General features: G+C 40.1%; 52 protein-coding genes and 2 riboswitches (1 of these 54 running past the window's edge). Of the genes, 37 read left to right on the forward strand and 15 right to left on the reverse strand.

Going from position 1 to position 57,671, the window contains the following annotated elements; genetic code table 11:
• Nucleotides 1-573, forward strand: a 573-nt coding sequence (locus AC1TPB_RS21160) for a GMP synthase (glutamine-hydrolyzing) (RefSeq protein WP_482078326.1), incomplete at its 5' end; no start/stop codon positions are given.
• A 618-nt stretch (nucleotides 574-1,191) separates the two neighbouring features.
• Here AC1TPB_RS21160 and AC1TPB_RS21165 read toward each other — a convergent pair.
• Nucleotides 1,192-1,956, reverse strand: a complete 765-nt coding sequence (locus AC1TPB_RS21165) for a CPBP family intramembrane glutamic endopeptidase (protein ID WP_482078327.1) — start codon at nucleotides 1,954-1,956, stop codon at nucleotides 1,192-1,194.
• Nucleotide 1,957: 1 nt separating this feature from the next.
• Nucleotides 1,958-2,482 (reverse strand): helix-turn-helix transcriptional regulator, encoded by a 525-nt coding sequence (locus AC1TPB_RS21170; RefSeq protein ID WP_482078328.1) that lies wholly within the window; start codon nucleotides 2,480-2,482, stop codon nucleotides 1,958-1,960.
• Between the two features lie 831 nt (nucleotides 2,483-3,313).
• On the opposite strand from AC1TPB_RS21170, the gene AC1TPB_RS21175 reads away from it, so the two are divergent.
• From AC1TPB_RS21175 to AC1TPB_RS21215, 9 genes are all read left to right on the forward strand, one after another.
• Nucleotides 3,314-3,823, forward strand: a complete 510-nt coding sequence (locus AC1TPB_RS21175; protein WP_482078329.1) for a phage tail protein — start codon at nucleotides 3,314-3,316, stop codon at nucleotides 3,821-3,823.
• 57 nt (nucleotides 3,824-3,880) lie between these two features.
• Nucleotides 3,881-4,384, forward strand: coding sequence for a phage tail protein (locus AC1TPB_RS21180; RefSeq protein ID WP_482078330.1), 504 nt, complete (start codon nucleotides 3,881-3,883; stop codon nucleotides 4,382-4,384).
• A gap of 11 nt (nucleotides 4,385-4,395) precedes the next feature.
• Nucleotides 4,396-4,920, forward strand: coding sequence for a phage tail protein (locus AC1TPB_RS21185; protein WP_482078331.1), 525 nt, complete (start codon nucleotides 4,396-4,398; stop codon nucleotides 4,918-4,920).
• Nucleotides 4,921-5,005: 85 nt separating this feature from the next.
• Nucleotides 5,006-11,863, forward strand: coding sequence for a putative Ig domain-containing protein (locus AC1TPB_RS21190; RefSeq protein WP_482078332.1), 6,858 nt, complete (start codon nucleotides 5,006-5,008; stop codon nucleotides 11,861-11,863).
• 178 nt (nucleotides 11,864-12,041) lie between these two features.
• On the forward strand, nucleotides 12,042-12,305 hold the full coding sequence (locus AC1TPB_RS21195; RefSeq protein WP_482078333.1) for a hypothetical protein: 264 nt from the start codon (nucleotides 12,042-12,044) through the stop codon (nucleotides 12,303-12,305).
• Between the two features lie 138 nt (nucleotides 12,306-12,443).
• Nucleotides 12,444-12,782, forward strand: a complete 339-nt coding sequence (locus AC1TPB_RS21200) for a hypothetical protein (RefSeq protein WP_482078334.1) — start codon at nucleotides 12,444-12,446, stop codon at nucleotides 12,780-12,782.
• Between the two features lie 212 nt (nucleotides 12,783-12,994).
• Nucleotides 12,995-13,936, forward strand: coding sequence for a hypothetical protein (locus AC1TPB_RS21205; RefSeq protein ID WP_482078335.1), 942 nt, complete (start codon nucleotides 12,995-12,997; stop codon nucleotides 13,934-13,936).
• Between the two features lie 78 nt (nucleotides 13,937-14,014).
• Entirely contained in the window at nucleotides 14,015-14,641 is a 627-nt protein-coding gene (locus AC1TPB_RS21210; protein WP_482078336.1) for a TetR/AcrR family transcriptional regulator, read from the forward strand.
• Nucleotides 14,642-14,656: 15 nt separating this feature from the next.
• On the forward strand, nucleotides 14,657-15,127 hold the full coding sequence (locus tag AC1TPB_RS21215; RefSeq protein ID WP_482078337.1) for a DUF4188 domain-containing protein: 471 nt from the start codon (nucleotides 14,657-14,659) through the stop codon (nucleotides 15,125-15,127).
• Nucleotides 15,128-15,131: 4 nt separating this feature from the next.
• On the opposite strand, the gene AC1TPB_RS21220 is transcribed toward AC1TPB_RS21215, so the two are convergent.
• Entirely contained in the window at nucleotides 15,132-15,824 is a 693-nt protein-coding gene (locus AC1TPB_RS21220; protein WP_482078338.1) for a DUF421 domain-containing protein, read from the reverse strand.
• A gap of 93 nt (nucleotides 15,825-15,917) precedes the next feature.
• Here AC1TPB_RS21220 and AC1TPB_RS21225 point away from each other — a divergent pair, with 93 nt between their 5' ends.
• From AC1TPB_RS21225 to AC1TPB_RS21245, 5 genes are all read left to right on the forward strand, one after another.
• A complete protein-coding gene (locus tag AC1TPB_RS21225) occupies nucleotides 15,918-16,256 on the forward strand; it encodes a DUF4363 family protein (protein ID WP_482078339.1) in 339 nt (112 codons plus the stop codon).
• 858 nt (nucleotides 16,257-17,114) lie between these two features.
• Entirely contained in the window at nucleotides 17,115-17,504 is a 390-nt protein-coding gene (locus tag AC1TPB_RS21230; RefSeq protein WP_482078340.1) for a GntR family transcriptional regulator, read from the forward strand.
• A 107-nt stretch (nucleotides 17,505-17,611) separates the two neighbouring features.
• Nucleotides 17,612-18,715, forward strand: coding sequence for a DUF1648 domain-containing protein (locus AC1TPB_RS21235; protein ID WP_482078341.1), 1,104 nt, complete (start codon nucleotides 17,612-17,614; stop codon nucleotides 18,713-18,715).
• A 285-nt stretch (nucleotides 18,716-19,000) separates the two neighbouring features.
• A complete protein-coding gene (locus AC1TPB_RS21240) occupies nucleotides 19,001-20,650 on the forward strand; it encodes an alpha/beta hydrolase family protein (protein ID WP_482078342.1) in 1,650 nt (549 codons plus the stop codon).
• A gap of 124 nt (nucleotides 20,651-20,774) precedes the next feature.
• Nucleotides 20,775-20,875, forward strand: a riboswitch (purine riboswitch).
• A 114-nt stretch (nucleotides 20,876-20,989) separates the two neighbouring features.
• Complete coding sequence (locus AC1TPB_RS21245) at nucleotides 20,990-22,369, forward strand: NCS2 family permease (RefSeq protein WP_482078343.1); 1,380 nt, start codon at nucleotides 20,990-20,992, stop codon at nucleotides 22,367-22,369.
• A 74-nt stretch (nucleotides 22,370-22,443) separates the two neighbouring features.
• Here the strand turns inward: AC1TPB_RS21245 and AC1TPB_RS21250 are convergent, their stop codons facing one another.
• Complete coding sequence (locus tag AC1TPB_RS21250; RefSeq protein ID WP_482078380.1) at nucleotides 22,444-22,773, reverse strand: VOC family protein; 330 nt, start codon at nucleotides 22,771-22,773, stop codon at nucleotides 22,444-22,446.
• 731 nt (nucleotides 22,774-23,504) lie between these two features.
• Here AC1TPB_RS21250 and AC1TPB_RS21255 point away from each other — a divergent pair.
• Nucleotides 23,505-24,263: a LamB/YcsF family protein gene (locus tag AC1TPB_RS21255; protein ID WP_482078344.1), complete on the forward strand. Its 759-nt coding sequence runs from the start codon at nucleotides 23,505-23,507 to the stop codon at nucleotides 24,261-24,263.
• Between the two features lie 197 nt (nucleotides 24,264-24,460).
• On the opposite strand, the gene AC1TPB_RS21260 is transcribed toward AC1TPB_RS21255, so the two are convergent.
• Nucleotides 24,461-24,628, reverse strand: a complete 168-nt coding sequence (locus AC1TPB_RS21260) for a hypothetical protein (RefSeq protein ID WP_482078345.1) — start codon at nucleotides 24,626-24,628, stop codon at nucleotides 24,461-24,463.
• Between the two features lie 201 nt (nucleotides 24,629-24,829).
• Between AC1TPB_RS21260 and pxpB the strand changes: the two genes are divergently transcribed.
• A complete protein-coding gene (gene pxpB / locus AC1TPB_RS21265; protein ID WP_482078346.1) occupies nucleotides 24,830-25,558 on the forward strand; it encodes a 5-oxoprolinase subunit PxpB in 729 nt (242 codons plus the stop codon).
• Nucleotides 25,559-25,566: 8 nt separating this feature from the next.
• Here the strand turns inward: pxpB and AC1TPB_RS21270 are convergent, their stop codons facing one another.
• Nucleotides 25,567-25,740 (reverse strand): hypothetical protein, encoded by a 174-nt coding sequence (locus AC1TPB_RS21270; protein ID WP_482078347.1) that lies wholly within the window; start codon nucleotides 25,738-25,740, stop codon nucleotides 25,567-25,569.
• A 27-nt stretch (nucleotides 25,741-25,767) separates the two neighbouring features.
• Here AC1TPB_RS21270 and AC1TPB_RS21275 point away from each other — a divergent pair, with 27 nt between their 5' ends.
• Complete coding sequence (locus AC1TPB_RS21275) at nucleotides 25,768-26,760, forward strand: 5-oxoprolinase subunit C family protein (protein ID WP_482078348.1); 993 nt, start codon at nucleotides 25,768-25,770, stop codon at nucleotides 26,758-26,760.
• Nucleotides 26,761-26,777: 17 nt separating this feature from the next.
• On the opposite strand, the gene AC1TPB_RS21280 is transcribed toward AC1TPB_RS21275, so the two are convergent.
• Nucleotides 26,778-27,854: a phosphodiester glycosidase family protein gene (locus tag AC1TPB_RS21280; RefSeq protein ID WP_482078349.1), complete on the reverse strand. Its 1,077-nt coding sequence runs from the start codon at nucleotides 27,852-27,854 to the stop codon at nucleotides 26,778-26,780.
• Nucleotides 27,854-28,285 carry a hypothetical protein gene (locus tag AC1TPB_RS21285; RefSeq protein ID WP_482062146.1) on the reverse strand — a complete coding sequence of 144 codons (432 nt, stop codon included), beginning with the start codon at nucleotides 28,283-28,285 and terminating at the stop codon, nucleotides 27,854-27,856. Before AC1TPB_RS21285 ends, AC1TPB_RS21280 begins: the two co-directional genes overlap by 1 nt.
• 133 nt (nucleotides 28,286-28,418) lie before the next feature.
• Here AC1TPB_RS21285 and msrA point away from each other — a divergent pair, with 133 nt between their 5' ends.
• Nucleotides 28,419-29,366 (forward strand): peptide-methionine (S)-S-oxide reductase MsrA, encoded by a 948-nt coding sequence (gene msrA / locus AC1TPB_RS21290; protein ID WP_482078350.1) that lies wholly within the window; start codon nucleotides 28,419-28,421, stop codon nucleotides 29,364-29,366.
• A gap of 45 nt (nucleotides 29,367-29,411) precedes the next feature.
• The gene (locus AC1TPB_RS21295; RefSeq protein WP_482078351.1) at nucleotides 29,412-30,008 is read left to right on the forward strand and encodes a nitroreductase family protein; all 597 of its coding nucleotides are present in this window, start codon (nucleotides 29,412-29,414) and stop codon (nucleotides 30,006-30,008) included.
• Nucleotides 30,009-30,204: 196 nt separating this feature from the next.
• Here AC1TPB_RS21295 and AC1TPB_RS21300 read toward each other — a convergent pair whose 3' ends face one another.
• Complete coding sequence (locus AC1TPB_RS21300) at nucleotides 30,205-31,491, reverse strand: glycoside hydrolase family 18 protein (RefSeq protein ID WP_482078352.1); 1,287 nt, start codon at nucleotides 31,489-31,491, stop codon at nucleotides 30,205-30,207.
• Nucleotides 31,492-32,717: 1,226 nt separating this feature from the next.
• A riboswitch (purine riboswitch) is annotated at nucleotides 32,718-32,818 on the forward strand.
• A gap of 333 nt (nucleotides 32,819-33,151) precedes the next feature.
• Here AC1TPB_RS21300 and purE point away from each other — a divergent pair.
• From purE to purF, 8 genes are all read left to right on the forward strand, one after another.
• The gene (purE, locus tag AC1TPB_RS21305) at nucleotides 33,152-33,637 is read left to right on the forward strand and encodes a 5-(carboxyamino)imidazole ribonucleotide mutase (protein WP_482062150.1); all 486 of its coding nucleotides are present in this window, start codon (nucleotides 33,152-33,154) and stop codon (nucleotides 33,635-33,637) included.
• Nucleotides 33,634-34,830 carry a 5-(carboxyamino)imidazole ribonucleotide synthase gene (purK, locus tag AC1TPB_RS21310; protein WP_482078353.1) on the forward strand — a complete coding sequence of 399 codons (1,197 nt, stop codon included), beginning with the start codon at nucleotides 33,634-33,636 and terminating at the stop codon, nucleotides 34,828-34,830. The genes purE and purK overlap by 4 nt, the downstream gene beginning before the upstream one ends.
• A 27-nt stretch (nucleotides 34,831-34,857) precedes the next feature.
• Entirely contained in the window at nucleotides 34,858-36,159 is a 1,302-nt protein-coding gene (purB, locus tag AC1TPB_RS21315; protein ID WP_482078354.1) for an adenylosuccinate lyase, read from the forward strand.
• Between the two features lie 317 nt (nucleotides 36,160-36,476).
• Nucleotides 36,477-37,376, forward strand: a complete 900-nt coding sequence (locus AC1TPB_RS21320) for a phosphoribosylaminoimidazolesuccinocarboxamide synthase (protein WP_482078355.1) — start codon at nucleotides 36,477-36,479, stop codon at nucleotides 37,374-37,376.
• A 97-nt stretch (nucleotides 37,377-37,473) separates the two neighbouring features.
• Complete coding sequence (gene purS, locus AC1TPB_RS21325) at nucleotides 37,474-37,719, forward strand: phosphoribosylformylglycinamidine synthase subunit PurS (RefSeq protein WP_482062487.1); 246 nt, start codon at nucleotides 37,474-37,476, stop codon at nucleotides 37,717-37,719.
• A 4-nt stretch (nucleotides 37,720-37,723) separates the two neighbouring features.
• Nucleotides 37,724-38,419 (forward strand): phosphoribosylformylglycinamidine synthase subunit PurQ, encoded by a 696-nt coding sequence (gene purQ, locus AC1TPB_RS21330; protein ID WP_482078356.1) that lies wholly within the window; start codon nucleotides 37,724-37,726, stop codon nucleotides 38,417-38,419.
• Nucleotides 38,397-40,640 (forward strand): phosphoribosylformylglycinamidine synthase subunit PurL, encoded by a 2,244-nt coding sequence (gene purL / locus AC1TPB_RS21335; RefSeq protein ID WP_482078357.1) that lies wholly within the window; start codon nucleotides 38,397-38,399, stop codon nucleotides 40,638-40,640. The genes purQ and purL overlap by 23 nt, the downstream gene beginning before the upstream one ends.
• A complete protein-coding gene (gene purF / locus AC1TPB_RS21340) occupies nucleotides 40,625-42,106 on the forward strand; it encodes an amidophosphoribosyltransferase (RefSeq protein ID WP_482078358.1) in 1,482 nt (493 codons plus the stop codon). The genes purL and purF overlap by 16 nt, the downstream gene beginning before the upstream one ends.
• A 38-nt stretch (nucleotides 42,107-42,144) precedes the next feature.
• On the opposite strand, the gene AC1TPB_RS21345 is transcribed toward purF, so the two are convergent.
• The gene (locus tag AC1TPB_RS21345; RefSeq protein ID WP_482078359.1) at nucleotides 42,145-42,288 is read right to left on the reverse strand and encodes a hypothetical protein; all 144 of its coding nucleotides are present in this window, start codon (nucleotides 42,286-42,288) and stop codon (nucleotides 42,145-42,147) included.
• 346 nt (nucleotides 42,289-42,634) lie between these two features.
• Here AC1TPB_RS21345 and purM point away from each other — a divergent pair, with 346 nt between their 5' ends.
• The 4 genes from purM (at nucleotide 42,635) to purD (ending at nucleotide 47,847) form a co-directional block, all read left to right on the forward strand.
• Nucleotides 42,635-43,678, forward strand: a complete 1,044-nt coding sequence (gene purM, locus AC1TPB_RS21350) for a phosphoribosylformylglycinamidine cyclo-ligase (protein WP_482078360.1) — start codon at nucleotides 42,635-42,637, stop codon at nucleotides 43,676-43,678.
• Nucleotides 43,678-44,289, forward strand: a complete 612-nt coding sequence (gene purN, locus AC1TPB_RS21355) for a phosphoribosylglycinamide formyltransferase (RefSeq protein WP_482078361.1) — start codon at nucleotides 43,678-43,680, stop codon at nucleotides 44,287-44,289. The genes purM and purN overlap by 1 nt, the downstream gene beginning before the upstream one ends.
• Nucleotides 44,290-45,006: 717 nt before the next feature.
• Nucleotides 45,007-46,554, forward strand: a complete 1,548-nt coding sequence (gene purH / locus AC1TPB_RS21360; protein ID WP_482078362.1) for a bifunctional phosphoribosylaminoimidazolecarboxamide formyltransferase/IMP cyclohydrolase — start codon at nucleotides 45,007-45,009, stop codon at nucleotides 46,552-46,554.
• A 27-nt stretch (nucleotides 46,555-46,581) separates the two neighbouring features.
• Nucleotides 46,582-47,847: a phosphoribosylamine--glycine ligase gene (purD, locus tag AC1TPB_RS21365; protein ID WP_482078363.1), complete on the forward strand. Its 1,266-nt coding sequence runs from the start codon at nucleotides 46,582-46,584 to the stop codon at nucleotides 47,845-47,847.
• Nucleotides 47,848-47,894: 47 nt separating this feature from the next.
• On the opposite strand, the gene AC1TPB_RS21370 is transcribed toward purD, so the two are convergent.
• Nucleotides 47,895-48,020, reverse strand: coding sequence for a hypothetical protein (locus AC1TPB_RS21370; RefSeq protein WP_482078364.1), 126 nt, complete (start codon nucleotides 48,018-48,020; stop codon nucleotides 47,895-47,897).
• Nucleotides 48,021-48,296: 276 nt separating this feature from the next.
• On the opposite strand from AC1TPB_RS21370, the gene AC1TPB_RS21375 reads away from it, so the two are divergent.
• Together AC1TPB_RS21375 and AC1TPB_RS21380 are read left to right on the forward strand one after the other, a co-directional pair.
• On the forward strand, nucleotides 48,297-49,127 hold the full coding sequence (locus AC1TPB_RS21375; RefSeq protein WP_482078365.1) for a polysaccharide deacetylase family protein: 831 nt from the start codon (nucleotides 48,297-48,299) through the stop codon (nucleotides 49,125-49,127).
• A 235-nt stretch (nucleotides 49,128-49,362) separates the two neighbouring features.
• Nucleotides 49,363-50,190: an alpha/beta hydrolase gene (locus AC1TPB_RS21380; protein WP_482078366.1), complete on the forward strand. Its 828-nt coding sequence runs from the start codon at nucleotides 49,363-49,365 to the stop codon at nucleotides 50,188-50,190.
• A gap of 9 nt (nucleotides 50,191-50,199) precedes the next feature.
• On the opposite strand, the gene AC1TPB_RS21385 is transcribed toward AC1TPB_RS21380, so the two are convergent.
• From AC1TPB_RS21385 to AC1TPB_RS21395, 3 genes are read right to left on the reverse strand one after another with little or no spacing between them, the layout of a single operon-like run.
• Entirely contained in the window at nucleotides 50,200-51,366 is a 1,167-nt protein-coding gene (locus tag AC1TPB_RS21385; RefSeq protein WP_482078367.1) for a Ger(x)C family spore germination protein, read from the reverse strand.
• 2 nt (nucleotides 51,367-51,368) lie between these two features.
• A complete protein-coding gene (locus AC1TPB_RS21390) occupies nucleotides 51,369-52,898 on the reverse strand; it encodes a spore germination protein (RefSeq protein WP_482078368.1) in 1,530 nt (509 codons plus the stop codon).
• Nucleotides 52,879-53,988: a GerAB/ArcD/ProY family transporter gene (locus tag AC1TPB_RS21395; protein ID WP_482078369.1), complete on the reverse strand. Its 1,110-nt coding sequence runs from the start codon at nucleotides 53,986-53,988 to the stop codon at nucleotides 52,879-52,881. Before AC1TPB_RS21395 ends, AC1TPB_RS21390 begins: the two co-directional genes overlap by 20 nt.
• 228 nt (nucleotides 53,989-54,216) lie before the next feature.
• Between AC1TPB_RS21395 and AC1TPB_RS21400 the strand changes: the two genes are divergently transcribed.
• The 3 genes from AC1TPB_RS21400 (at nucleotide 54,217) to AC1TPB_RS21410 (ending at nucleotide 57,089) form a co-directional block, all read left to right on the forward strand.
• On the forward strand, nucleotides 54,217-55,278 hold the full coding sequence (locus AC1TPB_RS21400) for a DUF3048 domain-containing protein (protein WP_482078370.1): 1,062 nt from the start codon (nucleotides 54,217-54,219) through the stop codon (nucleotides 55,276-55,278).
• 165 nt (nucleotides 55,279-55,443) lie between these two features.
• Nucleotides 55,444-56,061 (forward strand): DUF47 domain-containing protein, encoded by a 618-nt coding sequence (locus tag AC1TPB_RS21405; RefSeq protein WP_482078371.1) that lies wholly within the window; start codon nucleotides 55,444-55,446, stop codon nucleotides 56,059-56,061.
• Between the two features lie 23 nt (nucleotides 56,062-56,084).
• Nucleotides 56,085-57,089 carry an inorganic phosphate transporter gene (locus tag AC1TPB_RS21410; RefSeq protein ID WP_482078372.1) on the forward strand — a complete coding sequence of 335 codons (1,005 nt, stop codon included), beginning with the start codon at nucleotides 56,085-56,087 and terminating at the stop codon, nucleotides 57,087-57,089.
• A 223-nt stretch (nucleotides 57,090-57,312) separates the two neighbouring features.
• Here the strand turns inward: AC1TPB_RS21410 and AC1TPB_RS21415 are convergent, their stop codons facing one another.
• Nucleotides 57,313-57,671, reverse strand: the 3' portion of a protein-coding gene (locus AC1TPB_RS21415; protein ID WP_482062170.1) for a hypothetical protein. The gene runs 232 nt beyond the window's last position; 359 of the gene's 591 nt are visible here — the last part of the coding sequence; the start codon falls outside the window, past its right edge; the stop codon is at nucleotides 57,313-57,315.

The raw sequence follows: 57,671 nt of genomic DNA on the forward strand, positions 1-57,671 counted from the left end.
GCACAAGGTACGCTTTACACAGATATCGTAGAAAGTGGTACTGCAACTGCACAAACAATCAAATCTCACCATAACGTTGGTGGTCTTCCTGATGATATTAAATTTGAGCTAGTTGAACCATTAAGCGCATTATTCAAGGACGAAGTACGTAAAGTCGGCGAAGAATGCGGATTGCCTGCGGAAATCGTATGGCGTCAACCTTTCCCAGGTCCAGGTCTTGCGATTCGTGTACTTGGCGAAGTAACAGAGGACAAGCTGAAAATCGTTCGTGAATCTGATGCGATTCTTCGTGACGAAATTGCCAAAGCAGGACTTGACCGCGAAATTTGGCAATACTTCACTGCGCTACCTAACATGAAATCAGTAGGTGTAATGGGCGACGCTCGTACGTACTCTTACACAGTTGGTATCCGTGCAGTAACATCTATCGATGGTATGACAGCAGACTGGGCACGTATCCCTTGGGATATCTTAGAGAAGATCTCTGTTCGTATCGTTAATGAAGTAGATAACGTTAACCGTATTATATATGACATTACTTCAAAACCGCCTTCCACGATTGAGTGGGAATAAATAGCGTGGAATTAAATTGAAAAAACTCTCTATTATTTGTGTTAATTAACCAAATGAAAGAGAGTTTTTTATAACTAAAATTATTTAGTTAAATAATAAAGGCTCAAAACCAAAACCAGCGCTTGACGAAATATGAATAGACATACGGATGGTAATCAAGAGGGAATGAAGCACAAACGAGCGGACTCACAGGACGCTAATTAGCTAAAAACCAACACTTTAGGATGTAAGAGGACTCACAGGACCCTATTGTTCGTTTAATACTGAACATTTACTAGCAAACGAGTGATTAAGGTCCTGTGAGTCCGCGTAAACTCGAAATGAGCGGAGAACGCAGAAATAAGGTCCTGTGAGTCCACTATGGGTTTGGGATATACTAGGCTGAGCAGCGAACGCCTCAGTAGCCCGATCCAGCGCACATTAAGGCTAATTTGGGCTTTGTTATATACACGAGTACCAAGGGGCCAGAGAAAGCTATCTAAAAAAAATCAATCATGCCCATAACGTACCTGATGTCCGCTTACGTATACAAATTTAAACAGTCAAGCACTTATTATGAGGTTGAGCCATAATAAAGTATCGATAAAAGTATGATGTCACTTGTACCGATGCTTTCTTTCAATAGCTATTTTCTATATTGGCATCATTAGGAAAGGATGAATTATTTTTAGTTGAAATAAATAGCCAAAGTAATTGCAAGAGGAGTATAGCGAGAACAAGGTAAGTATATAGATTAGTGCTCGATGTATTACCAGTGAAATTAAGGAAATTATGTAATCCATGGAACAGGATAGTTAGCATAATGGAGCCATTTCTGACGACCAGAATAGCCAACACAAAACCTAGAATAAACGCATATCCGATTTGTAATATTGTATCTTCTAAGGATTGACCACTAAGAGCCTGTAAAGCATGGGTGATTCCAAATAAAACACTGGAGCCAACTATAGCAAGAGTTTTTCCTCTTGGCATGAGAATCCGTAACATGATTCCACGAAATAAAGTTTCCTCTACAAAGCCAACCAAAAAAATCTGAGATAGTAACATGTAAGCGAAGAAGGAGAACGGTGCCGATTGAAATCCGTTATTACCGATTATCAATACAATTAAGATAAGAAGTAAAGGAATGTACTCAATCCATTGTCGTTTTGATAGTTTGGAGAGGCTATTGAAATAATATCGGTTCCATTGTTTTTTAATTGTAAGGTAAATGAATAAAAATAAAGCAATTGGAATGAAGCCGAAAAAAGGAGCGAGCGGATGGGTTAGTTCAGCTATTGATACATAGGCGCTACCTCCAGCTACAAAAATAATGAGCATAAGCTCGATCAAAACAATGGTTAATAAAGGCTTTTTGACGCTAAAGCTGTTAGAGTAATTCATTTTAAAGCTCCTCTTTTTCAATTATTTTTTTTAACCATTCATTTTCCATATTGTAAAAATGCAAGCCATAGTGCATGACAGAAACACGATTATAATATTGGCTTTTATCTTCTAGCTGTTCAAGTTCCTTAGATACAATGGTCTGCACTGCCTCTATTTGTGCAATATGTTGTGCGACATTTTGTTGATAGGCTAATAAATTTGTTTTTCTTGTTGGTTCATCGAGATAGTCATAAAAAAATATTTTTATTAGATATTCCCGTTTGTTGGAACGCAGGGGCTCACGAAGCCATTGCATAAAATGGACTTGGCCAAGCTCAGTAATACTGTAAATCTTTTTGTTTTTGCTGTCATTGGTTTCCTCCTCGGTAACGAAGGTGCTATTTACAAGACGCTTTAGAGCCGGATACAGACTACCATAACTCATTTTGTAAAAGATACCTACCGTTTGCTCGGTTATTTTTTTAATGTCGTAGCCACTCATCTTCCCCTGTAAAAGCATACCTAGTGTGACAAATTCAATCATATAATTCCCTTTCTCAATATATCAACTCGATATATCAATTTGATATATTTAATGTATAGTCATTAGAATTTTTTGTCAATCTTTTTTTGTTAGTAAGGTGAAGCTACTATCGCGAGGAGCCAGGCAACAGCCAAGTAGCAAAATTAATTAATAATATGATTCATTGAAATGTAATAATTGCAGAATTTCTCCTAGCTTTTTTGCGAATTGACAAGAAAGTGCTACTAGTAATTGGAATGGAGAAACTTCTATGAACGTCAATTGTGGATTTTGTTAACTTTAAGTTAATAGGGAATTTGAGATTGTAATGCTTAATAAGTTATGTTTATAATAGAAATAAATGGATAAATTCAAGGGAGATGTAACTAACATACTGTATATACCGATATGGTTACTAGATTGGTGTCAGAGAGTTAACGTAGCATCTTGAAAGATTATCCCACTCCATGAGTAATTGAAGTTCAATATTCATACGTAAGTCAGATACGTTAAGATGGATACCTACCAAATGACCTCCCAAGTATGTTGATTTTTCCTCCCTATTCATAGCTTACGAATTTAACCAACTATACGACTTCATTTCTACCTAACATAGCTAGCACTGCGTGCTCATAGCTTTTTTTATGAATAAGATTCAAAAAAGTCTTTAATAATTCAGTATGTTCCTTCAGGATTGACGTTGTCTTAGTGAATATAATTAGGGGACAGGTTTTGTAATTCACTGAGTAAATTAGTTAGTAGTACTTGTAATTACGTCAAGAGTCAACATGTCTTTAATACAATTTATTTTACAATTCTAAAAGTGAATTTTATAAGAAAAGGGGAAATTTGATGAGTGATCAATATGTAGGAGAAATTCGGATGTTTTCAGGTAATTATGCACCACAAGGCTGGCATTTTTGTGATGGAACGTTGCTCAGCATCAGTGAGAATGAAGTATTGTATGTACTAATAGGAACAACGTATGGTGGTGATGGGGCTAGCACATTTGGGCTTCCAGATATGAGAGGGCGTATTCCAATACATACCTCATCAAGTAATCCGCTTGGACAAATGGCAGGTACTGAACAAGTAACATTGCTACAGTCAAACTTGCCTGCGCATACGCACACTGCCAATGCGAACAACGTTGCTGCGGATTCAACAAGCAATTCACCCGCAGGACAATTCTGGGGAGTTAGTACAGGGATAACGAATTATCAGACTACAGCACCTAACGTTACGATGTCACCAGCAGCAGTTTCGAGCGTTGGAGGCAATCAGCCGCACGATAATATCATGCCAAGTAAAGTCATTAGTTTTATTATTGCGCTAGAAGGTATCTTCCCTTCACAAGGGTAAGGGAAGTTCAGCATTTCATATCGTGATGAAGAATGTTTCTATAGAGGAGGGTTTTATATGGCAGAACCGTTTGTTGGAGAAATAAGAACGTTTGCTTTTGGTATTGTTCCACAAGGCTGGGCATTATGCAATGGTCAGTTATTGCAAATTAATAGCAATCAAGTGTTGTATGCTATTTTAGGTAACAGATATGGTGGAGATGGCAGTGTAAACTTTGCCTTGCCTAATTTACAGGGACGTACTCCTATTCACATGTCAAACTCTTATCCAATTGCGGCAGCTGGGGGAGAAGCAGCTCATACATTGACGATTAATGAAATGCCTCAGCATACACATCAGGCTCTAGGGAGCTCAGAAAATGCAGATAATTCTAAACCAGATGGTAATACATGGGCAGTTACAGCTACGACACGTCCAATATATGCAGCTAACGCTAATACTACGTTGAATGTATCAGCAATTGGAACAACAGGGGCGAGTCAAGCTCACAATAATATGCAGCCTTACACAACTGTTTCATTTTGTATTGCGCTGCAAGGCATTTATCCGTCAAGAAATTAGGAGGTGTAGTCATGGATCCATATATAGGAGAAATAAGATTGTTTTCTGGAAATTACGCACCAGTTGGTTGGGAGTTATGTAATGGACAGATTATGAATATTCAACAAAGCTCAGCTTTATACAGCATTATCGGGAATAGCTATGGTGGAGATGGAATGACAACATTCGCTTTACCTGATTTACAAGGAATGGCGCCAATGGGGCAGGGAGTTGGGCCAGGGCTTACACCTAGGAATATAGCTGCTTCGGTAGGCTCCAGCACCCAGACACTGACAATTGACCAAATTCCAAATCATACGCATGTGCCGAATGGGTCTAGCGCAACTGCAGCATCTCAAAGCGATCCTAGTAATAAAGTTTGGGGAAGTGAGAGTGATACAACTGCAAATAAGCCCTATGCAGCCACTCCTAATGTTTCGATGAATGCACATACTCTCAATCCTTTTGGAGGAAATGCTGCTCATAACAATATGCAACCATATACGACACTGAGCTTTATTATTGCATTGCAAGGTGTATATCCGCCGAAGCAGTAATTTTTGGAAACTGCCTTAAGGTATGATCTTTAAGGCAGTTTTCGTGCTGTATTTTAATTATAGTAGTTGGGGGTGTCGTTAAGTTATGCAGAAGAAAGTTAGTATTAATATTTTTTTGACGTTTGTTCTCATTATTTCTTTATTTCCAGTATTTCCACCACGTATAGCTGCTGCTCTTGAAGTGAAAATTCCGATAGATGGAAGAAATACTCTTGATGGAACATTATTGCAACACGGCTATATTGCAGGAGATACTATTAATAACTACTCAGAATCTACTTTTAAGTTTAGTGATATTGATAGCTCTCGTTCAATAGACTCTGCATTTTTAACTTTTGATGGAGACGAAGCAGAATGGGATATAAATATTACAGATTTAAAAATTGCTGTTGCTGTTGATAGTTGGCCTCAGACAGATACACAAATGCCAGCATTAGTAATTCCGGAAAAGTCGATCTATTCTATAAAGCCTAATATATTCTCTAGTGAGCCGGTGAGCAATCCGGAAAATGGATCGCTTTCTTACCGAGTAAATGTAAGCAGCTTAGTAACTTCTAGCAATGTTGGTGCGGATGGCACTATTTCGTTATTAATATCTACGACTTCACAATTAGATGCATACATTAATGATCCAAGACTTGAAATTAATTATGCTGCTTCTCCAGTGAATACAGCGCCTGTTTTGAGTGGAATTGGCAATAAGTCGGTAAACAAAAAAAACTTGCTAACTTTTACAGCAACAGCATCAGATGCGGAGGGAGATACATTAACGTACAGTTTGGGTAACGCTCCGACAGGAGCAAGTATTAACTCTACGACGGGTGTATTCAGATGGACGCCAACGGAAGAGCAGGGACCAGATAGCTTTATAATTAAAGTAATCGTAAGTGATGGAGCATTAACAGATGAAGAGGAAATCATAGTTACGGTCAATGAGGTAAATGAGGCACCAGTACTTGCTGCAATAGGAAACAAAACGGTAGATGAAGAAACACTACTTACCTTTACAGCAACAGCAACAGATGCAGATCTGCCAGCGAATACGTTGACGTACAGCCTAGTAGGAGCGCCGTCAGGAGCGAGCATTAATCCAATAACAGGTGTGTTTACATGGACACCAACGGAAGCGCAGGGTCCAGGAAGCTATCCGTTTACGGTCCGCGTAAGTGATGGAATACTAATTGACAGCGAGCAAATTACCATTACGGTTAACGAGACTAATGCAGCCCCAATACTTGGTGCCATCGGTAATAAGACGGTGAACGAAGGAAGTGAGCTAGCCTTTACGGCAAAAGCGACAGATGCAGATTCGGCTATCTTGACGTACAGCTTAGTTGACGCTCCGACAGGAGCAAGCATCAATGCTACGACGGGAGTATTCAAATGGATACCAAGTGAAGCACAAGGTCCGGGTACGTATCTGTTTGTAGTGCGAGTAAGCGACGGAACGATGACGGATGATGAAACTATTACGGTTACAGTGAATGAAGTGAACGTTGCACCAGTGTTAGTTCCAATAGGAAATAAGACGGTTAATGAAGGAAGTCAGTTAACGTTTACGGCAGTGGGAACAGATGCAGATTTGCCAGCGAATACGTTGACGTATAGCTTAGTTGGTGCACTGACAGGAGCCAGCATCAACGCTACGACAGGTGTGTTCACGTGGACCCCAACGGAAGCGCAGGGTCCCGGAAGCTATACGATCAACGTTCGTGTGAGCGATGGGGCACTAACTGATGAAGAACAAATCACGGTTACAGTAAATGAAGTGAACGTAGCACCAATACTTGCTGCGATTGGAGACAAAACGGTAGATGAAGAAACGCTGCTCATGTTTACTGCGGTGGGAACAGATACAGATTTTCCAGCGAATACACTAACGTACAGCCTAGTAGGAGCACCGACAGGTGCGAGCATTCATCCAGAAACAGGTGTGTTTACATGGACACCAACGGAAGCGCAGGGTCCAGGAAGCTATCCGTTTACGGTCCGCGTAAGTGATGGAATACTAATTGACAGCGAGCAAATTACCATTACGGTTAACGAGACTAATGCAGCCCCAATACTTGGTGCCATCGGTAATAAGACGGTGAACGAAGGAAGTGAGCTAGCCTTTACGGCAAAAGCGACAGATGCAGATTCGGCTATCTTGACGTACAGCTTAGTTGACGCTCCGACAGGAGCAAGCATCAATGCTACGACGGGTGTATTCACATGGATACCAAGTGAAGCGCAAGGTCCGTCTAGCTATACGTTTACGGTTCACGTAAGTGATGGAACTTTAACAGATGAAGAAGAAATTACGATTACGGTGAATGAAGTGAATATAGCACCAGTGTTAGTTCCAATAGGCAACAAGTCGGTTAATGAAGACAGTCCGTTAACGTTTACAGCAACGGCAACAGATACAGACCTGCCAGCGAATACGCTGACGTATAGCCTGGTTGATGCGCCAACAGGAGCAGGCATCAACGCTACGACAGGTGTGTTCACATGGACCCCAACGGAAGCGCAAGGTCCCGGAAGCTTTGTACTTAAAGTTGTCGTAAGTGATGGCGCGCTAAGTGATGAAGAGGAAATCACGGTTACGGTCAACGAGGTCAACACTGCACCCGTACTTGCAGCGATTGGAGACAAAACGGTAGATGAAGAAACGCTGCTTACGTTTACAGCAACGGCAACGGATGTTGACATGCCAGCGAATACGCTGACGTATAGCCTACAAGGAGCGCCGCCAGGTGCAAGCATTAACCCAACGACAGGTGTGTTTACATGGACACCAACGGAAGCGCAAGGTCCCGGAAACTATACGTTTACGATTTCCGTAACTGATGGAGCATTAACAGATGAAGAGGAAATTACGGTTAGGGTCAATGAAGTGAACGCAGCGCCAGTGCTTGCAGCAATTGGCGACAAGACGATAGATGAAGGAAGTCAGCTAACCTTTACGGCAACAGCTACAGACCCGGACTCGGTTATCTTGACGTACAGCTTAATAGACACACCGACGGGAGCAAGTATAAACTCAGCGACTGGAGTATTCACATGGACGCCATCGGAAGCCCAAGGCCCGTCTAGCTATACGTTTACGGTTCACGTAAGTGATGGAGTATTAACTGATGAAGAAGAAATTACGGTTACGGTGAATGAAGTGAATGTAGCGCCAGTGCTTGCAGCAGTTGGCGACAAAGCGGTAGATGAAGGAAGCGAATTAACGTTTACAGCGTCTGCAACAGATACAGACCTGCCAGCAAATACGCTGACGTATAGCCTAGTTGATGCGCCAACAGGAGCAGGCATCAACGCTACGACAGGGGTGTTTACATGGACACCAACGGAAGCGCAGGGTCCCGGAAGCTTCACATTTAAAGTTATTGTAAGTGATGGGGCATTAACTGATGAAGAGGAAATTACAGTTACGGTCAACGAGGTGAACGTGGCACCCGTACTTGCAACGATTGGAGACAAAACGGTAGATGAAGAAACGCTACTCACGTTTACGGCAGTAGGAACTGATACAGATCTGCCAGCAAATATACTGACGTACAGTTTAGTTGATGCACCGACAGGGGCAAGCATCAACGCTACAACAGGTGTGTTCACATGGACACCAACGGAAGCGCAAGGTCCCGGAAACTATACGTTTACGATTTCCGTAACTGATGGAGCATTAACAGATGAAGAGGAAATTACGGTTACGGTCAATGAAGTGAACGTAGCGCCAGTGCTTGCAACAATTGGCGACAAGACGATAGATGAAGGAAGTCAACTAACCTTTACGGCAACAGCTACAGACCCGGACTCGACTATCTTGACTTATAGCATAATAGACGCACCGATGGGAGCAAGTATCAACGTTACGACAGGGGCATTCACATGGACGCCAACGGAAGTACAAGGTCCGTCTAGCTATACGTTTACAGTACGTGTAAGTGATGGAGTATTAACTGATGAAGAAGAAATCACGGTTACGGTTAACGAAGTGAATGTAGCGCCAGTGCTTGCAACAATCAGCGACAAAGCGGTAGACGAAGGAAGCGAATTAACGTTTACAGCATCTGCAACAGATGCAGATCTGCCAGCGAATACGCTGACGTATAGCCTAGCTGATGCGCCAATAGGAGCAAGTATTAACGCTACGACGGGTGTATTCACATGGACGCCAACGGAAGCGCAGGGTCCAGATAGCTTTACAATTAAAGTAGTCGTAAGTGATGGAGCATTAACAGATGAAGAGGAAATCACGGTTACGGTTCACGAAGTGAACACTGCACCAGTACTAGCTGCAATTGGAGACATAACGGTAGATGAAGAAACGCTACTTACGTTTACAGCAACGGCAACAGATACAGACCTGCCAGCGAATACGCTGGCGTATAGCTTAGTTGATGCACCGACAGGAGCAAGCATCAACGCTACAACAGGTGTGTTCACATGGACACCAACGGAAGCGCAAGGCCCCGGAAACTATACGTTTACGATTTCCGTAACTGATGGAGCATTAACAGATGAAGAGGAAATTACGGTTACGGTCAATGAAGTGAACGCAGCGCCAGTGCTTGCAGTAATTGGCGACAAGACGATAGATGAAGGAAGTCAGCTAACCTTTACGGCAACAGCTACAGACCCGGACTCGGCAATATTGACTTATAGCTTAATAGACGCACCGATGGGAGCAAGTATCACCGTTACGACAGGGGGATTCACATGGACGCCAACGGAAGCCCAAGGCCCGTCTAGCTATACGTTTACAGTTCGTGTAAGTGATGGAGCATTAACAGATGAAGAAGAAATTACAGTTACGATTAACGAAGTGAATGTAGCGCCAGTGCTTGCAACAATCAGCGACAAAGCGGTAGACGAAGGAAGCGAATTAACGTTTACAGCGTCTGCAACAGATGCAGATCTGCCAGCGAATACGCTGACGTATAGCCTAGTTGATGCGCCAATAGGAGCAGGCATTAACGCTACAACAGGTGTATTTACATGGACGCCAACGGAAGCACAAGGTCCCGGTAGTTTTACACTTAAAGTTGTCGTAAGTGATGGCGCGCTAAGTGATGAAGAGGAAATCACGGTTACGGTCAACGAAGTGAACACTGCACCAGTACTAGCTGCAATTGGAGACAAAACGGTAGATGAAGAAACGCTGCTTACGTTTACAGCAACGGCAACGGATGTTGACCTGCCAGCGAACACGTTGACGTATAGCCTAGTTGATGCACCAACAGGAGCAAGCATTAACCCAACAACAGCTGTGTTTACATGGACACCAACGGAAGCGGAAGGTCCCGGAAGCTATACCTTTGAAGTCGTTGTTAGCGATGGAGTGCTTAGTGACAGCGAGGAAATTACGGTTACGATTAATGAAGTGAATGTGGCACCTGTACTGCAAGCGATAGGGAACAAGAGTGTGAATAAAGGAAGTCAATTAAGATTTACCACGATTGCAACGGATGAGGATGACCCAGCCAACACTTTAATCTACAGCTTAGTTGATGCACCAGAAGGTGCTGTAATAGATAGTCAAACAGGTGAATTTACTTGGAAACCATCAGCAAATCAAGGTTCGAAAGATTATACGTTCACGGTAAAAGTGAGTGATGGTCTTTTGACGGACGAGGAAACGATTACAGTTACGGTAAAAGCAGTGTTTAATAATGTCGACATACCTGAGCCTTCAGGAAATGCAGTTCATGTATTAGTTAACGGAAAGGTTGTGGACGCAGGTACTGCAACGATTTCTGAAATAAACGGACAAAAAGTGGTTACAGTTGCAGTAGATGAACAAAAGCTGATGCAACGGTTCGAAGACGAAGGTGAGCAAGCAGTCATTACAATTCCTATTACTGCAGATAGTAATGTCGTTATTGCTGAAATTAATGGGCGTATCATTAAAAAATGGGAAGAGCAGCAAGCGATTATAGTTCTACAAACGAACAATGCTTCATACACGATACCAGCAGAACAAATCGATATAACAGCAATTTCTTCTCAGCTTGGAGCAAATGTGGCGTTAGAGGATGTGAAAATAAAAATCGAAATTGCTGAGCCGCTCAAGAACATATTGCAAATTGTCGAAGCTGCAGTTAATCGAGAAGGGTTAACCCAAGTAGCTCCGACACTTAACTTCAAGGTTAGTGTGGAGTATGACGGGCGTACAGTAGAGATATTGCGATTCAACGCCTATGTTAAGAGTACGATAGCTATTCCAGAAGGAACCGATCCGAACCAAATAACAACGGGTGTAGTTGTCGAACTAGATGGCTCAGTTAGACATGTACCGACTCAAATTACTAAAGTTGGTGACAGATATTATGCTGTCATTTACAGCTTGACCAATAGTACTTACTCTGTTGTCTGGAATCCGCTACAATTTATTGATGTAGAGAATCACTGGGCAAAAGCGGCAGTCAATAATATGGGATCTAGGATGGTCGTCAACGGAATAGGAAATGGGATGTATTATCCTGATCAGAATGTTACTCGAGCTGAGTTCGCAGCGATTATTGTTCGGGGGCTAGGAATGAGTTTGTCGCAAGAAAATAGTTTATTCACAGACATAGGTACAACAGCTTGGTACCGCAGTGCAGTTCAGACTGCATATGAATATGGTCTAATTAATGGATTTGAAGATGGAACTTTCCGTCCGAATGATACAATTACACGTGAGCAAGCTATGTTGATTATATCTAAAGCGATGATAATTACAGGGCTAAAGGAAAGTGCAACAAATCAATCCCAAATTGATGTAATTCGTACATTTTCTGATGCAAGCACTGTATCTGATTGGGCGCTTGATGGCGTTGCAGACAGCGTAATCACAGGTATTATTTCAGGCAGAAATAATAACTTGCTAGCACCTAAAGCTAACATTACTAGAGCAGAAGTAGCAATAATTATACAAAGACTACTGCAAACTTCCAATCTGATTAACAAGTAAGGTCTGTATAGCAAGAGATTTCGTGCGTCAATTGAGGTCATAGTTGCCATTCCCCTGCAACTATTGGACGTGAAAATAAGCTCTCCTTTATTTGTGTTATTAACACGGTAAAGGGGAGTTTTTTATGAATGATTACGTAAAGGAGTATCAGCGTGAGATTAACGACATCTAAGAAAATGTGGCTAGGATTTTCAGCAGTATTAGTATTATTTTATTATTTACTTTAACTGATAATTATAAAAAAAATATCGATGTTGATATGAAGAAAGTTGATCTAGCAGAGAATATTCAAGGAGTACAAAAGGAGATCGCAACTGCTGTATTAGAGTTTGTTATGTATGGGAAAGATGATGCAATCGATGAACTTGATGCAGTAGAAGGGTCAGGTTATGCTAGAGCATTAATTGAAATGACAACAGACGAAGAATCATTAAAATTATAAAAGACCTTCAATCAGAGACTCTCTTATTATTTGATTCAAATGATACAATTATATCCTTAATCGGAATGGATTTATCCAAACCTGCCGGAAGATCTATGTTTTCTGTAAGAAGATGGCGGAGACTATCATTACTCGATTGTGTATGAACATTTGTATGCTATCGAAGTAACAGAGGGAGAAGCAATCGAACTGATGAATCGAATTACGGGGCTTTTCTTGGAATTAGAGGCTCATCGTGATCTTGATCGCCTGCTAGATGATGCGATTAAGCATCAAACCGATAAGTTGTATATAAGTGGACATTGGTTGACAGAACTGCCTGAGAGAGCTATCTATTCAATGTGCGAGTTCAGATCGCCCGACTCCCGGATTTCGGGTCAAGCCAAAGGAAGAGATCAGCCTAAATCGTATTCCACCAGAGATTGGAGATCTGGAGCAACTGGAGCAGCTTACGATTCAATACTCCTCGATCGATGAACTACCGCTCGAACTAGAAAAGCTAAGGCATTTGCGAATCTTGAACTTAGAAATGTGTATGATGAATCAGAGACCTGATTTTCTTAATAGTATGAAGCAACTTGAATACATCAATGTTTCGCAGAATTCTTTATTGAATACGATTGAAATTGAATGGTAGATTAAAAGAACGGTGATCCAATCCGAAATTGATCTTAGAAGGAGGCGTTAAAATGTCTGAGTTAGATTTTGAGCAGTTTACGGTATTAAAAGAGCGTATGCATGAGTTGTCCAAAGTTGAACGGAATAGGGAAGATTTACTAAAGTGTATGAGAGAGCAGGAAGCACTCGTTGTAAAGCTAGAAGTTAAACTGCAACTGGAGCAGGAGGATGTTGAGAAGCTGACGAGTATGTCGCTAATTAATTTGTTCCATACGATTTTGCGAAGCAAGGAAGAGCAGCTTGAACTGGAACGTCAGCAGGAACTGATAGCAACACTTAAGCTTCAGGAAGCAAAGCAAAGTCTCAAAGAACTTAAGGAGGATTTACTTGAGGTTGGTCATCAACTTGCAGAGCTTTCCACAGCTCACTTTGATTATAATCAGCTCATGTTGAAGAAGGAAGTGGAGCTCCGTAATTCACCGGATATAGCTCATGAACTGGAAGAGATGGAAGCCGAAATTTCAGAAAAAAGCTGGTTAGTTAAGGAGATTGGAGAAGCACTATCAGCAGGGAGAGGTGTCATTTCCTCGTTAACTTATGCCTCGGAGCAACTGGGAAAAGCGGAAAATTGGGGAAATTGGGATATGTGGGCAAACGGAGGGTTGATCAGTACTCATATTAAGCACGGACATATCGATGATGCGAGAACCTCTATCCATAATGCCAATCGCCAGCTACGACATTTTCATAAAGAACTTGCAGATTTGCATAGGTCGACGGACATCCAGATCGATATAAGTGGAACACTCAAAATGGCCGACTATTGGTTCGATGGTTTAATTACTGACTGGCTCGTACAAGGTCGAATTAAAGCTGCTCAAGATCAAGTATTAGAAGCAATTCATAACGTAAGAATGGTAGTGAACACACTTGATGTGGACCATCGCGCTGCTGAGCAGGAGTTATCTAATTCAAAAGCAGAGCGCATTACTTGGATTGAGGAAACTCAATAATAAAAAACTATTGATTTAAAAGTTAACTCGTGTTAATTTATTTACAGGAGTTAACTTTTAAGGGAGTGCATTTTACATATGGATATTTCACTAAGAGAGATCAAAAAAGCACGCAATAAAATCGCTTTATATCATGCAACGATGTCACTTATAGGCGACAGAATGCTTAGTGAAGTGATGTTGGATGATATATGTCTTAAAGCTGAAGTATCTAGGGTTACATTTTTTAAATATTTTAGTAGAAAAGATGACATTCTAATTTATTTTATGCGAATATGGTTAACGGAACGAATTATCGAGATCGAGACAAATCATAAGCGAGGGTTTTCTTCTATTCGTCACATACTAACTACTGTTGTTGACCAATACAATGAAAGAGCAGGAATAATGGCGAGTCTAATATCATTTTTAGCTGAAATGAAAATGCACCCAACGTTGCTTGAATTAAGTGATGCTGAGATTAAGCTACTTTTTCCAGATCATATTGAAATAGGCAGGCTGGAGCCCAGTATGTATGATTTGTTTCATAAATCGATGACCGAAGCGAGTGAAGAAGGAAAGTTAAAGGAAGATATATCTGTGGACTCTGCAGTAAAAGTATTATTTACAATTTTTTATGGTGCATATTTAACTTCACAGTTGTATGGATCTTCAAATGTATTGGATTTTTATGAGACGAATCTTATATTACTTGAGAAACATTAAAGGAGAAATGTAACTATGGCTCAATTTATACCAGGAAGATATACTGCTGAAATGGACGGCCCGTTCGTTGTATTCGTTATCGGAATGCGAATTAATAAATTACTTTCTATACACAAGTGGCTTCCAGTCATTAAATCGATGAGTTCGATGCTACAAGAAGTATATCGTAATAAAGAACTTGGTTTCTTAGATGCTAGTTATCATTTTTCATGGCGTGGTATAACTTTAATTCAATATTGGAGATCATTTGAGCAATTAGAAAAGTTTTCGAGAACATCCCAAAGTCATTTAGATATTTGGTCAAAATACAAAAAGCATATTGTAACAAGTGGTGTAGTAGGTATTTATCATGAAACTTACATTATAGATAATCATAAATACGAATGTGTCTACAACAACATGCCGGCTTATGGATTAGGCAAAGCCGGACAACTTATTCCTATTCAAGGCAAGCATGAAACCGCGAAACAAAGACTTGATCATTAGTTTGCTATTCACTCTTATCCTCATACAAATCCACATACACCTTTTTATTGCCATCTACTTGAGCGATGAATACATCCTTTTCGGTAGAAGCACCTTTTTGCGTAACTTCATGTATTAGCCATTTTTTGGAATATCCTAGTCTTGCCAAATTTTCATGTAATATATGACCGTCCATAATTAATAAAGTCGGAGCATTTTCATGTTTTAGCTTTATTCCGAGAAAATTAGGAGTAATTGGCTCCATATCTGCTTTTTTCATCACACTTAGCTCGCCATTTGCTTCAAATACAGCCATTTGAACATCATCTAGCTTGAAAACATCCTTCTCTCGTAATAGCATCATTAACTCATCAATCGCCATTTGATTTTTCTTCATCGTATCTTCTAATACTTCCCCATCTTTAATAATGATCGAGGGTTTACCATCGGTTAACTGTAGAAAACCTCTTGATTTTAGTCCGATAAGACTTAAAATTATCGGGAATAATCCCCATATCGCGAGTGAAACAAGACCGTTCGAGATTTTAATATTTTGATCGACAGACATTGTTGAGGCGATTGAACCAATCGTTATCCCTACAACATAATCGAAGAAAGTAAGCTGAGAAAGCTGCTTCTTTCCCATAATACGTGCCAAAAAGAGTAAGACGAGAAAAGCAGCAATAGAACGAATTAATATTAATACATACTCTGGCACAGATATTCCCCCAATATAAAAGTCTGAATAAGTATTCCTTATTATTGGGTAATCTAAATAATAATATGCAACGAAAAAGGGGGATAAGCTGAGATGGTTCAAAGAGCTTTGCTCTGTATGATGCTTCTGCTCGTAATTTCAGGATGTTCTGCTCAAAACGGTAAAAATGAATTCAAAGAGAATATTAGTCGACTTGAACAATCAATTAGCGATAACGAGACTGAATCTGTAAAGCTACAAGTAGAAGCCTTGTTAAAGGTGTATAAACATAATGAATGGAAATTACAATTGCTAGGTGATGAAGGGGAGTATGAAAGACTTCACGAAAGCATCCAACGAATTATTGTTGCAATCGAGGAAGAGGATTTTACAGAAGCGAGGCTAGAACTAAGTACGACGAAGACAATATTAGCAGATATATATTCATTGTGAAATTACCAATATAAGTTATTTTTATGTGAATTATCATTATTAACTAGTACTTTATGAGAATGAGTAGTATTATATACCTATGATAATGTTTAACGTGAAACTAAAGTCTCATAAAAGAGGTGAAGTGATCAAATGCCTTACTATTATTTCAAAGAAATATGGACACCACTTAAACTGATTGGAATTAATTTTTTTAAGGATGAAGAAAATCAGGTTTGGGTTAAACGATGGAAAAGTAAAAGAAGGAAGCTGAATATAAAAAACGTTAAGCAAAGGAGCGTTGGCTAGTAGCTGACGTATTATTATGTGCTGTTGATTAGCCATTCAATGAGATCGATCATTGGATGGTTTTTTTTGTGCGCTTGTGTGAGAAGAGAGCGATAGGGTGCCAATCGTATAGATGATTAAAGAGTGTTGACTAGATGTTCTATCTGTTATATATTAAGTATAACAGATAGAACAGTTCTTGCTTAGTCATTTATATTGTATAGATCCATTAATTCACGTATTGAAGTTAAGCATACGTTGCTTTCGAGGCAGCTGTTCTATGGTTGGAAAATGTCTATGGGGGCAGCAAAAAGTTCGGTATATGCTTCCGAAGTGACTTTTTGTTGACTTAGAAGTCAATCAGGGAGCAACAAAAAGTTTTGGTATATGCTTCCGAAGTGACTTTTTGTTAACTTAGAAGTCAATCAGGGAGCAACAAAAAGTTTTGGTATATGCTTCCGAAGTGACTTTTTGTTGACTTAGAAGTCAATCAGGGAGCAACAAAAAGTTTTGGTATATGCTTCCGAAGTGACTTTTTGTTGACTTAGAAGTCAATCAGGGAGCAACAAAAAGTTTTAGGAGGTGATGAACTTGCTGTTAGCCATTGATTTGCAATCTGATACACCTATCTACACGCAGATTGCACAGCAAATTATTGAAGGGATAGCGAAAGGTGAACTTATTCCAGGGGAAGGCTTACCGTCGGTACGCGCTTTAGCTGTAGATTTGGGTGTGAATTTGCATACCGTTAACAAAGCTTATCATCTATTGAAACAAGATGGTTATGTACAAATTAATCGCAAGCAAGGTGTCATCATTGAGCCTGACGCTATGCCAATCGCTGATGAACAGTTCAAGAAAAATTTGCTAGAGCGATTGCGACCTCTTATTGCGGAGGCAATAGCTAGAGGAATGGAAATGAATCAGTTTGAAGAGCTTATAGGTACATCATTCAATGAGTTACTGCCTAATCGTAGCTAACTATTGAAAAGTTGAAGTAGATGCTTTCGCTGTACTTTTCATACGAAAAGTTGAAGTAGATGCTTCCGATGTACTTTTCTTACGAAAAGTTGAAGGAGATGAATGGAATGGAATTTTGGATATTAATCGCGTTATTCATACCGATCATTGCAATCATGGCAATTACCCCGCTAATTACAAGGAAGGTTGAGGCATTTGGTGTAACTGTACCAGAAGGCGTCAAGCAGGAGCCATTCGTCAAAAAGCAAATCAAAAGATACATTATATTATGTACAGCTCTTGGCTTAGTTCTAATGGTCATATTATTAATGCTATTACAAAGTAATCAAGAAGAATCTTTTTACGCTATAGTTTATTCTTGCTTAATATTTGCTTATATCATAGGCAGCTTTATTATCTATTATGTTAGCCATTTGCAAATCAAAAAGTGGAAGCAAACGCAAAGCTGGTACGATGAACAACTTACTTCACAAAGGATTGTCGTGCAAACAGGTTTTTATAATAAGAGTATGACGATTTCGTTAGCTTGGTATATACCGCATTTACTACTTGTGGTAGGTACTGTAATTTACAGTTTGCTCAATTATGAAAAGTTTCCCGCAATCATTCCTATGCAATATAATTTAGCTGGGGAAGTGACTAGAAGTGTCGAGAAGAGTTTATCATCGGTACTTGGACTATCTGGGGTCGCTCTAACGATGATTGTTGTATTTATTTTCTCTCATATTTCAATTTCCAAAGCAAAGCAAATTGTAGAAAGTAAAGATCCAGAAGGATCGGTTGAGCGGAATCGTATCTTCCGCTATTCTTGGTCGATCTTTATGGCGATAACTGGATTTCTAATCGTATTCATTATGTGCTTAGGTCAACTATCATCCTTACTCGAAATTTCGAACGACATGTACATGCTAGTCGTATTTCCGGTAATTGGAGTAATTATTGTTGGATCAATTGTATTAAGTATAAAAACAGGTCAAGGTGGCTCGCGCATTAAGCTTAATGGCTCGAATGCTCAAAGTAAGGTAGCGGTTGCGGATCAAGATCAATTCTGGAAAGCAGGAGTGTTCTATTGGAATCGTAATGATCCTGCGATCTTTGTGGAAAAACGATTTGGTGTTGGCTGGACAATGAATTTTGCTAGGCCGCTAAGCTGGCTGCTAATTATCGGTATTATAGCTATTGTAGTAATACCTTCAATTTTTCTATCGTAGTATTCAATGAACAGATAAAGGAATATGATGGAAAATGTGGAATTACTTTTATTATAAGCGGTAGTGCGAAGCTTAACTATTTATTACTACTAAGGTCATTCACCAACTTAATAAAGAAAAAGTGTCACTACAGCCGATCCATTTGGGCTACTAGGTTTCACTTATATTGGAATCTAAGTAGTAACAACTATTTAATATCAAGCGTATGCTTTCGAGGTGAACTTATTTTGTTAAAGAGAAGTGAAATCGAGGAAGCAACAAAAAAATTTTTAGGAGGATATACGAATGAAACCATTTAATTATTTAATGAAATCTGTCTTTTTCCTTGCCCTTATTTTCTTTGTTTTCTTATCGCCTATCAGTCAACTGAGCGTGTCAGCAGCGAATCCAGATTGGGTACCTGTACGAGTAGCAGCTGAGTCGATTGGAGCTAGAGTGGATTGGAATCAAGCTGAACAATTGGTTACGATCAAACGAGGTAATCTCACGGCAATTATTCCGGTCGGGAAAGAACAAGCGTTGATCAACGATAAAGAACTGAACATGGAATTTTCAGCTATGATGAAAGATCATAGCACTTATATTTCCTTAAACGATTTCAATGCTATATTTGGCATCGATGCGAACTGGGATAAAGTACAACAAACAGTCAGCTTTGCTGCAACAGATTTAGAAGGACATTCAAGCTTGTTTGTAAACAAACTATTTTCTGGAAATGTAGCGAGTATGCCTGCCATGATGAATGAAGCATTAAGACCGAATCTTCCTGAACAAGCTCTTGCAATCATTGGACAACAGTATTCTGCTGTTTATGGTAAGCCGCTGATGCAGCAGTCTCTAACGATAGAGAACAACGGCGTACATACAAATGTAATTATGGTTTATGAAACCAATGTATTGCCTTTGAAGATTACATTAAGATTTGATGCTAATCGATTAATTGATGATCTGTACATGGAACAAGTGGCTATTGCTGATACTTATCAGAAACCAGCTTATGATATTGGAAATTATTCAGAAATAGATGTAGTAATCGGGGAAGGTATGTTTGCAGTACCGGGAACATTAACTATTCCTGAAGGAGAAGGACCATTTTCTGCCGTTGTTCTTGTTCATGGTTCTGGTCCACATGATCGCGATTCTACGATTGGCGCAGTTAAAATATTTAAAGATATTTCAGTCGGCCTAGCTGCTCAAAATATAGCTACATTGCGCTATGAAAAAGTAACGAAGGAGCATAATGTAAAAGTAGCTTCTTTACCAAAATTTACTTTGAACAATGAATCTGTCGATGATTCTATTTTGGCAGTCAAATTGTTAAAGGGCAGAAGTGAGATTGATCCTACTCATATTTATATTGTTGGTCATAGTCAAGGTGGTTACGTCGTTCCAAAGATTTTCGAGAATGATAAGGATAACGATATCGCAGGGGCTATATTGCTTTCAGCGCCAAGTGGTAATTTGGCAGATGTACTGAAAGAACAGCAGGTGGATGCTCTAGATCGGTTGAAAAAATTAGGATACTCTTCTGAAATTATTGCTAGCCAAGAACAGACAGCTGCATTTATTAGTCAGACAGTAGATTTAATCAAAGATCCGACGTATTCGACAGAAAAATTACCGGAGTCATTCCCAATCCCTCCTGCTTATTGGTGGTATGAGCAAAGAGATTACTTACCAGCTCAGATGGCAAAACTACAAAATGAACGAATGCTTATCATCCAAGGAGAGAATGATTGGCAAGTAAGTATGAATCAATTCAATGGTTGGAAGAAAGAATTGGAAAGTCGAACCAATATATCATATATTTCCTATCCGAATATTAATCATGTTCTAACTGAATATGAAGAACTATCGATTGGTTCAGAGTATTATCTGCCTTCCAATGTTAGTGGGAAATTAATTGCTGACATGGCGAAATGGATTAAGCAATAATGCGGAAAACACGAACAACAGCTCTTAATTGTAGAGAAAAACGAATGTTTGTAACTTTTTATCGGAAAACATTCGTAAAATGATTGACAACAATGTATCTACCTCGATAAAATTAAAGACGGAATACAACAAAAGCATATACTTTCGTATAATCTCAAGAATTGGCTTGAGAGTCTCTACTAGATCACCGTAAATGATCAGGCTACGAGGGGTGAAAGAAAGCCACTAGGCCAGTGGTATATTTCTTTCCTTTTTGCAGAGCCTAGAGAGATGCGAGTTACGCATTTTCTTTGGGCTTTTTTGCTTGTTCCATCACAATTTTGGGAGGTTATATTCAAAATGGAGCGTTTCTTTCGATTAAAGGAACTAGGAACAAATGTAAGAACTGAAATTATGGCAGGTCTAACAACATTCATGACAATGGCATACATTCTAGCGGTTAACCCAATGATTCTTGGTAGCGCTGGTATGGACATGAACGGAGTATTTCTAGCTACTGCTTTGTCAGCAGGTATTTTTACAATTGCAATGGGGATCTTCGTTAACTTCCCAGTAGCACTTGCTCCAGGTATGGGATTGAACGCTTATTTCGCATCAGTAATTCTTGCTTCAGCGGCCACAGATACGCCGATTACTCCAGCAATGGGCTTAACGGCAGTATTTATCTCAGGGATTATCTTCATCATCTTAACAATTACGCAAATTCGTCAAATGTTAATTGATGCAGTACCGGATAGCCTGAAGCATGCGATTACAGTTGGTATTGGTCTATTCATTACGGTTATCGGTATGAAGGGTAGCGGCTTGATGACCATCAATGTGGAAAGCTTTGAAAATATTACAAAAGGTGTATTTACACCAGTTACGAGTAATGAGACAGTTATCGGTCTAGGTAGCTTCTCCAATGAAACAATGGTCTTTACGATCATTGCATTACTACTTACAGGAATTATGATGGTACTTAAAGTTCCAGGTGCGATTCTGTGGGGGATGTTAGCAACAACACTTCTTGCTATTGTAACGGGGAATGTTGATGCTGGTGCTTCATTATCAGGTGCTCAATGGATGCCAGACTTCAGCACAATGCACTTTGCAGACTTTAACTTCGCTGGTGTCATCGAGGTTGGTCTAGTTACAGTAATTCTTACTTTCACATTCGTAGAAATGTTCGATACATTCGGCACATTAGTTGGTACAGCTACTCGTGCTGGTTTTATGAAAGATAAAGTAAAAGGTAAAAAAATAGTAGGTAAAGCAATGTTTGTTGACGCAATTGGCGTAAGTGGTGGTGCTGTGCTTGGTACAAGTACAGTAACAGCTTTTGTTGAGAGCTCATCTGGTATTGCACAAGGTGGCCGTACTGGTCTAACAGCCGTTACGACAGGTATTTGTTTCTTGCTTTCAATCTTTATCGCACCGCTAGTTATGTTAGTGCCAGGCTCTGCAACTTCTGCAGCACTAATTATTGTTGGTGTACTTATGATGCAATCGGTGAAAGAAATTGACTTCTCTGATATGGTGTATGCAATTCCTGCATTCTTCATTATCGCATTCATGCCTTTCTCTTACAGCATCGCTAACGGTATCTCTTTCGGTATCGTGTTCTATGTTGTACTAGCTACTGTTGCTAACCTAGCGAAAAAAGGTCAGTATAAAGTTCATTGGCTAATGTGGGTACTAGCGGTATTAATTATCTATCGTTATGTGTTTATGGGGTAGCTAATAAATTAGAAAATAACAAAAAGAAGCAGTGCTTGGCCGGCGCTGCTTCTTTTTGTTTTAAATGTATATAGTTAATTGGATTCTTCGATCTGACTGAATTGCCAATGAATGCCGAATTGATCAGTAATCATACCATAGCATTTACTCCAAAACGTTTCTTGTAGCTCCATCGCAATAGTACCACCTACTTTTAATTGTTCGTAAGCGGATTCTAATTCGTTGCGATCCGTGCTTACAAGGGCAAGCGTAACATTGTTTCCAGCGGTAAAGGGCATACTTGGGAAGACATCGGAGAACATCACATTACTTCCGCTAATTTGCAATCTGGCGTGCATAATTAGATTTTTTGTATCCTCGCGCTGTGCTTCTCCTGGAGCTTCTGGAATATCGCCAAAAGTCATATTAACGCTACATTTGGCTTTGTTACGCCGCAAGAGCGGAATGAAGTGCAAGAAGGATCTTCATAGCGTGCTAATGGTGATCAAGTAGGATTGAAGAACAAACGAGCGGGCACACAGGACGCTAATTAGCTAAAAACCACCACTATAGGATGTAAGAGGACTCACAGGACCCTATTGATAGTATTTCACTGAATATTCACTAGCAAACGAGTGAATAAGATCCTGTGAGTCCGCGAAAACTCGAAATGAGCGGAAAACGCAGAAATAAGATCCTGTGAGTCCGCTAGTATTGCCAATGGGTTTGGGTTGTGCTGAGCTCGGCAATGTGCTGAATGGAGTTTAGCGCAAATTGCTGAGCTCAGCAACGAATGCCGCAGTTGCTCCATCTGACGCACATTAAGGCTACTTTTGGCTTTGTTATATGAACGAGTGCCAAGGGGCCAAAAGCTTACTGAAAAATGATCAATTATGCCTATAACGTACCTGATGTACGCTTAAGCATACAAAATTTAACAGTCAAGCACTTATTATGAGGTTGATCCATTATTTTTCGTGAAATTTCATTAATTAAAGCATTACTTGCGCAGTTGGTAACATTATAGTGAACTAATGGGTGGAAATCTGCTAGAATTAGTTGAAAAGGTACAATCTACATAGCTATGACAAATAAGTTTATTGAGATGTAAAAACATACGACGTGGAAAATTACTATAGTAAGGTTAGGTGAAATAATGTACAAGGTAGATTTAAATTGTGATATGGGTGAAAACTTTGGTATATATAATTTAGGACAAGATGAAGAATTAATGAAGTATATTACGTCAACAAATATTGCATGTGGCTATCATGCTGGAGATCCAATGACAATGCGCAAGACGGTAAAGCTAGCGCTTCAATATGGTGTGGCTATCGGGGCTCATCCAGGGTTACCAGATATGGCAGGGTTCGGAAGACGTGTAATGGATATTAGTGCAGAAGAAATATATGGATTAGTACTGTATCAGATCGGGGCTTTGCAGGCATTTGCTAAGGCCGAAGGAACATCGATTACTCATGTGAAGCCTCATGGGGCATTATATCAAATGGCGAATCGAAGTACGGATATCGCGGAAGCTATTGCCGAGGCAGTATATCGTATAGGCGATGATGTATATTTGGTTGGTCAATCCAACAGCAAACTAGTTAAAGCAGGTGCAAGAGCTGGCCTTCGTACGTTGCATGAAGTATTTGCTGATCGTAATTATGAGAAAGACGGTTCGTTGACGCCAAGATCGCATGAACAAGCGCTAATTGTTCAATCCAAATACTCAACAGAGCGTGTCATTCGTATGGTGCGAGAGCATAAGGTTGATAGTAGAACAGGTGAAGAAATGAATATGCGTGCAGATACAATCTGTGTACATGGGGATTCACCCGATGCTTTAGAGCATGTGATTCAGTTGTCGCAGGCATTGTCAGAAGCAGGCATTGAAGTCATCCATCCTGTTTAGAGGAAGCTCTAAACGTCCGACTGTGATAACGAAGTGATGCTAACGTAGCATATTCGACATCGAATATGAAACGAACTTGGAAAGTACGGTTCGCATGTACCAATTACGTACATTTGCGCTTCCGCCTTTCTCAAGTAGCGTCTCATCTTCTCGGTTCTGACAGCCGAACGTTTAGAGCCTTTATTGGAAGAGGAAGCTCAAAACGTCCGACTGTGATAACGAAGTGATGCTAACGTAACATAGTCGGCATCGAATATGAAGTGAACTTGGAAAGTATAGCATAAGCTTCCGATGTATGTTTCTTGCAGAAACATTGTAGGTCCACATGTACCAACTACGTACACTTGCGCTTCCGCCTTTCTCAAGTAGCACTCCATCTTCTCGATTCTGAAAGCCCGCTTTTTGAACCTTTATTTGAAGCTTCGGTCATTGACCGCTTGTGTACTCGTACCGTACACGTTACTGGGTATTGTTTCATTGTAATAGGTTAGATTAAACAGCGGACTTCGATAACGATGTTGCGCCAACAATTTCTAAAACATCGTTAGGATGAAAGGGGCTTATGTATGGAATATTCATTATTGCCGTTAGGTGAGAAGGCTGTCATTATTCGACTTGGGCATGAAATTAATGAACAAACGCATCATAAGGTAATGAGTTTATTGCAAGTTTTGGAGCTTGAACCAATGCATGGTGTTATTGAATACGTACCTGCTTACTGTTCGATTACAGTTCATTATAATCCTTTGCTAATGAAAGCAGCTAGCTTGCTCAAGCAATCTGCCTCTCAGATGCTACAAATGCAATTACAACAACGAATCGAACAATATGAGCAGAAAGTTGTTGAAGCTACTCATGCGGAGCATCGCGTTATTGAAATCCCTGTTTGCTATGGTGGTTTCTATGGTCCTGATCTAGCTGAAGTGGCCAGATATAATGAGCTGACTACCGACGCTGTAGTGCACATACATTGTGAGAAATCATATCTTGTACATATGCTAGGTTTCGTACCAGGATTCCCCTATCTAGGTGGAATGGACAAACGTATTGCTACACCTCGTAAAGCAATTCCAAGAACTCATATTGTAGCAGGAAGTATCGGGATTGCTGGAGAGCAGACAGGTATTTATCCACTTGCTACACCTGGTGGGTGGCGTATTATAGGTCGCACGCCATTAAGAATGTTCAATCCGCTAGATGAAATGCCCACATTAGTACAGGCTGGTGATTGGATTAAATTTATTCCGATAACGGTGGAGCAGTTCGAAGACATCAGTACATCACAATGGACATGAGTGGAAGTTCAAACAGTGGACTTTGATAACGATGTTACGCGCTGTAGCATAGTCGGCATCGAATATGAAACGAACTTGGAAAGTACGGTTCGCATGTACCAAACACGTACATTTGCGCTTCCGCCTTTCTCAAGTAGCATTTCATCTTCTCGGTTCTGAAATCCCACATTTTGAACCTTCATTATAATATAAGAAAGGAGATGTCTTTCGTGGGGATTGAAGTCATTAGAGCGGGGATACTTACTACGATTCAAGATTTGGGTAGATACGGTTATCAAAAGTTTGGGCTCAATATTAATGGGGCGATGGATGAAGGTGCGGCAAGGGTAGCCAATATTTTAGTTGGCAATGACGAGAAGAATGCCGTTCTAGAGCTTACATTGACAGGTGCTTCATTAAAGATGACTGCTGATCATCTTATCTCAATATGTGGTGGAGATATGTCAGCGACAATGAATGGGCAATCGATACCGATGTGGCAACCTTTCATTGCATCCAAAGATGCTGTAATTAATTTTACTCATTATAAAAATGGCTGTAGAGTATACATCGCTATTGCAGGCGGGATAGCTATACCAGCTGTACTTGGAAGTTATAGTACGAATATGCGTGCTACTATCGGTGGATATGAAGGTAGAGCTTTACGCAATGGAGATATGATTGAAGTGTCTGAAATGCGCAACCAAAGCTGTTCAATGGGATTGTGGCAGAAGCTACAGGACGGTGATACAAGAGCATTTAACGCCCAGCATTTTGGTATGGCACATGAGGATAGTGTAACGATTCGATTTATCGCGGGTCCTGAATATGAGCTATTAGATGAAGCTAACAAACAGAAATTTACCCAGTCCAAATGGTTCATTGACGCTCAATCAGATAGAATGGGATATCGATTGCAAGGCCCATCGTTAGCAATGATCAGTAAGCAAGAGTTAATTACAGAAGGTGTCGTTCATGGAACAGTACAATTACCGGCTAATGGGCAACCGATTGTATTACTTTCAGATCGCCAAACGACAGGTGGATATCCGCGTATTGCGGTTGTAGCGGCAGTTGATATTCCGATATTTGGTCAGTTGAAGCCAGGTAGTGCGATTACCTTTACAGCAATAACGATTGAGGAAGCAGAACAACTGCTTGTTGAATCGGAGCAAGATATTAAGCGATTGAAAATTGCTATTCAATTAAAGAGCAAGCAGTAATTGAATAGCAAGCTTCATCATTTGAAAAATAAGAAATGGGTTGGTAGTCGTCTTAATGAGCCATCTGAAGGCTTATTGATGATGTTTCCATTAAAGACGAGTGAAGAAGAACCGCCACCGTCTAAATTATAGGCATCAACGGCTCCATATCCTTTAAGGATCGTTTGCAGTTCAGAAAGTGTTGCGCCTTTACTACCATTTGTGTTGTAGCCATCGGTCACCATCAATAATAGTTGATCATCTTTATAGTTTGCAATAATCGTCCGCGGTGCCCGTGCAGGATTCGTTTTCCATTTATCTGGAATCGTTTGTGAAGCTCCATTTTTCAATAAGACAGGTACAAAGGTTGCCCCAAATTTAGGCTTTAATTTGTCTAATTGAGCTTTTTTACTAAATTTGCCCCCGATTAGCTTATTGTTGGTATTCATACCAACGAAAAATAGATCAGATCGACTCGGTTGAAATCCTTGAATATATTCTCCGTCCATAACCGTTGTTCCAAGTGGATAACGATTGCCTCTAGCATCAGCAAAGCCGCCTGCATTAATGGCCACTGCCGCGCTGTAAGTTTTTGCTGCGGTAAGAGTTGTCATTGTTTCGCCTAGCTTGTCCCCACCCATTACCATCTTCATCGATTCCTTGCTTTTCAGCTTTATCTTAACAACATAAGATTGGAAATTATCATGATTAATATAGAAGAGTTGAGCACGTAATTTCTTCGAATCGATAGTAGCAGAAGGCTTGCCGAGACGAGTTGTTATTTTTTTATCATAAATTGATAATGGTATTTGTTTGCTTGTAGCGATTAATTTCGCGACGGCAGCTATTTCATTATTCATTTTCTCATAAAGCTCGTAGTAATCGTCGATATATTGCATCGTTTCATTCGCAAGATCAACATTTGCAGATAACTGCTCATTAGCTTTAACAGAGAGTTCTTCACGTTGTTGAGAAGATTCGGTTATTGTATGTTTCGGATTAAGATCATCCTGTAAATCGAATTGAAACGAAGTGGCAATCATCCATACAAACAAACCTATGACTGGTGCGGTTACAAATACAAAAGTGCGATTCATCCATTTTACGGCATTCATTATTTCAGTAACTCCAAGCTCTTTTTAAGTTCATTAAGTTGAGTTTTCATCGCATTGAGCTGGGTATAAAGCATATTACTGTTATCTGTACTTGAATCCGCATTGTCTTTTGTAAAGGTTAATAGCTCATTAAGTTGTTCGATTTTAATCTGAAGATCTGATAGTTGGGCAATATAGCTCGTTTCGAGTTGTGCAATTTGCTCATCATAGCTCGTTTGCAGTGTTTTAATTTGTGCTGATGTTTGTTCCTCGATTTGTTGGGTGACTCCTTTTTTGAAATGCTCCATATAGGAATGAGTGGCGTAAAAGCCACCAACAATTAATAGTAGCCATAACATGAGAAAGTTAATAAATGCGAACCGAGATCTTCTTTTTTTGCTGCTTTCTTTACGACGTACTGCTGATACTTCTTCTGCTTGTAATTGTGTCATATCACTTTCACCTCAATAATTAGACGTTAACAACATGAGTAATTGTTGCAACATTATATATTGTAACATTTTGAATTGGTTGATGGTGGTGTATAATGAAAATAGTAAGAGGCATATAATGGAGGTTAAATAAATGAATCAATTAGCTACATTTGCAGGAGGCTGTTTCTGGTGCATGGTTACACCGTTCGATCAAATTCCTGGTGTAATCAAAGTAACATCAGGTTATACAGGTGGTCATACGGAAAATCCAACGTATGAAGAAGTATGCTCAGATACAACGGGTCACATTGAAGCAGTTCAAATAGAATACGATCCAACATTACTTAGCTATGAGAAATTGTTAGAGTTGTACTGGCAACAAATTGATCCAACAGATATTGAAGGGCAGTTTAACGATAAGGGACATTCATATCGTACATTTATTTTCTATCATTCTGACGAGCAACAAGAACTAGCGGAGGCTTCGAAAGCGGAGCTGGCAGCTAGCGGTCGCTTCACAAAACCGATTGTGACAGAGATTGTTGCGGCACAAGATTTCTACTTAGCCGAAGAGCATCATCAGGATTATTACAAGAAAAATCCGTTCCGCTACAAAATGTATGCTAAAGGATCAGGCAGAGAGAGTTTTATTAAACATCACTGGTCTATTAAAAAGAATGAAAGTGAACTAAGAGCACGTCTTACGCCAATTCAGTATGAAGTAACGCAAAACAATGCGACTGAAGCTCCGTTCCGTAATGAGTTCTGGGATCATCAAGGAGAAGGCGTCTATGTTGATATTGTTTCTGGGGAGGCTTTATTTAGCTCTAAAGACAAATTCGACGCGCATTGTGGCTGGCCTAGCTTTACAAAACCACTTGAAAATCAGAATGTACTAGAAGAGGTTGACGTAACGCATGGAATGATTCGGACGGAGGTTCGTTCGAAGGAAGGCGATTCTCACTTAGGTCATGTATTTGAGGATGGACCTGACCCTACTGGAATGCGCTATTGTATCAATTCGGCATCACTTCGGTTTATTCCTAAGGATCAATTAGCGGAAAGTGGATTCGGTCATTACTTGAGTTTATTTCAGTAAAGTATATTTCGGTAAATGACATATTCCAGAATGGGAGATAATGATATGACAGAATCGAATATAAATGGATCAGTTGAACATTGTGAGCAAATTATCGAAGCGATTCAGAGTCGTAGAACGATTGGTAGAGTGAAGCAGGATAGCGTTCCAAAAGCTATTATTGAAAAATTGATTGAGGCTGCAACATGGGCGCCAAGTCATCATAATACGCAGCCATGGAGATTCGTCGTTATGACTGATGAAGGTCGAGCAAAGCTTGGCCAAGGCTATGCAGAAGTATTTACTGCAGTAACAGGTGAAACCGATGAAGAGAAAAGAGCTAAAGAAGCTAAGAAGGCTTTCCGTTCGCCGGTTGTTATTGCGGCAATCTGTTCTCCTTCAGATGATCCGCGAGCAGTAATCGAGGAAGAGTTAGCAGCAGCACAAGCAGCAGTGCAAAATTTATTACTTGCTGCACATGCCTATGGCTTAGGTGCGATTTGGCGTTCTGGGGCACCGATGTATCATGAGGCTATGCACAAACAATTCGATCTGCGCGAAGACGAATCTATTGTTGGATTTATCTATATTGGCTATGCAGATATGGTTCCGCCGGTTGCTACTCGCCGATCTGCTGCAGAAGTTACACAGTGGCTAGGCTAGAAGAAGTTCAAAATTGATAACGAAGAAAGTGCTAACGTAGAGACAAGCGAATGTTTTGAACTTGCACTTACATTATTAATTAGAAATAAGGCTGTTCGTGGTCGACGTCTGTAAGTGACGTTGTTCATGAACAGCCTTTTTATATGGAGAATAGCGAACCGAAGTGAAAAATCTATTGAAAAATTTAGTGCAAAATCTAAAGTTCAAGCTTAGCGACATTGAAATTCTCACTTAGTAGATACCAATTTGTATCCGCAGTAATTCCCAGTTTCCAATAACTAACACCTCTAAGACCGTGTTGTTTCACGAGATTGAATTTGGCTTGAAGACTGCGAGCATCCTCAAACCAGACAATGTGTTGCTTAGCATTTTCATCATAAAAGGAGAAATGAGGAGATTGGGCAGTGACATCATACTCGATGGCTGCTTTTTTCTCGCGTGCAAGTGTAGTTGCAGCTTCTGTACTTAATGCTCGAGCACGCGAGACGCCTTCTTCGTAAGGCAATGTCCACTCGTATCCATACAGCGGAATGCCAAGCATAATTTTGTTAGCTGGAATTTCGGTTAACGCGTAATTAATAACTTTCGACACTTCGTTGAGTGGAGCGACTGCTCGCGGAGGTCCTCCCGTCCAACCCCATTCATAGGTCATAATAATAACAAAATCAAGCACTTCGCCATGAACTTTATAATCATGGGCTTCATACAATACTCCTACCTGATCAGCACTGATTTTGGGAGCAACTGCTGATGATACCAAATAGTTAAATTGATGTAAATGCTTTGTGATGTCTCGCAGAAATTGATTATATAGTTCACGATCTGCAGTTGGAATATATTCAAAATCAATATTTAGCGCTTTGAAGCCACGATCCGTCATTGTATTAGAAACAGTCGTAATAAGATGAGTGTAGGATTGTTGTGTATTGAGCACATGGGAAATAAGTTCGCCACTAAAGCCTTGATCTGAAATATTTGAAATAGCCATCATAGGTGTAACGCCATTAGCAATGGCAACTTCGCGCAGTGCTTCATCGTTAAGCGGTAGCAGTGTACCATCTTCTTGAATATGGTAGCTGAATATGGTGAGATAGGTTAGCTCATTGGCATGATCTGTTACTTCTTTTTGTGCGTTCTCATCGTAACGTTCAATATAACCGTTCACTTCTATCGTTGTTAATTGCGGAGTAGGGATTTTAATAATCTGCCCTGGCTTTATAAGAGCGGGATTACTGATATTATTAGCGTCCGCAATTTCTTGTAGACTTAATCCATATTGGCGAGCAATAGCCCATAATGATTCTCCGCGTGCAACTTTATGAGTTTTACTACTAGATGGAGTAGGGATAATTAATGCTTGACCAACGACAAGGGCATCACTTGGTTGTATATTATTCACTTCAACAAGATGCTCAAGCGGTACGCCATAGGTTCGTGCCAAATTCCACAATGAATCATTCCGCGAAACGGTATGTATTTGCATGCTTTACCTCCCAAAGTTTTTGATAGGAATTAAATGAACATACGATTGAAATATGATCATTTTTCATACGATAATCGCTCGCAAGTGGTGCTACTGTTACTACTTAGTTTATTCACCAACTTAATAAAGCAAAAATGACCCTACGGACGCTACATTCGAGCAATAGTGGAGCTGTAACGCTAAAAATGACCTTACGGACGCGCCATTCGAGCAATAGTGGAGCTGTAACGCTAAAAATGACCCTACGGACGCTACATTCGAGCAATAGTGGAGCTGTAACGCTAAAAATGACCTTACGGACGCGCCATTCGAGCAATAGTGGAGCTGTAACGCTAAAAATGACCCTACGGACGCTACATTCGAGCAATAGTGGAGCTGTAACGCTAAAAATGACCTTACGGACGCGCCATTCGAGTAATAGTGGAGCTGTAACGCTAAAAATGACCCTACGGACGCTACATTCGAGCAATTGTGGAGCTGTAACGCTAAAAATGACCCTACAGACACTACATTCGAGCAATAGTGGCGCTGTAACACCAAAATTGACGCTACGGATGCGACTATCGAGCAATTATGTCCCTCTTAACTTGAAACCTAATTGGTCACAAAAAAGTAACCTTGTTTTTCATCCCTAGACCTATGCCTTAGCGAAGCGAACTAATCGTTCTCCTCTGTTCTAGCGAAGAGAACTAATTGCTAGTGGAGAAGCGATAGCGTTCGTTTTTGTCCTCGGATTTATACCACTATTCCTAATACAATAAATCCGAGGACAACGGCGATCGGAACAGCAATTAGTTTTCGGAGCGATCCCGATCGGAACAGCAATTAGTTCTCGGAGCGATCTCTGATCCCTGATTAGTTCTCGCAGCTTAATATACTCATATATATTCATCTGAAATTGCCTATATTATAAGAAATAGAAATAATTGTAGTTTATGTAGGTTTATTCGTTTCGGAGATTACATTTCATGTTAGATATCAGTGAACTTACGTGAAAAACGTCAATATTTAGCTGTTAACATTTCAATTTGTGTTAGAAAAGCGAACTATAATAATTGATTGATGATTAATGTTCGTATTTTGTTGACAGTATACATAGAGTTAGATAAACTATAAGTGCAAGTGCGAAAGTCGAATGTTTTGACATCACGAAGGTGAGCTAAACGTACAGTTTGTAAAGTAAATTAGGTTAATAAGATAGCTTGTTGAATAACTAATATTATGATTGAGAAATTATGTATATAACTCGTATATGTTTGAGGGAATGGCTCAAACGTTTCTACCCGGAACCAATACTTTCTGGACTACGAACTTATTGAAGCGATTGAATGAAACGGTAAATAGCACTTACCTAGCGAAAATTGGATATGTTAATATTTCTAATGGTGACTAGTGTAACTTTTTATACGTCAATGGAGTTTGCTTTTAACTTCGATCAATTCATAAGCGGAAACATACGTATTAGCTTATTAATTATTATGTCGCTAATATAGTTATGTTTCATCGAAGTCCAGTAGCAATTCTGAAATAGTTTGCTAGTGGACTTTTTGTGTTTTTTGTTTTAATTGTATGTATAAATTGTCATTAAATTCATGTAGAGATTATCATTAGATTGAAGTAAAGATCATTAACTTTATATATAGAAAGTAGGTCATTCGTAATGTCTGCAAAGGTTGGCGTAATCATGGGAAGCAAGTCAGATTGGGCAACAATGAAGCTAGCTTGTGATATTCTGGAAGAGCTTGAAATTCCCTATGAGAAAAAAGTGGTTTCTGCGCATCGTACTCCTGATCTAATGTTTGAATATGCAGAAACTGCTCAGCAACGAGGAATTAAGGTCATTATTGCCGGTGCAGGTGGTGCTGCACATTTACCTGGTATGGTTGCAGCAAAAACGATATTGCCCGTTATTGGTGTTCCAGTGAAATCCTCGAATTTGAGTGGACTAGATTCCTTGCTTTCGATCGTACAAATGCCAGGTGGTATTCCTGTGGCAACGGTAGCGATTGGTAATGCAGGAGCAACGAATGCAGGCCTACTAGCAGCACAGATGCTAGCAACGTCAGATAGCGAATTACAAGTGCGCGTCGCAGCTCGTAGAGAACGCGTGAAGCAAGAAGTGTTAGAAAGTAGTGAAGAGATATGAGTGAGCGTCAAGTGGACGTAACTATTAAGACTATTCTACCTGGCTCTACAATTGGAGTGCTTGGTGGCGGTCAACTGGGACGTATGATTGCGAACGCTGGTAGTGAGCTCGGATATCGCTTTGTAACGCTTGATCCAACAGTTGGTGGACCAATGGGGCAAGTGAGTGAGCAAATTGTTGCGAAATACGACGATGCCAATGCTGCTCGTGAGCTTGCGAAGCGTGCGGATGTCATTACGTATGAATTTGAAAATGTAGATGCTGGTGTAGCGGCTATGTTAATGGAAGAAGCTTATGTCCCGCAAGGAAGCCACTTGCTGTATACGACTCAGCATCGTTTGCGTGAGAAGCGTGCGATCGAGGCTGCTGGTGTACAGGTTGCTCCTTATCGTGAAATTACATCACAAGCTGATTTGGAAGCTGCTGTTGCCGAGTTCGGCGTACCTTGTGTCTTGAAGACAGCTACAGGTGGTTACGATGGCAAAGGTCAATGGGTAATTCGAAGCGAGCAAGAGATTGCTGAAGCATATGAGACATTAGCAAAGGCGAAAACTGAACTAGTATTGGAGAAATTCATCAAATTCCAAAAAGAAATATCAGTTATTGCAGCACGCAGTCCGCAAGGTGAAGTGAAAGTTTTCCCTGCATCTGAAAACATTCATATTAGTAATATTCTTCATCTGTCTATCGTTCCGGCACGCATCGAACCAGCATTACAACAACAAGCTGAGCAACTTGCTATGCAAATTGCGCAAGGACTTGATGCGGTAGGACTAATTGCAGTAGAAATGTTTGTAACCGAGCAAGGTGAGCTTTTCGTTAATGAGCTTGCACCTCGTCCACATAATAGCGGTCATTATACAATGGAAGCATGTCGCACATCACAATTTGAGCAGCATATTCGCTCTGTATGTAACTTACCGCTAGGAGATACGAGCCTAACAACTCCAGTTGTGATGGTCAATGTACTAGGTCAGCATGTTGCATCATTGCTTGAGAGATTTGCAGCACATGATGAGCTTGCCGATCAATTGGCTGTAACAACAAAGCTTCATTTGTATGGGAAAGCTGATGCTGTCCATAACCGTAAAATGGGTCATGTGAACGTATTAGCTCGTAGCGTTGATGATGCAATGCAGTGGATTGAAGCTACTGGCATTTGGACAGAAGAATGGGCAAGTTGGAATAATTAACTTAGATACTGGAAGGGTGTTACTAGAATGTTGGAGCGTTATAGCAGACCAGAGATGAGAGCGATTTGGACAGAACAAAATAAATTCCAAGCTTGGTTAGAAGTAGAACTTTGTGCTTGTGAAGCATGGGTAGAGCTAGGCGTTATCCCAGCTGAAGATGTTGAGGCACTTCGTGCTAAAGCTACTTTTGATGTAGAGCGCATTTATGAGATCGAGCAAGAAACTCGTCACGATGTTATTGCTTTCACGCGTGCCGTATCTGAGACGGTTGGTCCAGAACGCAAATGGGTGCACTACGGTCTAACTTCAACAGACGTTGTTGACACTGCTACAGGCTACTTGCTACTTCAAGCAAATGCCATACTGAGACAAGATATCGAAAACTTTATTGCGATTGTTCGTGAAAAGGCGATTCAATATAAAGATACACCAATGATGGGACGTACGCATGGTGTGCACGCTGAGCCTACAACATTCGGCTTGAAGCTTGCGCTATGGTATGAGGAAATGAAACGTAATCTTGAGCGCTTCGAGCATGCGGCTGATAACGTTCAATACGGTAAAATTTCTGGTGCGGTTGGAACGTATGCTAACATCGATCCATTCGTTGAAGAATTTGTTTGTAAGAAGCTAGGTACTAAGCCAGCTCCTATTTCTACACAAACGCTGCAGCGTGATCGTCATGCTGAATATATGGCAACATTAGCGTTAATTGCAACTTCTCTTGATAAATTCGCAACGGAAATTCGTGCGCTGCAAAAGAGTGAGATCCGTGAAGTTGAGGAAGCTTTCGCAAAAGGTCAAAAAGGATCTTCTGCAATGCCTCACAAACGTAACCCAATTGGTTGTGAAAACATCTCTGGTCTATCTCGTGTCATTCGTGGACATATGCTTACTGCATACGAAAACGTAACGCTATGGCATGAAAGGGATATTTCTCATTCATCAGCAGAGCGTATCATTCTTCCAGATGCAACGATGTTGTTGAATTATATGCTTAATCGACTAGGAAACATAATTAAAAACCTGACGGTGTTCCCTGAAAACATGAAACGTAATATGAGCGCAACGTATGGTGTTCCATTCTCTGGTCGTGTATTAACGAAGTTGATCGACAAAGGTTTCAGTCGTGAGGCTGCTTACGATACCGTTCAACCTCGTGCGATGCAGGCCTGGGAAACAAAAGTACAATTCCGTACTATTATAGAAGAAACAGCTGAGATTACAGCTGTATTATCTCCAGAAGAGTTGGATGATGCGTTTAATCCGCAGTGGCATCTGAAGCACGTGGACACCATCTTCACCCGCTTAGGCTTAGTTCACACGTGATCACGATGAGGATGCTGACGTAGCATAATCGACATCGAATATGAAGCGAACTTGGAAAGTACGGTTCGCGTGTACGTAATCATGTACACTTGCGCTTCCGCCTTTCTCAAGTAGCGCTCCATCTTCTCGGTGCTGACGCGTGAACAGCGCGGAAGTAAAGAGTTGCAAGTATTTCTGGTTTGAGAATGATTTTGATGGCATTATTGTGGGTCGAACAAATTGAACTCATATCTCCGATATGGTGGTTCAATTTGTTCGGACTACTTCTATAGAAAGTCTCAGTTATAAATGATTACTTCTAGGAGGGATCTATGTTAATGACTAAGCAAGTGCAAGCTATTTCTTCAGCGGTTGACTATGTTCGTGCACCTCTTATTTATAAAGGGAAGGTTCGCGAATTGTATGATCTAGGCGAGCATTTCTTGATTGTTGTTACAGACCGTATCTCTGCATTTGACTATGTGCTTGATCCTGCGGTTCCTGACAAAGGGAATGTGTTGAACTCACTTTCTGCCTATTGGTTTGCAATAACTGAAAATGTCATTGCTAATCATGTTGTTCATACGGATGTATATAAGCTAGGCGACATTGTTACTGATCCTGAATTGCTGAAAAATCGTATTATGGTGTCTCGTAAAGCTGAACGTATCGATATGGAATGTATCGTTCGCGGCTATATTACGGGCGGCGGCTGGAGACAATACCAGGAATCAGGTGGTATTAACGGAGAATCGTTACCAGGTGGCTTACGTAAAAATGAGAAGCTTGCTGAGCCGATCTTCACACCTTCAGCGAAAAATGATATCGGTCATGATGAAGATATTTCATTTGCTGAGATGAGTAAGCGTATTGGTAAGGAACTTGCTGAGGCATTGCGCGAGCATAGTATTACACTCTATAACTTCGCCCAAGCGTATTGCTTGGATAAGGGGATCATCCTTGTAGATTGTAAATTCGAATTTGGCATTATCGATGGCGAGATTATTTTAATTGATGAAATCTTCACGCCAGACTCTGCTCGTTTCTGGGCACAAGATAAATTCGCTTATGATATTGAAATTGAGAGTATGGACAAAGAGCCCGTTCGTGCTTATCTATTAAGCTCTGACTGGGATCGAGATAGTAAACCAGCGCCCCTCCCAGATCATGTTGTTGAAGAGACTGCGGCGCGTTATCGTAATATTTATACTTCTATTACGGATCAGCAATTAAGCTAAATTAATCTAAATATAAACAATATGGACTATACTGCCGCACATACTTATTGCTTATATGCAGCCCCGCGAGTAGTAAACTCAAAGTCCCTAGGAGGATATTATGAAGGCAACTGTTTACGTAACGATTAAAGAGAATGTACTAGATCCACAAGGGACTGCTGTGCAAGGCGCACTTCACTCAATGGGATTCAATGAAGTTGGGAAAGTGCGTATTGGAAAGTATTTGGAAGTTAATCTTGATACTACTGATCGTGCAGAGGCTGAAGCTCGCCTTAAAGTTATGTGTGAAAAGCTATTAGCTAACACTGTTGTTGAAGACTACCGATTTGAACTGGAGGACTAATGTTATGAAGTTTGCTGTACTTGTATTTCCAGGCTCTAACTGTGATATCGACTGCTACAAGGCTGTTGAGCAAGCCATTGGTCAAGAAGTAGATTATGTATGGCATACAGCGACGGACTTGTCCGCTTATGACTGTATTCTAGTACCAGGTGGATTCTCTTATGGAGATTATCTTCGTTGTGGTGCAATTGCACGCTTTGCTAATGTTATGAATGAAGTTCAAAAAGCTGCTGATGCAGGTAAATATATTTTAGGGATTTGCAATGGTTTCCAAATTCTTACGGAAGCTAACTTGCTACCAGGCGCATTAATTCGTAACAATGGTTTGAAATTCCGTTGTCACCAAACGCCGCTTGAAGTTGTGAATAACAAAACACCATTTACAACAGATTATGCACAAGGCGAAATTATTAATATTCCAATTGCACATGGTGAAGGTAACTACTTCTGCGACGATGAAACATTAGCAGAATTGAATGCCAATAATCAAATCGTATTCCGCTATGCAGATGACACTAACCCGAATGGTTCTATGGATAATATTGCAGGAATTAGTAATAAAGCAGGTAACATAGTAGGAATGATGCCTCACCCTGAGCGCGCAGTTAGCGAAATCTTAGGTTCTGCAGACGGCAAACGTATGTTTACATCGATTTTGAATGCATGGAGGGAACAACATGGCACAGCAATTAACGGCTAAGGAACCAACCGTAGAACAAATCGCGGAGCAAAAAATCTATCAACAATTCGGCGTATCAGATTCTGAATTTGATCTAATCTGTGGCTTCCTTGGACGCAAGCCCAACTATACAGAAATTGGTGTATTCAGTGTTATGTGGTCTGAGCACTGTGCTTACAAAAGCTCTAAGCCAATTCTGAAAAAATTCCCGATTACTGGACCAAAAGTTCTTATGGGTCCTGGTGAAGGTGCTGGTATCGTCGATATCGGTGACAACCAAGCAGTCGTATTCAAAATTGAATCACATAACCATCCATCTGCAGTCGAGCCTTTCCAAGGTGCTGCAACGGGTGTTGGTGGTATCCTTCGTGATATTTTCTCGATGGGTGCTCGTCCAATTGCACTGCTTAACAGTCTTCGCTTTGGTAGCCTAGAAAATGAACGCGTGAAGTACTTGTTCGAGAACGTTGTTAGCGGTATTGCTGGCTACGGTAACTGTATCGGTGTTCCGACCGTTGGCGGCGAAGTTAACTTTGATGAAAGCTACGAAGGTAACCCACTTGTTAACGCGATGTGCGTTGGGTTAATCGATCATGATAAAATTCAAACTGGTGTTGCAAAAGGTGTAGGTAACCCGGTATTCTATGTTGGTCCTGCAACGGGTCGTGATGGTATTCACGGTGCAACGTTCTCTTCTGTTGAACTATCTGAAGAATCAGAGCAAAACCGTACTGCTGTTCAAGTTGGCGATCCGTTTATGGAAAAGCTAGTTATGGAAGCTACGCTTGAGCTAATCAACTCAGGTATCGTACTAGGTATTCAAGATATGGGTGCTGCTGGACTTACATGCTCAAGTGCTGAGATGGCATCTAAAGCAGGTAACGGTCTTGAGTTATATCTTGATGAAGTTCCACAACGTGAAACAGATATGACACCATATGAAATGATGCTATCTGAATCTCAAGAGCGTATGCTATTCGTTATTGAACCAAAACATGAAGCACAAGCGAAAGAAATTTTCGAGCGTTGGGGTATTATTTGTGCGAAGGTTGGTAAAGTAACGGATGATGGACGTCTTCGTCTTATTCATAAAGGTAAAGAAGTAGCCGATATGCCTGTACAAGCACTAGTTGATGAGTGTCCTGTATACAATAAGCCATCTTCTGAGCCAGCATATTATCGTGAATTTGCTAATGTAGATGCAGCAGACTTTGCTGAGCTTACAGATTTGAACGGAACACTAGAAGAGATTCTTGCATCTCCAACTGTAGCAAGCAAAGAGTGGGTTTATAACCAATATGATTATATGGTTCGTACAGCGACTGCCGTTCAACCAGGTTCTGATGCAGCTGTCGTATTAGTTGACGGTACTCGCAAAGCACTTGCAATGACGACAGACTGTAATAGCCGTTATGTATATCTTGATCCAGAAATGGGCGGACGTATTGCCGTATCTGAAGCGGCGCGTAACATCGTATGTTCTGGTGCTGAGCCACTGGCGATTACAGATAACTTGAACTTTGGTTCTCCAGATAAACCAGAAGTATTCTGGCAACTTGAGAAATCTGCTGATGGTATTAGTGAAGCTTGTGTAGCACTAGAAACTCCAGTTATCGGTGGTAACGTAAGCTTGTACAATGAAAATAATAAAGGTGCAATCTACCCTACACCAGTTATCGGTATGGTAGGTCTTGTACACGACATAGATCATATTACGACTCAAGGTTTCAAATCAGAAGGTGATATTATCGTCCTTCTTGGTGAAACGAAGCCAGAGTTTGGTGGTTCTGAGCTGCAATATGTGAAAAATGGTGCTCCATCCGGACGCCCGCCAGAACTTGACCTAGCTGTTGAGAAAAATGTTCAACAAGCCGTATTAACTGCCATCCAAGCTGGTTTTGTTGCTTCTGCACATGACTTGTCTGAAGGTGGTATTGCAACGGCAATCGTAGAAAGCTGCATTAGTGGTAACATCGGAGCAAACGTTGCTACGACGACTAGTCTACGTACTGATCATTATCTATTCAGTGAGTCTCAATCTCGTATTCTATTGTCTGCTACACCAGCAAAAGCTGATGAGTTACTTGCTCATTTAGTAGCAAAAGGTGTTGCTCATGCTGTAATCGGTACGGTTGGCGGCAACGATCTAAATATTTCTGTTAATGACAAAGCTGCAATTAATGGTCCAGTCGCTAAATTCGCGAGAGTGTGGAAGGAAGCGATCCCATGTCTAATGAAGTAAAAGACTTACAACTTTGGACGGGTGATCATTATAACGAAGGTATCGGTCGTGATGATATCTTCGATAAGCTAAGAGAAGAGTGCGGTGTGTTCGGAGTTTTCGGGCACCCCGACGCTGCTGGCGTATCGTATTATGGTTTGCATGCTCTTCAGCATCGTGGAGAAGAAAGTGCAGGCATTTGTACAGTCGACGTTAGCGACAATAATCAATTTAATTACCACCGTGAGATGGGTCTTGTAAAGGAAGTATTTACGCAAGATATTCTTTCAAAGCTGAAGGGGGAGCGTGCGATTGGACATGTACGTTACTCGACAGCAGGGGAAAGCAGATTGGCAAATGCACAGCCGCTAATTTTCAAGTACCGTGACGGCGATCTTGCGGTTGCTACGAACGGTAATATTGTTAATGCTCCTGAAATTCGTAAAGAGTTAGAAATGAGTGGTTCAATTTTTCAAACTTCAAGTGATACAGAAGTTATCGCTCATTTAATTGCTCGTTCATCGAAGGATTTTGTGGAAGCAGCTCGTGATGCACTAGCACGTCTAGTTGGCGGTTTTGCTTTCTTAATTATGACGAACAACAAGATGATTGCAGCATCAGATCCACATGGTTTGCGTCCATTAGCTATGGCAACGCTTGGTGAGGGCTATGCGTTCTCATCTGAAACTTGCGGCTTTGAAGCTGTTGGTGCCGTGTATGTACGTGATGTACAGCCTGGTGAAATGATCATTATTGATGAACATGGCGTTAGCTACGAACGTTATGATGCTGGTGAGTCTCGCCGTGCTATTTGTGCGATGGAGTATATATACTTCGCAAGACCGGATAGTGATATTAACGAAATTAACATTCATGCCGCTCGTAAACGTATGGGGAAGCGTCTTGCAACAGAATCTTTTGTAGATGCGGATATTGTGACAGGTGTGCCTGACTCCAGTATTTCAGCTGCGATTGGTTATGCAGAGCAAACAGGTATTCCATATGAGCTAGGTTTGATCAAAAATAAATATACAGGTCGTACTTTCATCCAACCTTCACAGGAACTTCGTGAAAAAGGGGTTAAGATGAAGCTTTCGGCTGTTCGTAAAGTAGTAGAAGGTAAACGAGTAGTTATGATTGATGATTCGATCGTTCGTGGAACAACTTCGTTACGTATCGTCAACTTGTTACGTGAAGCTGGTGCTACTGAAGTGCATGTCAGAATTACTTCACCACCATTCAAAAATCCTTGCTACTATGGTATTGATACGCCTAATCGCGATGAATTGATCGCATCATATCGCAGTGTTGAGGAAATTCGTCAACAGATTAATGCAGATTCACTAACCTTCTTATCTGATGAAGGTTTGATGGAAGCTGTTGGCGGTCATGATGGAAAGTATAAGCATGGTATGTGTATGGGATGCTTTGATAATGATTATCCAACTGAAGTAGATGAAACATCCGATAAAAGCTGCAGCTGTTAGAAGTGGGTTAAAAAGCGGACTTTGATAACGATGATTGACTAATGTAGCGTATTCGACATCGCATCTGAAGCGAACTTGGAAAGTACGGTTCGAATGTACCAATAACGTACACTTGCGCTTCCGCCTTTCTCAAGTAGCACTTCATCTTCTCGATTCTGAAAGCCCACTTTTTGAACCATCATTATACAGAGGAAGTTCAAAAAGTGGGCTTTTGATAATGAAGATTACGCTAATATAGAAGTGTTTTATGAAGTGGAAAAAGGTATATGCTTTCGAAGTGATTTTTCGTTTACGAGAGGTTACTTCAGGAAGTTAACGAAAAAGGTTTATGCTTTCGATGTAATTTTTTCATTTGCAGGAAGTATATCGAGAAGTTATGAAAAATGGTTTATGCTTTCGAAGTGACTTTTCATTAGCGAGAAGTAACTTCGAGAAGATAATGAAAAGTGGTTTATGCTATCGAAGTAATTTTTTGTTTACGAGAAGTTATTTCGAGAAGTTAACGAAAAATTTTAGGAGTTGACATTAATGTCAGAAGCGTACAAAAAAGCTGGCGTCGATATTGCGGCGGGTAATGAAGCAGTAGAACGTATGAAGAAGCATGTAAAACGTACTTTCCGTCCAGAGGTTATGGCTGATCTTGGTGGATTCGGAGGCTTGTTCAGCTTGAACAAGGAAAAGTATGAAGAGCCAGTATTGGTTTCTGGTACTGATGGTGTTGGTACAAAGCTGATGCTTGCATTCGCAATGGACAAACATGATACGATCGGTATTGATGCTGTAGCAATGTGCGTAAACGATATTATTGTGCAAGGTGCTGAGCCTTTATTCTTCCTTGACTATCTTGCTTGCGGCAAAGTAGTACCTGAGAAGATCGAAGCAATCGTTGCTGGTATTTCTGAAGGATGTGTACAATCTGGTTGTGCGCTAATCGGTGGTGAAACTGCTGAGATGCCTGGTATGTATTCAGAGGATGAATATGATATTGCTGGATTTACGGTTGGTATCGTTGATCGTGCGAAGATGATAGATGGTTCTACCATTGCTCCTGGAGATGTTGTGCTAGGCTTCGCTTCAAGCGGTATTCATAGTAATGGCTTCTCGCTTGTGCGCCGTCTACTGCTTGAAGAAGTAGGTTATTCTCTGCAAGATGAGCTTGCTGAATTAGGTGGAGCTAAGCTTGGAGACGTTCTACTAGAGCCAACGAAAATTTATGTGAAATCAGCTTTGAAATTAATCGAGCAAGTGAATGTGAAAGGTATGGCTCACATTACTGGCGGCGGATTTATTGAAAATATTCCACGCGTATTACCAGAAGGTGTTAATGTTGATGTGAACTATGGTTCATGGCCAATTTTACCAATCTTCGAATTAATGCAACAAAAAGGAAATGTTACGAATCGTGACATGTTCACAACATTTAATATGGGCATTGGACTTGTTGTGGTTGTTCCAGCTGAGCAAGCCGAAGAAGCAATTCGTATTGCTAATGAGTTAGGTGAGCAAGCCTACGCTATTGGAACGGTAACGGAAGGTAACCGCATCGTAACGTTTACTGGAGCAGAAGTGTAATGACATTACGTATCGCTGTATTTGCATCAGGTCAAGGCTCGAACTTTCAAGCTATTGTGGATGCAGTACGGGAGAAGAAGCTCGATGCATCCATCGAGCTTCTTGTTTGTGATAAGCCACTAGCTCCTGTTGTTGCACGTGCAGAGCAAGCGGGAGTAGAAGCATTTGTATTCAAGCCCAAGAATTATGCTTCTCGTGAGGCTTATGAACAGGAAATATTAGCAATTATGCAACAAAAGCAGGTTGATCTTGTTGTACTTGCTGGTTATATGAGAATTATTACGTCTGTGCTAGTTGAACCCTATTATGGACGTATGCTTAATGTGCATCCGTCGATGCTACCAAGCTTCCCCGGTGTTAACGCATTAGGGCAAGCGCTAGACTACGGAGTGAAAGTAACAGGAGTTACGGTTCACTATGTAGATGGCGGCTTAGATAGTGGTCCAATCGTTGCTCAGCGCGCAGTAGCCATTGAAGACGGCGATACTGAAGAAAGTCTTGCAGCTCGTATTCATATGATTGAGCAAGAGTTGTATCCGCAGGTTATTCAATGGACAGCGGAAGGTAGAGTACAGATAGAAGGCAGACATGTAACAATTTGCTCTAATTAGTGACTAGCGTGCGAATCGCACCGGAATAAAGTAGCAATTTGCTCTAATTAGTGGCTAGCGTGCAATTATCGTCGGAATAAAGTAACATTTTACTCTAATTAGTGACTAGCGTGCAATTATCGTCGGAATAAAGTAACATTTTACTCTAATTAGTGACTATCGTGCGAATAGCACCGGAATAAAGTAGCAATTTGCTCTAATTAGTGGCTAGCGTGCAATTATCGTCAGAATAAAGTAGCAATTTGCTCTAATTAGTGCCTAGCGTGCAATTATCGTCAGAATAAAGTAACAATTTGCTCTAATTAGTGGCTAGCGTGCAATTATCGTCAGAATAAAGTAACAATTTGCTCTAATTAGTGGCTAGCGTGCAATTATCGTCGGAATAAAGTAACAATTTACTCTAATTAGTGGCTAGCGTGCAATTACCGTCAGAATAAAGTAACAATTTGCTCTAATTAGTGGCTAGCGTGCAATTACCGTCAGAATAAAGTAACAATTTGCTCTAATTAGTGGCTAGCGTGCAATTATCGTCAGAATAAAGTAACATTTTACTCTAATTAGTGACAAGTATGCAATTATCTTCGGTATAAAGCAACTTTATATTTACAGGAAGTAAATTATGAAGACAATGAATAATGGATTATGCTTTCGAAGTAACTTTTTATTAACAGGAAGCTACATCGGGAAGCTATAAAAAGTTTGTAGGAGGAATAAATAGTGGCAATTCGTAGAGCGTTAATTAGTGTATCTGACAAAACAGGAATCGTTGAGTTCTCAAGAGCTTTGACTGAGCAAGGTGTTGAAATTATTTCTACAGGTGGTACTTTCAATTTGCTACAAAAAGAAGGGGTACCTGTAATTGGTATTTCTGATGTTACTGGTTTCCCTGAAATTTTGGATGGACGTGTAAAAACTTTGCACCCAGCAGTTCATAGTGGTTTGTTAGCTGTTCGTGATAGTGAAGAGCATCAACAAGCTATGAAAGATCTAGGACTTGATTATATCGATCTAGTAGTAGTTAATTTGTATCCTTTCAAAGAAACGATTGCAAAACCAGATGTATCTTATGAAGATGCGATTGAAAACATCGATATTGGTGGACCGACGATGCTTCGTTCTGCTGCGAAAAACCATGCTTTCGTTACCGTTGTTGTTGATGCTGCTGACTATGCAGGAATCGTTGAAGAGCTTAAAGCCGAAGGCGTTACTACATTAGCAACTCGTAAACGTCTTGCTGCTAAAGTATTCCGTCACACTGCAGCATACGATTCTCTAATCTCTGATTACTTGTCTAAGCTTCAAGGTGATCCACTACCTGAAACCTATACAGTAACATATGAGAAGGTTCAAGATTTGCGCTATGGTGAGAACCCTCATCAAAAAGCAGCGTTCTATAAAAAGCCGCTGGCGGCTAGTGGAAACATTACAACTGCTGAGCAGCTACATGGTAAAGAGCTTTCTTACAATAATATTAATGATGCGAACGCAGCACTTGCAATTTTGAAAGAATTTGAAGAGCCTGCAGTTGTTGCCGTTAAGCATATGAATCCATGTGGAGTAGGTATCGGAGCAGATATTCATCAAGCTTACCAAAAAGCTTATGCAGCTGATTCAACATCTATTTTTGGTGGTATTGTTGCTGCTAACCGTACGATTGGTGCGGAAACTGCTGAACTTCTAGGAAGCATCTTCCTTGAAATCATTATTGCTCCGGACTTTACTGCGGAAGCACTTGAAATATTGACTAAGAAGAAAAATATTCGTCTTATGAAGCTAGGTGAATTCCAAGCAGCTGGCGAGCGTCAAGCTGATTGGGTAGTAACATCAGTAGATGGCGGTATGTTAGTTCAAGAGAGTGATGTTCATAATATTAAAATTGAAGATCTTCAAGTAGTAACTGATCGTCAGCCTACTGAAGAAGAAATGAAACAACTGCTATTCGGATGGAAAGTTGTTAAACATGTGAAATCTAATGCTATTCTACTTGCCAAAGATGATATGACGATCGGCGTTGGTGCAGGTCAGATGAATCGTGTTGGTGCTGCTCGTATTGCGATTGAGCAAGCTGCTGAAAATGTTCAAGGAGCAATTCTTGCATCAGATGCATTCTTCCCGATGGGTGATACTGTCGAGCTTGCAGCAAAAGCTGGTATTACAGCAATTATTCAACCAGGTGGATCAATTAAAGACGAAGAGTCTATTGCAGTGGCAAATGCGAATAACATTGCGATGGTATTTACAAGCGTTCGTCATTTCAAACATTAATTTGAATATGAAGGGAGACTCTTTGCATTGAACATTTTAGTTATTGGTAGCGGTGGTCGTGAACATACGATCGTATGGTCATTGAACAAAAGTGATAAAGTTAGCAAGCTATATTGTGCTCCAGGTAATGCTGGTATTGCTCAAATTGCTGAGTGCGTACCGATCGGTGTATTCCAATTTGACGAGCTGGTTGCCTTTGCTAAGGATGCAAGCATTGATCTTGTGTTTGTCGGTCCAGATGATCCGTTAGCACAAGGTATTGTCGACGCTTTTGAAGCTGCGGGTATTCCTGCTTTTGGTCCTAATAAAGCAGCAGCTGAAATCGAAGGTAGCAAAATCTTTATGAAGGATCTACTGAAAAAATACAATATCCCAACAGCTAAGTACGAGACATTTACAGACTTTGAGTCTGCTCTAACTTATTTGAAAGCACAAGAAGTTCCAATCGTTATTAAAGCGGATGGTCTTGCCGCTGGTAAAGGTGTTACAGTAGCAGCTACTCTTGAAGAGGCTGAAGAAGCACTTCGCTCCATTATGGTTGAGAAAGTATTTGGCGATGCTGGCAATCATGTTGTTATCGAAGAATTTCTAGCTGGTCAAGAAATGTCTATTTTAGCATTTGTTGATGGCGAGACAGTTAAGTCAATGGTTCCTGCGCAGGATCATAAGCAGATTTTTGACGGAGATAAAGGTCCGAATACTGGCGGTATGGGTACGTATACGCCACTTCCACATATCGATCAACATATTATTGATGAAGCGATTGAGAATATTATTATTCCAACTGCAAAAGCAATGGTAAGCGAAGGTCGTCCATTCCGTGGTGTACTATTTGCCGGATTGATGATTACGAAGGATGGTCCGAAAACGATCGAGTTTAACGCTCGTATGGGTGATCCAGAAACTCAAGTTGTATTGCCTCGTCTGAAGACTGATCTACTAGAAATCGTGCTAGCTGCTATGAACGGAACGTTAGCTGAGCTTGAAATCGAGTGGAATGATGATGCAGCGGTATGCGTAGTTATTGCTTCTGAAGGCTATCCAGCAGCTTATCCGAAAGGAAAAGTAATTACTGGTCTTGAAGCAGCAGAAGCGAAGGGCGCTCTAGTATTCCATGCTGGAACAGCGATGCAGGATGGTCAATTCGTAACGAATGGCGGCCGTGTTCTTGGTGTTGTAGGCTTAGGAGAGAATATAGCAGCTGCGCGGGCGCATGCATATGATGCTATAGCTAGCATTCAGTTTGATGGGATGCAAAGCCGCACTGATATCGCGATGAAAGCTTTAGTTTAAGAGGAAGTTCAAAAAGCAGACTTTGATAACGATGATTGCTTCGTAGCTTATTCGACATCGAATATGAAGCGAACTTGGAAAGTCAAGCATAAGCTTCCGATGTATGTTTCTTGCAGAAACATTGTAGGGCCGCGTGTACCAAACACGTACACTTGCGCTTCCGCTTTTCTCAAGTAGCGCTTCATCTTCTCGGCTTTCGAAAGCCCGCTGTTACTTTCATCATGAAAGTAACAGCGGACTTTTTGTTTCCCAATTGATAGAATTCCACTCAAATCTATCAATAAAGTGGAAATACCTATTCAAGTTGTTAACAATAAAAGAACAATAATTTAGTAGTCGGTTTTCATATAAAGATTAATATTTTCTCATAATTATATGCTATACTATGTGATAGAGATTAGATACTACATGAAATTGAATGAAATACTATTAAATAGAGGATGAGCAATATGAGACGAAATAACTTCTATTTCAAGTCATTTCAACTCGTTATCTTATCTGTATTGCTAATTATGATGTCTGCTTGTTCATACTTTCCAGATATAGCTCCAATTGATCAGAATGATAGTGAGGAACGTCCTCCTGTTCATGTAGAAGGCTATCCAGTAGCGACCTTTTTTCCAGACCTTAACATAGATTTTGAGGAAGAAAAAATTGTTACGGAGCACGCTACTCCTCCTGTGAAAGAAGAGATTAATGAAGGAGATCAAAAATCGATGCAAATAGCACTTACATTTGATGACGGACCAGATTTGAAATACACTCCGCGAATATTAGATATATTGAAAGAGAAAAATATAAAGGCTACTTTTTTTGTTGTTGGCATTCAAGTTAATAAGTATCCTGAAGTTTTGCAACGAATGGAAGATGAAGGCCATATGATCGGGAATCATTCTTATTCACATCCTAGTTTTACCAAGTTAACGACAGAGCAATTGAAGCAAGAGATTGATCAGACCGATGAAAAAATCCAAGAAGTGATTGGTTATACACCTGAAATTGTAAGACCGCCTTATGGGGCTATTAACGATGAGGTTAGAGCAAATTTGGAGTCTTACGGCAAACAGGTTATTATCTGGAATATTGATCCGCGCGATTGGGATGGTAATTCCGTTGAGGATATGCTAGATAATATTTTGACTAATGCTCGCGATGGCGGTAATATATTACTTCATTCCTTTGGAAGTAAGCATGTTGAGAACACAGTAAAACTATTGCCAACAGCTATCGATAGATTAGCGGAGTTAGGATACATATTTGTAACTATTGATGAATTGTAATGATAGAGTATGTAATATACAAATGATATTGCTAGAGTATGCAATAGTGAATTGATTCATAGTTGAATAGTAAAGCTAGATGCGGCATACATGCTCTTACTTAAGAACATGTATGCCCTTGCCTTATTGACAGGAGAAACGCATAATGATATTCTATATACATAATTCATAGTAAACAGGTCGGAATAATATGTATATGAAGAAGGTATACAAAAATTGAGGGGAGGTAATGGCGGTGGAAAAACAATTAACGATTCATCATGGAGAACTTAGTCTTGCTGCGACTTTACATTATCCTATCCGTAATTCAGATGAGGCTGCAGATCAAGGAAAGAAGCAAGTCATTGTAATATGCCATGGCTTTGTGGGGAATCGGATTGGTGTAGACAGGCTATTTGTGAAGACAGCTAGAGCGTTAGCAAAGCAAGGTAATTATGTGATGCGCTTTGATTATGCAGGATGTGGTGAAAGTGAGGGAGACTATGGTCAGCTAGGATTTGACTCGATGATTGAGCAGACTAGAACAGTTCTTGATTATGTTACTAGCTTAGATTGTATTGACCCCACTAGAATCACTTTAATCGGGCATAGCTTAGGTGGCGCCGTTGCACTTATGACATCAGTCAAGGATAAGCGTGTTAAACGTCTTATATTATGGTCAGCAGTAGGCTATCCATTCAATGATATTATACGCATCGTTGGGAGACAGAGTTTTGACGAAGCACATACAATGGGAACTACCGACCATCTTGGTTACTCGTTGTCACCTGTATTCTTTGATTCATTAATGGAGCATCAGCCGTTTCAGGCAGCAACTCGCTTTGCTGGCGATGTATTAGTTGTTCACGGAACAAGTGACGATACCATACCAGCAGATTATTGCTCCTTGTATCAGAAGGTATTTTGGACGCGCGGAGATGGAAGTTGCGATAAGGAAATTGTTTTCCAAGCTAACCACACTTATTCAAGTCACCGACATCAGCAAGAAGTTATTGAAGTAACGAGCAAGTGGCTAAACAAATTAGAAGACCAGAAGCTCCAATGGCTGAACTGGTCTATTTAGAAGTAGATGTTATTGAATCTCTCGTTTATATTTTCCATTACTTGAAATGATAATATTAACTTTTAGACTTTCTATAGAATTTTCGTTCAAAATAAACTCTTGTCCTCTGTCAGTCATAGAGATCCATTGTTTAGGATATTTCAATCTGAAATGGTGCATAAGACTATATAAATCTAATTCATTTTCAAGACCAAGTTTGTAAATGTTTAATATTTCTTTTTTAATTTTATCCTCTGCGAGCTTTACTAGCTCTTCATAAGTAATTTCTTCAATATATTCGGGCATGCTCGCTTGATAGCTAGCTGTTATATTGAATTTAACTTGTCCATTTTGAATGGAGGGCTTAATTTTAATATGAGATTGAAAAATGCTAAGGTTAGCATAAATGACCTCTTCATCTTCGACCGCCATCGAAATACGTTTGAAAGATTCGTCTAGCCATTGAATCCCGGTTAATTGTTCATGACTAAATAGACTTTTTTTACCGGCAGGAGATTCGAAATATGCACCAGTAATCTTCAGTAATTCCAACGGATTTTCAGAATTACTCCACTGAGAATTATCAATACCGATACAAGGGATATAAATAGTACGATCATGTTCATCGCTATCGACAATAAATTTGAACATTATCACTGGTGGAAAGATTGAGTTTTGTCGATAGTTGTTTTGTGGATGATGAAGAATTGAGAACAGCGATGTCATGTCGAAAAAAGAAGTTGTAGCTAATATTTGATCAACTGGAGTTTCAGTAACATAGAGCCACGTATTGTATCGTGTACTTGGAGAACGATATAACCGCTCGACAATGGGTGGACCTAACACTTCCATTGCCTTCACATCGATAACGACAGCTCCCATATGTCCCCATTCTACATGAGCTTGTGCTGTACTATAGAGATCAAATACAGCTTGATTGATCGTTTTCCCTCTACCTTTCCCAACAAAGGTTGATTTTTCTGGAGAAATTCTTGATCCTCCTTCAGAGCGAGAAAGATTGTTGAAATCAAGCACTTGTGCGTATACGGTAAATTCTTCATCCTTATAATCGACTCCTAATGCTGAAACATATAGCTGGTCTTCAATATTGACGGAGCTCCAGCAACCAGTTAATGGTAAGATTAAGGTGCATATCATTATTACTTTTAATGGTAATGTACTTTTCAAAAAATACATTGTTATTCATCCTTTTTTGGTTTTTGAGTATGGAGGAAGCCGGGTCTTTGCTTCATCCAGCGCATAGGAATTTCAAAAATCGCCGGTATCAATCCGCGTACATCTAATGGTGATAAAGGTGCCAAGTAGGGTACACCAAAAGATCGGATCGTCGACAAATATAAGCAGAACAAAATAATTGATAAAATAAACCCGTATATCCCAAGAAATGTTCCGAATAGAAACGAGAAAAATCTCAACATTACGACCGTACTGCTTATCGATTGATTAACAAGCGTTGCACTAGCTACAACGGTAATAGCAGTGATGACGATGATAATAGGTGAAACAAGCCCGGCTCGTATAGCAGCATCCCCAATAATTAGTCCTCCAACTACAGTTAATGTTTGGCCAATTGAACTAGGGAGACGAATTCCCGCCTCGCGCAGTAACTCCATCAAAGACATAATAATGATCATTTCTAGGCCTGTATCCAAAGGCAGTCCATACCTTGAAGTAGAAATAGTAGCAAGCAACGAAAATGGTATTTGGTCAGGATGAAATGTTGTAATTGCAACATAGAACGATGGGAGGAAAATAGTCGAAAATAATGCTAGTAACCGTAATAAGCGGCCAATATTTGAAGAGAGAAGTGGAAAATAGCTATCCTCAGGAGACTTCAATAACAGCAGGAAATTTGCAGGGGCTATAATTGCTGTTGGATTGTTATCTAATATAAGGGCAAATCTTCCATTAAGCAAACTATCAGCTACAAAATCCGGCCTAGCTGAGTAGTCCACTGTCGGAAAAACTGCAAACGATTGTTCAGAAATAAGCTCCTCCAAATCACCAGTTGTAACAACTTGATCGACGTGAATAGCTTCTAATTTGGTTCTTATATTCTCGATCGTTTCAGGATTGGCAATATCGTCGATATACATTAATGCGAGTTTAGTCGATGTTCTTGTCCCTAAAGTAAACGTTTCACAGGCGAGATGTTGACTACGAATTCTACGCCGAATAAGAGCAACGTTTGAACTAATATCTTCAATTAGGCCATCACGGGGTCCTCGAATTGAAGGTTCTGAAGCAGAGTCCTCCGTTGATCGAGTAGGGAAATTAGATATATTGATGGTCCAAATAGCTTGTAGATCAGGGACGATAAACATTAAGTTCCCTTCAAACAATAAAGCCGAAAATTGATTTAGAGTAATCGGCCTATCAGGGAGACTAATATCCGACCAATTCAATAATGTAACTTGTTGCAAAGAAGATATACTTTCGAATTTTGATTTTTCATAGATAAGATTTAGCTCTGGAAAGATGGTCTCACTAAGCATTGAATTGTTAATGACAACATCAGAAAATACGATAAATACTTGCTTACTATTTTTAGCTTTTCCAGTTGATTGATCGTATCTAGATTGAGAATAGGGTCCCTCTTTAGTTGTTGATTCATCACCATATGTTTTATTCAATATGACGACATCTTTACAAAGCTTGAAATAATTCTTTAACGCTTCTTCTGTAAGTTCAACTAGTTGCTCCTTCATTATTACGTCGCTCCTTTGCACGAATGATATATATAGAAATACCAATAAGAAGGGTAAAGAGTACTACAAAAATGAATAATGCTGGAAAGTAAATATGCTGTAGCAAATTCAGCATGATTTCCTCTCGCCATGGCAAATACATTAGTGCAATCATTGTAGCTCCTATTAAGCAGAGTAATAATAGGCGAAAGTTCTTCTTTCGAATTTGAAATAAGTCGACTAATAAGTACATCGAAATTGATATACGCACAATTGAGCCAGACAACCATTGATAAATAGAAAGAAAATCAACATGTTGCAGAAATTGACCTAGTGATAAAATCCTCCATTGATCGAATGCTGTATGTCTTTGCTTAGTTGCTTCGTCAGGACCAAATTCAGTAATAGCTCCTGTTAATGGTCCCATAACCATAACTAGTAATAATAGTGCGAGTAAGATCGTCTGCCACCATTTAATCTTTTGTTTAATGTGGTGAGAATAGAGCATGATGACCCAAATTTCCATTAAAGCTGAGATAACGTATAGACTTCCGCTTATTGCTGGAGTAATACCTTTGTCAAAGATGGGGAATAGCAAGTCCCAATCTTTATACTTTGTATTTGAAAAGGCAACAAAATATCCTAGAAAAATAACGACCGGTAATAACAACGAAGCAAGAATGGCGATCGATTGTAGACCATAATAGGCTGCCAAAACGCAAATAACGGTTGCAACCAAACTAATAACGAAGTAAGGTGTCTGAATCATATATGTAGATACTGTCCACATCATCGTATCCAGCAGGCTGTAAAAGCCTGCAAAAAATAATATACAAGCTAATATTATTTTCACGATCCAGCTTACGAAACCGCCCCAATGCTGCTTGCTCCAATCTAGAAAGGATTGACCATTTAATTGCTTAATAAAATAATTATAGATTAGAAGCCAACCTATAAAAAAAGGAGCGGCAATAAGGACTGAAATCCAAGAGTCACGTCCTGCTACATTGAGAATAACAGGTAGTGCCATCACATGAGCGACGATTCCAGCGCTTAATATGATGATGGAGAGCGATAGCCATATTGTAATATTTCCTCTTTGCTGATCCAATCTATATACCTCCAATAACCAATGATTCCATTATCTTGCCATAAAAGGTTCATTTTTAGTCGGAAAGACAGTAAAATTGTGGAGACATCCCGAAAAAACTATGATTAAATAGAAAACAAGTGGAATATGTAAGTGTATTTTTCTGCATTTAGTTTATGCTTCCGTAGTTACTTTTTGATACCAAGAAGCAGTTCAGGAAGCTACAAAAAGTTTTAGGAGGTATATGTAATGAAGAGGTTTCGTCGATTGAAGTTAGGTGTATTAGCTGTGCTCGCTATTGGGTTAGTGGGATGCGGTAATGGGACTACTAACTCGGATGTTAATATTAGTCCGACAGCAACAAATCCAGTAGTAGAAGCTACTGCAACACCAGAACCACCTAAACCGGCTTTTCAGGCATCATTTACTGGTATGGGGTTAGAACAGGAAGTCAACAATGCTCCGATTGCAGTGCTTATTAACAATCTTGCTCCAGCAAGACCACAAAGTGGTTTAAGTCATGCAGATATGATATGGGAAGTTCTTGCTGAAGGTGGCATTACAAGGTTGGTAGCAATATTTCAAAGTACGCCAGACAATGATTTTGATATTGGTCCCGTACGCAGCAATCGACCATACTTTATCGATCTTGCAGATAGTTTTGGTGCAGTCATTGCCCACGCGGGAGCAAGTAATGATGCTTATGCAATTTTACAACGACAAAAGAAATCATATTTAGATGAAATATCGAATGCAGGTCCTTATTATTGGAGAAGTTCTGAACGGAAGGCTCCTCATAACTTATATACGAATCTTACAAAATTAAGAGAAGGCGCTGAAAAAAAGTCGTATCAGACGGAATTAAGCGTAAAGGGATATCCATTTACCGAGCAGGATACATTAACGGCTAGTGGAGCAATTAAGCAATTAGAAGTTATTTTTCAATTGAAGGGCTATCGTCTAGGCTATCAATATGATGAGGTAAAAGGTACATATTTACGAAGTATTAATGACGAGCCCCATATTGATAAAAATAATGATGAACAATTATCGGCGACGAATCTAATATTTATGCAGACGAATCATAAAGTGTTAGATAATGAAGGTAGACTATCTGTTGATTTACAAAGTGGTGGCGATGCACTCATTATTAGTCATGGTCATTCGATAGAAGGCAATTGGATTAGAGCGGAGGATGGTATGATCCGTTTTCTGCAAAATGGTGTAGAGATCAATTTTGCAAAAGGTAAGAGTATTATCCATATACTACCAACTGGAAAAGCAATTAATGAGCATGTAAAGTGGGAATAGTAGGATAATGTTGACGAAATCGACAATTTTCGATAAAAAACATGAAAATAATTATTAATTTTTCATGAATGTTTACATTGCGTTAACAATTCTAGGTTACACTATTCCATGGCACACATAATAATGTGTTGTATGCTACTATCTTAAATCGATAAGGGGATTGACATGTTTAAGAAACCGAAAAAAGATATTTTCTTCAGAACTTTTGAAGAAATGGCGGATACAATTGTTGAGGCAGCAGAATATTTTGCGAAGGGTGTTACTGATCTTTCTGACGTTGAAGTATTTGTAAAGCGTATGAAAGAATATGAAGACCAATGTGATCAGTATACACACACGATTTTAAGTGAACTTAATAAAGTGTTTATTACACCTATTGAACGCGAAGATATTATGGCTTTGACAACTTCACTTGATGATGTGATGGATGGACTTGAAGCGACAAGTACACGCTTCTTAATGTATCATATCACAGAAAAAGACGAACATATTACAGCATTTGCAGATATACTTGTTCGCTCTGCACATCAAATCAAAAGTGCAATTAATTTATTGACTGTCAAGAAGCTTCTTCCAATTCGTGAACATAATATTGCTATACATGGTCTTGAAAATGAAGGTGATGATTTGCTTCGCATTAGTGTAACGCAATTGTTTGCCAATGTTACTGACCCGATCGAGCTAATTAAGCGTAAGGAAGTCTATGAGCGACTTGAACAAACAACCGACTGCTGTGAAGATGTAGCAAATACACTTGAAACTATCGTTATGCGTAATAGCTAAACGGGAGAGCAGAGGTCAGATAGATGGGAATAGAATTATATATATTAGTAATTGTTGTTTTTCTTGCGTTAGCATTTGACTTTATTAATGGTTTCCATGATACGGCGAATGCCATTGCAACTTCAATTTCTACTCGTGCGATTAAGCCGCGTGTTGCGATTCTTATGGCAGCAGTGATGAACTTTATTGGTGCGATGACGTTTACAGGAGTTGCAAAAACGATCGGTGGTAGCGTTGCTGATCCAACAACATTAGATTTCGGTGTTGAAATTGTAATATGTGCGTTGCTCGGTGCAATTATTTGGAACTTAGTTACTTGGTGGTTTGGAATTCCATCTTCATCTTCTCATGCTCTAATCGGGGCTTTGGCTGGTGCAGTTATCGCCGGTGCAGGTTTTAATGCATTGAATATGGTAGGTTTTCTAGATATATTGAAAGCATTAATTTTGTCACCACTAATTGCGTTTACTATAGGTTTCATTTTAATGTTTCTACTTAAACGAGTTTTTGTGAAAGCAAATCCACATACGACTAACAAAGGATTCCGCTCGGCGCAAGTTGTTACCGCCATGTTCCAATCCTTTGCACATGGTACGAATGATGCACAAAAAGCAATGGGGATTATCGTGTTTGCCCTTGTTGCCGCTGGTATTCAAGATACTGCGGATCACGTACCTTTATGGGTTAAAATCTCTGCTGCTACAGCGATGGCTTTAGGAACATCCGTTGGTGGTTGGAAAATTATTAAAACAATGGGTACAAAAATTTTCAAAATTGAGCCGATTAATGGTTTTGCCGCCGATATGGGTTCTGCATTAGTAATTCTTACGGCTACATTCCTACATCTTCCAGTAAGTACAACGCATGTTATTACTTCATCACTTCTTGGTGTTGGTAGTGCGAAGCGTGTTTCTGGTGTGAAGTGGGGCGTAGCAGGTAAAATTATTATCGCTTGGTTTATTACGATTCCGATTACGGCGGGTATGTCTATGCTTATCTTCTGGATCTACAAAGCCTTATTCTTATAGGTGAGTTCAAAAAGCAGACTTTGATAACGATGGGTATGCTGACGTAGCGTATTCGACATCGAATATGAAGCGAGCTTGGGAAGTTACGGGCTTATGGCCGCTTGTGTGCTCGTGCCCTGCACGTTGCTGGGTTTTGTTTCATGGTCCTAGATTTGTTAACAAAAAGTATCCCATTAATCAGCCGCATTGTCTGATTAATGGGATACTTTTTTATTGTGTGAAATTAGCGGTTACTACCTTGTCTCCTCGTTAATGGAGTCGATTTTCTACTTGAAGGGCTAGAGGAAGTTCTTCTGCTACTACTCGAATTTCTTGTTCTTCTTGATCTACTCGTAGCGGAGCGACGACGTGCAGGAGTGGAAGTAGCTTCTGTCGTCGCACTTTCTTTTCCTTTCTTGCCCATTGTACCTGCAAATATTTTGACCATAGGTGCAATTTGACCGACAGTACTTACAACCTTTTGCACGGTAGTGACCGTTGAAAGGATACCATCAAGTCCACCAAAACGATCGACCAGCCCTTTCAATTCGTCAACATTGGCATATTTCGTCAAGGTCGCAAGGCTGAATCCACTACTACTTG

This window comes from Paenibacillus sp. Y951 (genome assembly GCF_056786395.1).

Coding starts and splice junctions, on each gene's coding strand:
- AC1TPB_RS21165 (WP_482078327.1), bottom strand. CDS start 1,956: ATGAATTACTCTAACAGCTTTAGCGTCAAAAAGCCTTTATTAACCATT.
- AC1TPB_RS21170 (WP_482078328.1), bottom strand. CDS start 2,482: ATGATTGAATTTGTCACACTAGGTATGCTTTTACAGGGGAAGATGAGT.
- AC1TPB_RS21175 (WP_482078329.1), top strand. CDS start 3,314: ATGAGTGATCAATATGTAGGAGAAATTCGGATGTTTTCAGGTAATTAT.
- AC1TPB_RS21180 (WP_482078330.1), top strand. CDS start 3,881: ATGGCAGAACCGTTTGTTGGAGAAATAAGAACGTTTGCTTTTGGTATT.
- AC1TPB_RS21185 (WP_482078331.1), top strand. CDS start 4,396: ATGGATCCATATATAGGAGAAATAAGATTGTTTTCTGGAAATTACGCA.
- AC1TPB_RS21190 (WP_482078332.1), top strand. CDS start 5,006: ATGCAGAAGAAAGTTAGTATTAATATTTTTTTGACGTTTGTTCTCATT.
- AC1TPB_RS21205 (WP_482078335.1), top strand. CDS start 12,995: ATGTCTGAGTTAGATTTTGAGCAGTTTACGGTATTAAAAGAGCGTATG.
- AC1TPB_RS21210 (WP_482078336.1), top strand. CDS start 14,015: ATGGATATTTCACTAAGAGAGATCAAAAAAGCACGCAATAAAATCGCT.
- AC1TPB_RS21215 (WP_482078337.1), top strand. CDS start 14,657: ATGGCTCAATTTATACCAGGAAGATATACTGCTGAAATGGACGGCCCG.
- AC1TPB_RS21225 (WP_482078339.1), top strand. CDS start 15,918: ATGGTTCAAAGAGCTTTGCTCTGTATGATGCTTCTGCTCGTAATTTCA.
- AC1TPB_RS21235 (WP_482078341.1), top strand. CDS start 17,612: ATGGAATTTTGGATATTAATCGCGTTATTCATACCGATCATTGCAATC.
- AC1TPB_RS21240 (WP_482078342.1), top strand. CDS start 19,001: ATGAAACCATTTAATTATTTAATGAAATCTGTCTTTTTCCTTGCCCTT.
- AC1TPB_RS21245 (WP_482078343.1), top strand. CDS start 20,990: ATGGAGCGTTTCTTTCGATTAAAGGAACTAGGAACAAATGTAAGAACT.
- AC1TPB_RS21250 (WP_482078380.1), bottom strand. CDS start 22,773: ATGACTTTTGGCGATATTCCAGAAGCTCCAGGAGAAGCACAGCGCGAG.
- AC1TPB_RS21255 (WP_482078344.1), top strand. CDS start 23,505: ATGTACAAGGTAGATTTAAATTGTGATATGGGTGAAAACTTTGGTATA.
- pxpB (WP_482078346.1), top strand. CDS start 24,830: ATGGAATATTCATTATTGCCGTTAGGTGAGAAGGCTGTCATTATTCGA.
- AC1TPB_RS21270 (WP_482078347.1), bottom strand. CDS start 25,740: ATGAAGGTTCAAAATGTGGGATTTCAGAACCGAGAAGATGAAATGCTA.
- AC1TPB_RS21280 (WP_482078349.1), bottom strand. CDS start 27,854: ATGAATGCCGTAAAATGGATGAATCGCACTTTTGTATTTGTAACCGCA.
- AC1TPB_RS21285 (WP_482062146.1), bottom strand. CDS start 28,285: ATGACACAATTACAAGCAGAAGAAGTATCAGCAGTACGTCGTAAAGAA.
- msrA (WP_482078350.1), top strand. CDS start 28,419: ATGAATCAATTAGCTACATTTGCAGGAGGCTGTTTCTGGTGCATGGTT.
- AC1TPB_RS21295 (WP_482078351.1), top strand. CDS start 29,412: ATGACAGAATCGAATATAAATGGATCAGTTGAACATTGTGAGCAAATT.
- AC1TPB_RS21300 (WP_482078352.1), bottom strand. CDS start 31,491: ATGCAAATACATACCGTTTCGCGGAATGATTCATTGTGGAATTTGGCA.
- purE (WP_482062150.1), top strand. CDS start 33,152: ATGTCTGCAAAGGTTGGCGTAATCATGGGAAGCAAGTCAGATTGGGCA.
- purK (WP_482078353.1), top strand. CDS start 33,634: ATGAGTGAGCGTCAAGTGGACGTAACTATTAAGACTATTCTACCTGGC.
- purB (WP_482078354.1), top strand. CDS start 34,858: ATGTTGGAGCGTTATAGCAGACCAGAGATGAGAGCGATTTGGACAGAA.
- AC1TPB_RS21320 (WP_482078355.1), top strand. CDS start 36,477: ATGACTAAGCAAGTGCAAGCTATTTCTTCAGCGGTTGACTATGTTCGT.
- purQ (WP_482078356.1), top strand. CDS start 37,724: ATGAAGTTTGCTGTACTTGTATTTCCAGGCTCTAACTGTGATATCGAC.
- purL (WP_482078357.1), top strand. CDS start 38,397: ATGGCACAGCAATTAACGGCTAAGGAACCAACCGTAGAACAAATCGCG.
- purF (WP_482078358.1), top strand. CDS start 40,625: ATGTCTAATGAAGTAAAAGACTTACAACTTTGGACGGGTGATCATTAT.
- AC1TPB_RS21345 (WP_482078359.1), bottom strand. CDS start 42,288: ATGATGGTTCAAAAAGTGGGCTTTCAGAATCGAGAAGATGAAGTGCTA.
- purM (WP_482078360.1), top strand. CDS start 42,635: ATGTCAGAAGCGTACAAAAAAGCTGGCGTCGATATTGCGGCGGGTAAT.
- purN (WP_482078361.1), top strand. CDS start 43,678: ATGACATTACGTATCGCTGTATTTGCATCAGGTCAAGGCTCGAACTTT.
- AC1TPB_RS21375 (WP_482078365.1), top strand. CDS start 48,297: ATGAGACGAAATAACTTCTATTTCAAGTCATTTCAACTCGTTATCTTA.
- AC1TPB_RS21385 (WP_482078367.1), bottom strand. CDS start 51,366: ATGTATTTTTTGAAAAGTACATTACCATTAAAAGTAATAATGATATGC.
- AC1TPB_RS21390 (WP_482078368.1), bottom strand. CDS start 52,898: ATGAAGGAGCAACTAGTTGAACTTACAGAAGAAGCGTTAAAGAATTAT.
- AC1TPB_RS21400 (WP_482078370.1), top strand. CDS start 54,217: ATGAAGAGGTTTCGTCGATTGAAGTTAGGTGTATTAGCTGTGCTCGCT.
- AC1TPB_RS21405 (WP_482078371.1), top strand. CDS start 55,444: ATGTTTAAGAAACCGAAAAAAGATATTTTCTTCAGAACTTTTGAAGAA.
- AC1TPB_RS21410 (WP_482078372.1), top strand. CDS start 56,085: ATGGGAATAGAATTATATATATTAGTAATTGTTGTTTTTCTTGCGTTA.